The 57,671-nt window shown below is 41.1% G+C and carries 47 protein-coding genes, 1 tRNA gene and 1 pseudogene (2 of these 49 running past the window's edge); 23 read left to right on the top strand and 26 right to left on the bottom strand.

Going from position 1 to position 57,671, the window contains the following annotated elements; all coding sequences use genetic code 11:
- From KXD93_RS01060 to KXD93_RS01050, 3 genes are all read right to left on the bottom strand, one after another.
- Positions 1 to 448 carry the beginning of a DEAD/DEAH box helicase gene (locus KXD93_RS01060; RefSeq protein ID WP_258135001.1) on the bottom strand. It extends 854 nt beyond the left edge of the window, so the window shows 448 of its 1,302 coding nt (coding positions 1-448); it begins with the start codon at positions 446 to 448; its stop codon lies beyond the left edge, outside the window.
- Between the two features lie 166 nt (positions 449 to 614).
- On the bottom strand, positions 615 to 1,160 hold the full coding sequence (locus KXD93_RS01055) for a DUF4337 domain-containing protein (RefSeq protein WP_258135000.1): 546 nt from the start codon (positions 1,158 to 1,160) through the stop codon (positions 615 to 617).
- Positions 1,161 to 1,191: 31 nt separating this feature from the next.
- Positions 1,192 to 1,476, bottom strand: a complete 285-nt coding sequence (locus KXD93_RS01050) for a hypothetical protein (RefSeq protein WP_258134999.1) — start codon at positions 1,474 to 1,476, stop codon at positions 1,192 to 1,194.
- 246 nt (positions 1,477 to 1,722) lie between these two features.
- Here KXD93_RS01050 and KXD93_RS01045 point away from each other — a divergent pair, with 246 nt between their 5' ends.
- Positions 1,723 to 3,114, top strand: a complete 1,392-nt coding sequence (locus tag KXD93_RS01045; RefSeq protein ID WP_258134998.1) for an MBL fold metallo-hydrolase — start codon at positions 1,723 to 1,725, stop codon at positions 3,112 to 3,114.
- Between the two features lie 238 nt (positions 3,115 to 3,352).
- Here KXD93_RS01045 and KXD93_RS01040 read toward each other — a convergent pair whose 3' ends face one another.
- The 9 genes from KXD93_RS01040 to KXD93_RS01000 all read right to left on the bottom strand — a co-directional run bounded on the left by KXD93_RS01040 (position 3,353) and on the right by KXD93_RS01000 (position 16,634).
- A complete protein-coding gene (locus KXD93_RS01040) occupies positions 3,353 to 4,303 on the bottom strand; it encodes a D-2-hydroxyacid dehydrogenase (RefSeq protein WP_258134997.1) in 951 nt (316 codons plus the stop codon).
- Between the two features lie 111 nt (positions 4,304 to 4,414).
- The gene (serC, locus tag KXD93_RS01035) at positions 4,415 to 5,485 is read right to left on the bottom strand and encodes a 3-phosphoserine/phosphohydroxythreonine transaminase (RefSeq protein WP_258134996.1); all 1,071 of its coding nucleotides are present in this window, start codon (positions 5,483 to 5,485) and stop codon (positions 4,415 to 4,417) included.
- Between the two features lie 268 nt (positions 5,486 to 5,753).
- The gene (gene rpe, locus KXD93_RS01030; protein ID WP_258134995.1) at positions 5,754 to 6,422 is read right to left on the bottom strand and encodes a ribulose-phosphate 3-epimerase; all 669 of its coding nucleotides are present in this window, start codon (positions 6,420 to 6,422) and stop codon (positions 5,754 to 5,756) included.
- A 105-nt stretch (positions 6,423 to 6,527) separates the two neighbouring features.
- Positions 6,528 to 8,951, bottom strand: a complete 2,424-nt coding sequence (locus KXD93_RS01025) for an ABC transporter permease (protein ID WP_258134994.1) — start codon at positions 8,949 to 8,951, stop codon at positions 6,528 to 6,530.
- A gap of 89 nt (positions 8,952 to 9,040) precedes the next feature.
- Positions 9,041 to 11,452: an ABC transporter permease gene (locus KXD93_RS01020; RefSeq protein ID WP_258134993.1), complete on the bottom strand. Its 2,412-nt coding sequence runs from the start codon at positions 11,450 to 11,452 to the stop codon at positions 9,041 to 9,043.
- A 246-nt stretch (positions 11,453 to 11,698) separates the two neighbouring features.
- Positions 11,699 to 11,971: a hypothetical protein gene (locus tag KXD93_RS01015; protein ID WP_258134992.1), complete on the bottom strand. Its 273-nt coding sequence runs from the start codon at positions 11,969 to 11,971 to the stop codon at positions 11,699 to 11,701.
- Positions 11,972 to 12,201: 230 nt separating this feature from the next.
- Positions 12,202 to 14,328, bottom strand: a complete 2,127-nt coding sequence (gene pnp, locus KXD93_RS01010) for a polyribonucleotide nucleotidyltransferase (RefSeq protein ID WP_258134991.1) — start codon at positions 14,326 to 14,328, stop codon at positions 12,202 to 12,204.
- 128 nt (positions 14,329 to 14,456) lie between these two features.
- Positions 14,457 to 14,735: a 30S ribosomal protein S15 gene (gene rpsO, locus KXD93_RS01005; protein ID WP_258135691.1), complete on the bottom strand. Its 279-nt coding sequence runs from the start codon at positions 14,733 to 14,735 to the stop codon at positions 14,457 to 14,459.
- Positions 14,736 to 14,876: 141 nt separating this feature from the next.
- Positions 14,877 to 16,634 (bottom strand): S41 family peptidase, encoded by a 1,758-nt coding sequence (locus tag KXD93_RS01000; protein ID WP_258134990.1) that lies wholly within the window; start codon positions 16,632 to 16,634, stop codon positions 14,877 to 14,879.
- 135 nt (positions 16,635 to 16,769) lie between these two features.
- Here KXD93_RS01000 and KXD93_RS00995 point away from each other — a divergent pair, with 135 nt between their 5' ends.
- The 3 genes from KXD93_RS00995 (at position 16,770) to KXD93_RS00985 (ending at position 18,906) form a co-directional block, all read left to right on the top strand.
- The gene (locus KXD93_RS00995; RefSeq protein WP_258134989.1) at positions 16,770 to 17,189 is read left to right on the top strand and encodes an acyl-CoA thioesterase; all 420 of its coding nucleotides are present in this window, start codon (positions 16,770 to 16,772) and stop codon (positions 17,187 to 17,189) included.
- Positions 17,190 to 17,307: 118 nt separating this feature from the next.
- On the top strand, positions 17,308 to 18,378 hold the full coding sequence (locus KXD93_RS00990) for a tetratricopeptide repeat protein (RefSeq protein WP_258134988.1): 1,071 nt from the start codon (positions 17,308 to 17,310) through the stop codon (positions 18,376 to 18,378).
- A gap of 3 nt (positions 18,379 to 18,381) precedes the next feature.
- Positions 18,382 to 18,906: a hypothetical protein gene (locus KXD93_RS00985; protein ID WP_258134987.1), complete on the top strand. Its 525-nt coding sequence runs from the start codon at positions 18,382 to 18,384 to the stop codon at positions 18,904 to 18,906.
- 10 nt (positions 18,907 to 18,916) lie between these two features.
- On the opposite strand, the gene KXD93_RS00980 is transcribed toward KXD93_RS00985, so the two are convergent.
- From KXD93_RS00980 to KXD93_RS00970, 3 genes are all read right to left on the bottom strand, one after another.
- On the bottom strand, positions 18,917 to 20,017 hold the full coding sequence (locus tag KXD93_RS00980) for a hypothetical protein (protein ID WP_258134986.1): 1,101 nt from the start codon (positions 20,015 to 20,017) through the stop codon (positions 18,917 to 18,919).
- Between the two features lie 135 nt (positions 20,018 to 20,152).
- The gene (locus KXD93_RS00975; protein WP_258134985.1) at positions 20,153 to 21,292 is read right to left on the bottom strand and encodes a hypothetical protein; all 1,140 of its coding nucleotides are present in this window, start codon (positions 21,290 to 21,292) and stop codon (positions 20,153 to 20,155) included.
- On the bottom strand, positions 21,292 to 21,951 hold the full coding sequence (locus KXD93_RS00970; RefSeq protein WP_258134984.1) for an ABC transporter ATP-binding protein: 660 nt from the start codon (positions 21,949 to 21,951) through the stop codon (positions 21,292 to 21,294). The genes KXD93_RS00975 and KXD93_RS00970 overlap by 1 nt, the downstream gene beginning before the upstream one ends.
- Positions 21,952 to 22,139: 188 nt before the next feature.
- Between KXD93_RS00970 and KXD93_RS00965 the strand changes: the two genes are divergently transcribed.
- The 5 genes from KXD93_RS00965 to KXD93_RS00945 all read left to right on the top strand — a co-directional run bounded on the left by KXD93_RS00965 (position 22,140) and on the right by KXD93_RS00945 (position 26,663).
- The gene (locus tag KXD93_RS00965; protein ID WP_258134983.1) at positions 22,140 to 22,361 is read left to right on the top strand and encodes a hypothetical protein; all 222 of its coding nucleotides are present in this window, start codon (positions 22,140 to 22,142) and stop codon (positions 22,359 to 22,361) included.
- Positions 22,362 to 22,712: 351 nt separating this feature from the next.
- Positions 22,713 to 23,360, top strand: a complete 648-nt coding sequence (locus KXD93_RS00960; RefSeq protein ID WP_258134982.1) for a hypothetical protein — start codon at positions 22,713 to 22,715, stop codon at positions 23,358 to 23,360.
- Between the two features lie 300 nt (positions 23,361 to 23,660).
- Positions 23,661 to 24,473: a 3-keto-disaccharide hydrolase gene (locus tag KXD93_RS00955; RefSeq protein WP_258134981.1), complete on the top strand. Its 813-nt coding sequence runs from the start codon at positions 23,661 to 23,663 to the stop codon at positions 24,471 to 24,473.
- Between the two features lie 125 nt (positions 24,474 to 24,598).
- A complete protein-coding gene (locus tag KXD93_RS00950; RefSeq protein ID WP_258134980.1) occupies positions 24,599 to 25,687 on the top strand; it encodes an alkene reductase in 1,089 nt (362 codons plus the stop codon).
- Between the two features lie 55 nt (positions 25,688 to 25,742).
- The gene (locus KXD93_RS00945) at positions 25,743 to 26,663 is read left to right on the top strand and encodes an NADP-dependent oxidoreductase (RefSeq protein ID WP_258134979.1); all 921 of its coding nucleotides are present in this window, start codon (positions 25,743 to 25,745) and stop codon (positions 26,661 to 26,663) included.
- 57 nt (positions 26,664 to 26,720) lie between these two features.
- Here KXD93_RS00945 and KXD93_RS00940 read toward each other — a convergent pair whose 3' ends face one another.
- The gene (locus tag KXD93_RS00940) at positions 26,721 to 27,854 is read right to left on the bottom strand and encodes an acyltransferase family protein (RefSeq protein ID WP_258134978.1); all 1,134 of its coding nucleotides are present in this window, start codon (positions 27,852 to 27,854) and stop codon (positions 26,721 to 26,723) included.
- Positions 27,855 to 28,174: 320 nt separating this feature from the next.
- On the opposite strand from KXD93_RS00940, the gene KXD93_RS00935 reads away from it, so the two are divergent.
- From KXD93_RS00935 to KXD93_RS00900, 8 genes are all read left to right on the top strand, one after another.
- Positions 28,175 to 28,963 (top strand): PASTA domain-containing protein, encoded by a 789-nt coding sequence (locus tag KXD93_RS00935; protein WP_258134977.1) that lies wholly within the window; start codon positions 28,175 to 28,177, stop codon positions 28,961 to 28,963.
- A complete protein-coding gene (locus KXD93_RS00930; RefSeq protein ID WP_258134976.1) occupies positions 28,947 to 29,249 on the top strand; it encodes a rhodanese-like domain-containing protein in 303 nt (100 codons plus the stop codon). The genes KXD93_RS00935 and KXD93_RS00930 overlap by 17 nt, the downstream gene beginning before the upstream one ends.
- 12 nt (positions 29,250 to 29,261) lie before the next feature.
- Positions 29,262 to 30,317: an endolytic transglycosylase MltG gene (gene mltG / locus KXD93_RS00925; RefSeq protein ID WP_258134975.1), complete on the top strand. Its 1,056-nt coding sequence runs from the start codon at positions 29,262 to 29,264 to the stop codon at positions 30,315 to 30,317.
- Positions 30,317 to 30,724 (top strand): acyl-CoA thioesterase, encoded by a 408-nt coding sequence (locus KXD93_RS00920; protein WP_258134974.1) that lies wholly within the window; start codon positions 30,317 to 30,319, stop codon positions 30,722 to 30,724. The genes mltG and KXD93_RS00920 overlap by 1 nt, the downstream gene beginning before the upstream one ends.
- 12 nt (positions 30,725 to 30,736) lie before the next feature.
- A complete protein-coding gene (locus KXD93_RS00915) occupies positions 30,737 to 31,705 on the top strand; it encodes a YihY/virulence factor BrkB family protein (RefSeq protein ID WP_258134973.1) in 969 nt (322 codons plus the stop codon).
- A gap of 190 nt (positions 31,706 to 31,895) precedes the next feature.
- A tRNA-Ser gene (locus KXD93_RS00910) sits at positions 31,896 to 31,980 on the top strand.
- Positions 31,981 to 32,308: 328 nt separating this feature from the next.
- Entirely contained in the window at positions 32,309 to 37,294 is a 4,986-nt protein-coding gene (locus tag KXD93_RS00905; RefSeq protein ID WP_258134972.1) for an ELWxxDGT repeat protein, read from the top strand.
- A complete protein-coding gene (locus KXD93_RS00900; RefSeq protein WP_258134971.1) occupies positions 37,282 to 37,977 on the top strand; it encodes a hypothetical protein in 696 nt (231 codons plus the stop codon). The genes KXD93_RS00905 and KXD93_RS00900 overlap by 13 nt, the downstream gene beginning before the upstream one ends.
- Before the next feature lie 730 nt (positions 37,978 to 38,707).
- On the opposite strand, the gene KXD93_RS00895 is transcribed toward KXD93_RS00900, so the two are convergent.
- The 4 genes from KXD93_RS00895 to KXD93_RS00880 form a co-directional block, all read right to left on the bottom strand.
- Entirely contained in the window at positions 38,708 to 40,318 is a 1,611-nt protein-coding gene (locus KXD93_RS00895; RefSeq protein WP_258134970.1) for a S41 family peptidase, read from the bottom strand.
- A gap of 281 nt (positions 40,319 to 40,599) precedes the next feature.
- The gene (locus KXD93_RS00890; RefSeq protein ID WP_258134969.1) at positions 40,600 to 42,291 is read right to left on the bottom strand and encodes a S41 family peptidase; all 1,692 of its coding nucleotides are present in this window, start codon (positions 42,289 to 42,291) and stop codon (positions 40,600 to 40,602) included.
- 23 nt (positions 42,292 to 42,314) lie between these two features.
- Complete coding sequence (locus KXD93_RS00885; protein WP_258134968.1) at positions 42,315 to 44,600, bottom strand: M56 family metallopeptidase; 2,286 nt, start codon at positions 44,598 to 44,600, stop codon at positions 42,315 to 42,317.
- Complete coding sequence (locus KXD93_RS00880; protein WP_258134967.1) at positions 44,597 to 44,959, bottom strand: BlaI/MecI/CopY family transcriptional regulator; 363 nt, start codon at positions 44,957 to 44,959, stop codon at positions 44,597 to 44,599. The genes KXD93_RS00885 and KXD93_RS00880 overlap by 4 nt, the downstream gene beginning before the upstream one ends.
- Positions 44,960 to 45,454: 495 nt before the next feature.
- Here KXD93_RS00880 and KXD93_RS00875 point away from each other — a divergent pair, with 495 nt between their 5' ends.
- The 4 genes from KXD93_RS00875 (at position 45,455) to KXD93_RS00860 (ending at position 50,708) form a co-directional block, all read left to right on the top strand.
- Positions 45,455 to 46,252, top strand: coding sequence for a helix-turn-helix domain-containing protein (locus tag KXD93_RS00875; protein ID WP_258134966.1), 798 nt, complete (start codon positions 45,455 to 45,457; stop codon positions 46,250 to 46,252).
- A gap of 102 nt (positions 46,253 to 46,354) precedes the next feature.
- Positions 46,355 to 46,762 (top strand): VOC family protein, encoded by a 408-nt coding sequence (locus KXD93_RS00870; RefSeq protein WP_258134965.1) that lies wholly within the window; start codon positions 46,355 to 46,357, stop codon positions 46,760 to 46,762.
- A 20-nt stretch (positions 46,763 to 46,782) separates the two neighbouring features.
- On the top strand, positions 46,783 to 47,397 hold the full coding sequence (locus KXD93_RS00865) for a YdeI/OmpD-associated family protein (RefSeq protein WP_258134964.1): 615 nt from the start codon (positions 46,783 to 46,785) through the stop codon (positions 47,395 to 47,397).
- Positions 47,398 to 47,882: 485 nt separating this feature from the next.
- Positions 47,883 to 50,708: a lantibiotic dehydratase gene (locus KXD93_RS00860; RefSeq protein ID WP_258134963.1), complete on the top strand. Its 2,826-nt coding sequence runs from the start codon at positions 47,883 to 47,885 to the stop codon at positions 50,706 to 50,708.
- 310 nt (positions 50,709 to 51,018) lie between these two features.
- Here KXD93_RS00860 and KXD93_RS00855 read toward each other — a convergent pair.
- Both KXD93_RS00855 and KXD93_RS00850 read right to left on the bottom strand, forming a co-directional pair.
- Positions 51,019 to 51,756, bottom strand: a pseudogene (locus KXD93_RS00855) (histidine kinase); the annotation flags it as partial.
- A gap of 243 nt (positions 51,757 to 51,999) precedes the next feature.
- On the bottom strand, positions 52,000 to 52,731 hold the full coding sequence (locus KXD93_RS00850; RefSeq protein ID WP_258134962.1) for a LytR/AlgR family response regulator transcription factor: 732 nt from the start codon (positions 52,729 to 52,731) through the stop codon (positions 52,000 to 52,002).
- Positions 52,732 to 53,035: 304 nt separating this feature from the next.
- Between KXD93_RS00850 and KXD93_RS00845 the strand changes: the two genes are divergently transcribed.
- Both KXD93_RS00845 and KXD93_RS00840 read left to right on the top strand, forming a co-directional pair.
- Complete coding sequence (locus tag KXD93_RS00845; protein ID WP_258134961.1) at positions 53,036 to 53,779, top strand: LytR/AlgR family response regulator transcription factor; 744 nt, start codon at positions 53,036 to 53,038, stop codon at positions 53,777 to 53,779.
- Between the two features lie 590 nt (positions 53,780 to 54,369).
- A complete protein-coding gene (locus KXD93_RS00840) occupies positions 54,370 to 54,795 on the top strand; it encodes a hypothetical protein (RefSeq protein WP_258134960.1) in 426 nt (141 codons plus the stop codon).
- 13 nt (positions 54,796 to 54,808) lie between these two features.
- Here KXD93_RS00840 and KXD93_RS00835 read toward each other — a convergent pair whose 3' ends face one another.
- From KXD93_RS00835 to KXD93_RS00820, 4 genes are all read right to left on the bottom strand, one after another.
- Complete coding sequence (locus KXD93_RS00835) at positions 54,809 to 55,258, bottom strand: DUF4395 domain-containing protein (RefSeq protein ID WP_258134959.1); 450 nt, start codon at positions 55,256 to 55,258, stop codon at positions 54,809 to 54,811.
- A 147-nt stretch (positions 55,259 to 55,405) separates the two neighbouring features.
- Positions 55,406 to 56,047: a redoxin domain-containing protein gene (locus KXD93_RS00830; RefSeq protein ID WP_258134958.1), complete on the bottom strand. Its 642-nt coding sequence runs from the start codon at positions 56,045 to 56,047 to the stop codon at positions 55,406 to 55,408.
- Between the two features lie 388 nt (positions 56,048 to 56,435).
- Positions 56,436 to 56,786 carry a DUF488 domain-containing protein gene (locus KXD93_RS00825; RefSeq protein WP_258134957.1) on the bottom strand — a complete coding sequence of 117 codons (351 nt, stop codon included), beginning with the start codon at positions 56,784 to 56,786 and terminating at the stop codon, positions 56,436 to 56,438.
- 43 nt (positions 56,787 to 56,829) lie between these two features.
- Positions 56,830 to 57,671, bottom strand: partial view of an MBL fold metallo-hydrolase gene (locus KXD93_RS00820; protein ID WP_258134956.1) — the 3' portion only. The gene runs 115 nt beyond the window's last position; only the last 842 of its 957 coding nucleotides appear in the window; its start codon lies off the right edge, out of view; it ends in the stop codon at positions 56,830 to 56,832.

Here is a 57,671-nt window from a genome sequence, read left to right as displayed (position 1 = left end):
CCTCCTGGAAACCAAACTCCAGCGCCTTATCAAATTCATCAAGGATCAACGTTTTGATGGTATCAGTCGTAAAACTTTCGCGACGCAGGTGATGACCAATGCGGCCCGGCGTACCAATTAACACCGCAGGTGGCTGCGAGAGGTTGTTCCGTTCAATTTTAACGGGGTGACCACCATAACATACATTCACTTTAAAGCCGCTGCCTATAGCCTTAAAAACCTGCTCAATCTGTAAGGCCAACTCACGCGAGGGCACCATGATCAGCGCCTGGACGGTTGGGATTTTAGGATCTAATAAGGATAATAACGGAAGCAGGAACCCCAGTGTTTTACCGGAACCCGTTGGCGAAAGCAGGATGACATCTCCCTTTTTTGCAGCATCAAGCGCAGCATACTGCATTTTGTTTAATTCGGCGATCTTTAGCTTTTCAAGCGCTTGTTTTATCATTTGCTGCAAAGATACGGAATAAAGGGGAGAGCATATGCAGTAAGCATTTCAGCAAGCTGCGAAGAATGCCGCATGCAGACTAAACAAATGCCTTTTTCATGGCGATGGGTTTGAAACCCATCGCTATAGTTATATTTTATGTATATGATAAAGACTAAGAAGCGTTTTACAAAAATCCACCAATCAAAAATACTAACCCGATAACTGCAAAACCCATGCTCGCCAGCCATAAAGCTTTACGCTTTGTGATAATAGATATGGCCCCTATAGCAATCGCAACCTGGAATAACGTGACACACTTCGCAAGTGTGGAATGCTTGGCAGTGTGTTCATCACTTTCCTTTTGAAAATCTTTAGCCTCCTCCATAATTTTGGCCTGTTCTGCCTTATTCTCCTTAACCTTTTCAACATCTTCGGCAACAGGGGCCTTTCCAAGCGCCACCAATATTTTATTTGAGGAAATCAACATCTCCGACTTAATACCCTTAGCCTGGTAAAATGCCCATTGGTCAGACGCGCGCATTTGCGTCATCATTGCCTCGTCGGCATGAGCTCCCGCCATTAAACCGGCTATGGCAGCTAATACGGCAAAAACTGCAGTGGTGAGTGCAACATATAACACCCATTTTTCTTTTCCTTCTGAAAGCATGTGGTGTGCATGTTCGTTACTTTGCTCGTGGATCTTTTCTGAAAAATTTTCTATTTCTTCCATCGGGGGTATTTAAACGGATGTAAAGTTACAACTATTGAAGCTGTTCCGGGTCGGCACCGATCGGATCTCTATATTTTTTTATAAAGTCAGCTACTTCAGCGGCCTCCTCATAAGTCAATTCATCCATACCGTTATAGGTCCAATCGCCCATATTTTCATCAAAAACTATCTCGCCCATTCCTACGACACCATCTGTTAGCTTAAATACACCTGTTGCATAAAAATCGCCGTTGGCCAGTAGTGAATTTACAGGTGTAATGGTCAGGTGAACAGGTCCATTTGAGGTTTCAAGGACATAAATTGTTTGGTTTATCATGGCTAATCATCTAATAATTACTAAAATACGGTTATTTTACCGGAGTTTATCAAATCAATTTATGTTATGCAAAAACTTTGCCTTAAATGTAAATTACCCATAAAATGTTAGCACATTAATAATAAGTTTGTAGTTGGTTCATTGGTTTACTTGTTTACTTGTTCATTTATTCATTGTGCTGCTTAGCTATATAAAAGCGATAAGACCAGTGAACAAATGACACCAATGAACAAATGAACGAAAATAATGAAATTAACGATATACGGGGCTGCCCGCCAGGTTACCGGGAGCATGCATTTGCTAGAGGTGGGGAAATTTAAAATATTAATAGACTGCGGGCTGGATTATGAAAAGGACCGAAACATACAGGCAAACGAAAACTTCCCCTTCAAACCGGAAGATATAGATGTTGTTATATTAACCCATGCACACATTGATCATTCGGGAAACCTCCCTACGCTTGTGCGTTTGGGATTTAACGGGCAAATTCTGTGCACACCTCCTACTGCCGACCTCACCGAGTTATTATTGCTTGACTCTGTAAACATTTTTATGCGCAAGGCTGATAAGGGCCGCAAGCACCGTAAGGGAAAGTTTAATACCGGAATACAGCCGTTGTACCTGCAAAAGCATGTGATGGATACAGTAGACCGATTTGTAACAATTGGTTTCGACAGACCGTTCCGCATCAATGGCGACATCGAACTTACTTTTATTTCTGTAGGGCACTTATTAGGGGCTGCCGCTGCTATATTCAAGGTGAATGATAACGGCGAAGAAAAATCAATTGCCTTTACCGGCGATATCGGGCGTAAGAATTACCCGGTACTTGAAGATCCACAGGAATTGCCGCAGGTTGATTATTTAGTGACTGAATCGACATACGGCGGAAGACTGCACACCAAGGATAAAACCGTTGAACAGACCTTAGTTGAGGTTATTGAGAAGGCCTGTATTAAGGAACAGGGGCGCATGATCATCCCGGCATTCAGTATTGGGCGTACACAATCATTGGTTTATGCACTGAACAAGATCTTCACGAGCGGATTATTGCCGCCGGTTAAGGTATTTGTTGATAGTCCGCTTGCAACACGTTCAACGGAGGTATTCCGCAAATATCATTATTTGGTGAATGATGAGGCACAGGAGTTTTATCAAAAGAAAGGCGACGAATTTGAGTTTGAGAATTTGGTGTATGTGGAGTCATTGAAGGACAGCCGCCAGGTTTCCAATTATTACGAGCCTTGCATTATAATCTCTTCGGCAGGCATGTTGGAGGGTGGCCGCATCCAGGATCACCTGTTTTATAATATTCAGAATTATTATTGCACCATACTATTTATAGGTTATTGCGCAAAAGGAACATTGGGACATCGCCTTTTACGCGGCGACTCCATCGTCCACATAAAAGACCGAGATCTGGCCGTTTATGCCACCATCAAACAAACCGATGTACTCAGCGCTCATGGCGATCATGAAGACCTGGTAAACACCGTAAAGCAGCAGGATAAGGCAAAACTGAAGAACGTATTTTTAGTACATGGCGAAGTAACAAGTATGCAGGCTTTGGCGGACGCGTTGGAAGTTGAGGGCTATCCGGTTACTATTCCGGAGAAGGGGTTGAGTTATCTTCTTTAAACGTTAAGAAGTCATGTCATTGCGAGCGTAGCGTGGCAACCGCGAACTTTACCGAGCGAATAGAACGGTGTACAACTTATATAGCAGTCATGCATAGTTCACGATTGCTTCGTACCCCGCAATGACATATTTGGTAAACAAAAAGGCACAAATTGAACTCAATCAATTTGTGCCTTTTTTATAATTGGTCTCTCAAAAATTCGTAAAATCCAAATCAATTCGAGACTATTCGTGTCAATTATTTATTAAAGTGTCCTATTATCAAACTGGCCAGTTCAACACCAATGCGTTCCTGTGCTTCATTTGTAGCAGCGCCGATGTGCGGTGTTAAGGAGATTTTTGGATGTTTAATGATCTCTTCGCGTGGAGTTGGCTCGTTATCAAAAACGTCAAGTGCGGCGAACGAAACCTGCCCGCTGTTTAAGGCATCAACCAAAGCTAGTTCGTCAATTAAGCCGCCACGGGAGATATTTACCAGCCCAACGCCTTTCTTCATCAATGCTAATTCTTCAGCGCCGATCAGGGCTTTGTCTACAAACGGAGTGTGCAGGGTAATAAAGTCAGCGGTTTTGATGATCTCGTCAAGCGAAGCCGTGGTAACTGACGCCTTGACCTTTGTGCCACCGCCTAAGGTAAGTTCCAGTTCAGGGCTAAACGGGAACAAGTCATACGCCAAAACGTTCATACCAACACCAATCGCTATTTTAGCTACCTCGCGACCGATACGTCCGAAACCTACAATACCTAAGGTTTTATCGCGCAACTCAATGCCTTTGGCGTAAGCTTTTTTTAGATCGTTAAATTTGGTATTACCTTCAACCGGCATTTTGCGGTTACTGTCAGGTAAAAAACGAACACAGCCAAAAAGCTGGGCGAACACCAATTCGGCAACTGACAGTGATGATGACGCAGGCGTATTGTAAACGCCGATGCCTTTTTCCTTTGCATAGTCAACGTCGATGTTATCAACACCTACGCCGCCGCGGCCAATCAGTTTTAAATTAGGGCAGGCGTCAATTAACGCTTTGCGCACTTTGGTGGCGCTGCGAACCGTAATTGCATCATATTCCTGCAAACGTACAGGTAATTCCTCCTGCGGAATGTTATTTGTATCTACAAAAAAACCGGCATCCTCCAGCATTTTCTTGCCTATCGGATCGATGCCATCATTGGCTAATATTTTGATCATAATTGAGAGCCCCCCGGCCCCCTAAAGGGGGAGCTATAATTCGTTGGGCTTTTAGGGAAAGCCTTATAATTTATCCAGCCACCAACATTCCCCCTTTAGGGGGTTAGGGGGCTAAACTTTATTTTTCTCAGCAAATTCCTGCATGGCGTCAATCAGTACATAAACACTGGTGATTGGCAATGCATTATAAATAGAAGCGCGGAAACCGCCTACACTCCTGTGGCCTTTTATGCCTATTATATCCTTATCGTCACAAAGTTTCAGGAAAGCCTTCTCAAGATCCGGATTTTCCATTACGAAGCAAACGTTCATGTGTGAACGGTCTTCAACTTCACAAACAGGCTTAAAGAACGGGTTACGATCGATCTCTTCGTAAAGCACACGAGCCTTGGCAATGTTTTCCTTCTCTATTGCCGCTACACCGCCTTTTGATTTTAACCAGTTAAGGGTAAGCATTGATACATAGATAGCAAATACCGGCGGAGTGTTATACATCGATCCGCCTTCAATTTGTACCTGGTAGTTGAACATAGCCGGGATCTTGCGGCCGGTTTTGCCTAAGATAGAATCCTTTACAATAACCAGCGTTACACCGGCAGGGCCCATGTTTTTCTGAGCTCCCGCGTAAATCAATCCAAAATCGGCAACATTAACCTTGCGGCTAAAAATATCTGACGACATATCGCAAACCACCGGGATCGGCGATTTAGGGAATTCCTGTAACTGCGTACCGTAAATGGTGTTGTTTGATGTGATGTGAAAGTAAGCGGCATCAGTCGGGATAGTATAATCCTTAGGGATGTAAGTAAAGTTTTTATCCTTCGATGTAGCAACAACTTCTACTTCGCCAAAAAACTTCGCTTCTTTAAGCGCTTTGTTTGCCCACACGCCTGTTTCCAGGTATGCAGCTTTGCCACCATCAGGCAGCAGGTTATAAGGCGCTAATGCAAATTGTGTGCTGGCGCCGCCCTGTAAAAATAAAACAGAGTAGCCTTCAGGCACATTGAACAATTCCTTTACCAGCTTTACCGCTTCGTCTAAAACAGATTCAAACTCAGGCGAACGGTGTGAAATTTCCAAAATAGAAAGTCCGATTCCGCCAAAATCAACAACCGCAGCTGCTGCCTGTTTTAAAACTTCGTGTGGTAAAATGCCTGGTCCGGCGCCAAAATTATGTTTCATTTTATTTAATTTTTTCAATGAGGAATGAAGCTATCGTGAGCTTAATTACGTTTTGAGCAGATGCTCCGATGGTTTCATTTGGTTTAATTGGTTTTTGTTTAATTATAGTTAATTAACAAATCGATATTAAGATGGGCCGAAGTTAATTAATTTGATAATATTTATTATGATTATTTGCTTTTTTTGAAAAATGATACAAATAGCTGATAAATTAAGCTTTGAATTTTCAATATTAAAAAAATTAAGGCAGTTTATTATCAGCGTTATATCACGATCGCGACCCGGAGCCGGATTTTTTTAAATTGGTTATCGCGACCAACGGGTCGGGAGCCGAGAAAACTGAGTTGCCTGCCACCAAAACATTGGCGCCTGCATCAAGCAGTTTATCAGCATTGCTCATGTCAACCCCTCCATCAACTTCTATATACAATTCGGGATTATATCTCCTGGCGAGTGCTTTAATATCCTTTAGTTTTTTATAAGTGTTCTCAATAAACTTCTGACCGCCAAAACCCGGATTTACTGACATGATCAATACCATATCCAAATCAAGGATGATATCTTCTAAAACTGCAACCGGTGTATGCGGGTTTAAGGCCACACATGCGCGGCAACCAAGTTCTTTGATATGTTGGACGGTGCGATGCAAGTTTGGACAGGCTTCGTAATGAACGGTCATCCCAGAGGCTCCTGCTTCCTTAAAGTTATTTAAGTAGCGATCCGGATCAACAATCATTAAATGGACATCAAGCGGCTTGGTAGCGTACTTATTTACAGCATTAACAACCGGGAAACCGAAGGAAATATTCGGCACAAACATCCCATCCATAATATCAACATGGATCCAGTCTGCATCACTTTTATTGATCAGTTCAATATCGCGTTGCAGGTTGGCAAAATCAGCCGCTAAAATGGAAGGCGCTATGAGGTGGTTCATGGGGTCAAATATAGTGATTAGAGGTTAGAGATTGGAGATTAGTTGTTTTTGCCCATATTTTATATCAGCATTTTTCCAAATCTCCAATCGCTATCTCTAATCAACTTATTCCGTCTTCAAACTCTTTACAGGGTTCATCAGCGCAGCTTTTATCGCACGGAAGCTTACCGTAGTTAATGTAATTACCACGGCTAAAATTGCAGCTACCGCAAACACCCACCAGCTTACACCTGTTCTGAATTCAAAGCCCTGCAGCCACCAGTTGGCGGCGTACCATGCTATTGGGAATGCCACAATTCCGGCAATGGCCACCAGTTTCAAAAAATCATTCGAAAGCATCCTGACAATATTGGCAACGCTGGCGCCAAGTACCTTGCGAATTCCAATCTCTTTAGTGCGTTGCTCTGCGGCGTATGTAACGAGGCCGAACAAACCCAAACAGGCAATCAGGATCGCAAAAAAAGCAAATGACATAAAGATCTTACCTGTATTCTGCTCATCCTGGTAAATATGGTTAAAGTCATCATCCATAAATGAATACGAGAATGGCTGTCCGGCCATATTCGCGTCGGCTCCGTGATACAGGGTCTCTATTTGAGAAATAAGCGCTGGAATATTTTTTGTACTGATCCTGAATTCCATGGAGCCCCGGTTAACGCCTAAACGCATTACCAGCGGTTCAATTTTGCTGCGCAACGAGCCGGAATTGAAATCTTTAACCACACCGACAACATTAAGTGTAAAATGCCTTTCAGGAGTTCCCCTGAATAGTTCTTTGTTTAGCGGATCCCGAAAGCCCAGCATAACAGCTGCTGTTTCGTTAACAATTACAGCAGTTGAATCTGAAAGGTTACCTTTTACAAAGTTCCGCCCCTTTGCCATCTGCATTCCAAGCGTAGGAATATAATCTTCATCAATATACCATGTTGAAAGCGCAGTAGACTGCCCCGGGCTATTGGCAGCGTCCTTACTGTAAACTTCAGTATTGTTATTTTTGGCGGTCGGCAAAAAGGAGCTCATAGTGCCAGACTGCACGCCTGCAAGTTTTAACACGTCCTGTTTAAATGAATTGGCGTGCAGGTAAAGTGATGCCGTATTTTTTATTATCAAAACCTGTTCACGATTATAGCCAAGCTTTTTGTTCCGGATGTAGTTCAGTTGGTTATAAATAACCAATGTGCCTACTATCAGTAAAATAACTGTGGCAAACTGAAAAACCACCAGGCTATTGCGCAGCCAGCTCCCTTTGAAGCCGGATGCCAGCTTGCCCTTTAAAACCTCGATAGGTTGAAACGCCGACATAAAGAATGCCGGGTAAAGGCCTGCCATTAAACCGATAAATACCGTAACCACTAGCAGGCAAGGCGCCAGCCAGATGGTAGCCAACAGATCGAGTGTTATTTGCTTGCCCGATAATTGGTTAAAATATGGCAACAACAGCGCAGCAATAAACAATGCTATACATAAGGAGATAAAACTGGTAAGAGTTGATTCTGTCAGAAACTGGTAAATCAGCGTCTCGCGATTTGAGCCCAACACCTTACGTACACCAACTTCCCGGGCTCTGCCCGCAGATCGGGCGGTTGAAAGGTTCATAAAGTTTACACAAGCAATCAATAGGATAAAAGCAGCGATTATTATAAAGATGTAAACGTACTGCACATTGCCTGATGGCTCAACTTCATTTGTAATGGGTGAGTATAAATGAATCTTTGTGATGGGCATAGTAGCAAACCGGAAATGGTCGCCTTTGCCTTCCAAATCAGTTATGGAACTGTGAATATATTGTACCAACTCAGGTTCGGCGTATTTTTTTGTGGCTTGCCTTAAATAACCATCCAGGTCATGTTCAGTAAAGCCCTTGTGTAACAGTATATAGGTAAGATAATTTACGCTGGTCCATTCGGTGCCGCGGCTCTCTGGCAACCCTGACATCGCCTTGATCAAATTAAAATGTAGGTGTGACTGGCGCGGCATATTTTTTATCACACCGGTTATTTTATAATCCCTTGTATTATCAAGGTGCAATGTTTTGCCGATAACATCTGTGGTATTAAAATATTTTTGTGCCACAGCTTCAGATATCACCAACGAATAAGGTTGCACCAAAGCAGTTTTAGGATCGCCTGCTATCATCGGCAATGTAAAAACTGTAAACAGGTTGGCATCACCATAAAAGCCGCCTTCTTCTGTTAAAGTTTGATTGCCTTTTTTTACCAATATTTTACCATCGTCCCTCAGTCGGGTAGCCTGCTCAACCTGGGGATATTCCTTCATCATGGTAGCAGCCATTGGGGCAGGCGAGTCACGGTCGATAAACACGCTGCCATTCACTTTAAAGTCTGAGTTAACACGATAAATGCGATCAGCGTTTAAATTGTATTTATCGTAGTTCAATTCGTCAACCACAAATAAGGTAATCAACAAACAAACGGCAAGCCCGATAGCAAGCCCGAAAATATTAATGGCAGAAAAGCCCTTGTTCCGCCAAAGGTTTCTAAATGCTATTTTAAAGTAGTTGGTAAACATAAGGTGAGTCGGTAATTTAAGTGAAAAATATTAATTAAAGTTCAAAAAACACTATCAAATCGAATATTTTCTTTAATTTATAATATTCTCTATTCCGTCTTCAAACTCTTCACCGGGTTCATCAAAGCGGCCTTGATAGCGCGGAAACTTACTGTTGTAATGGTTATAACCACGGCCAGCAAGCCCGCTATTGCAAATACCCACCAGCCGATGTTGGTACGATAGGCAAAATCCTGTAGCCATCTGCTCATGGCCCACCAGGCAACAGGAAACGCGATGATGGCCGATATCCCTACCAGTTTCAAAAAATCGTTAGATAACATTGCTACAATATTGATTACACTTGCGCCCAATACCTTGCGGATCCCGATTTCTTTTGTACGTTGCTCGGCAGCGTAAGTAACAAGGCCAAATAAACCAAGGCAAGCAATCAGTATGGCAAAAAATGCAAATGACATAAATATTTTTCCGGTATTTTGTTCTGATTGATAGAGATGATTAAAGTCATCATCCATAAACGAATAGGTAAACGGCTGACCGGCCATGTTTGCATCAGCACCACGATACAATGCCTGGATCTGCGAAATAAGCACCGGAATATTTTTAGTTTCAATACGGATGGCCATCGCGCGTTTGTCGACACCTAAATTCATTACGAGCGGCGCAATTTTGTTGCGCAGAGACCCGGAGTTAAAATCCTTCACTACCCCCACAATCTGGTAATGGCGGCCGTTACGGTATAAAAACTTATTTAAAGGCTCTCTCATACCAAGCATGGATGCGGCTGTTTGGTTAATAAGCAAAGCTGCCGAATCAGTCAACCTGTCCTTCGCAAAGTTTCGCCCGCCTGCCATTTGCATGCCAAGGGTTGGGATATAATCTTCATCAATGTACCATGTCTCGAGCCCGACCGACTGGCCCGAACTCATGGATGCGTCCTTGCCGTAAACCTCGGTATCTTCATTAATTGTTGTAGGCAACGAACCAGACAATGTAACCGATTTAACCCCAGCAAGCTTAAGCACATCTTCCTTAAACGATTTTGAGTGCTCACCAAGCGAATAAATATTTTGCAGCACCATTACCTGCTCGCGATTGTAACCAAGTGTTTTATTGCGGATATAAGTAAGCTGGCTGTAAATAACCAGTGTGCCCACAATTAAAACAATAACCGTTACAAACTGGAAAACCACCAAGCCGTTGCGCAAGAAGCTATTTTTGAAACCGGCCGAGAGTTTACCTTTTAACACCTGTATAGGCTGAAAAGCCGACATGAAAAATGCAGGGTATGCACCGGCTATCAGGCCGATAATAAGCGTTGCAGACAACAGCGCCGGCAAAATCCAAACATTGGCAAACAGGTTTAAGCTGATTTGTTTGCCAGCCAGCTGGTTAAAATAATGAAGGAGTAATGACGCGATTCCCCAGGCAATGATCAGTGCAATAGAGCTGGTAACAATCGATTCGACCAGGAATTGATTAATAAGTGAGCCACGATTAGAACCAAGCACTTTACGCACCCCCACTTCTTTTGAGCGTCCTGCCGACCGCGCAGTTGAAAGGTTCATGAAATTAACGCATGCAATCAGTAGTATTAACACTGCTATAACTATTGACATGTATACGTATTGAATATTGCCGGATGGTTCCCTTTCATGCGTAACTTCTGAATAAAGATGAATTTTGGTTATCGGAATGGTTACAAACCTATAATGGTCGCCTTTTTGGTCAAGATCAGCGATAGTAGTGTGAATAAATTGTTTCAACTCAGGCTCAGCATATTTCTTGCAGGCCTCGCGCAGGTCATCGTCTATCTCTTTTTGCGAAACACCCTTGCGGGCAACCAGGTACGTCATTGAGTTTTCGCTGGTCCATTGCGTCTGGTTCCTGTCCGCACGTTCGCTTATTGCTTTGATAAAGCTGAAGTGGATATGTGATTGTACAGGCGTATTTTTTATCACACCGGTAATTTTATAATCGGTAGTGTTATCCATGCGCATTGTTTTGCCGATAACATCCAGCGTATTAAAATATTTTATAGCGATATTTTCACTAATAACCAGCGAATGTGGCTCATTGAGGGCGGTTTTAGGATCGCCTGCAATCATGGGTAATGTAAATACCTTAAACAGGTTGGCATCGGCATAATAGCAGTTGTCCTCAATCAAAGTTTGTTCACCCTTCTTTACCAAAATTTTGCCGTCGTTTTTAAGCCGGGCCGCCATTTCGATATTCGGGTATTCCCTGACCATTGTCGCAGCCATAGAGGCCGGCGATTCGCGATCAAGGAAAACACTGCCGTTTACTTTAAAATCGGATGTAACGCGGTAGATGCGATCGGCGTTTACATTGTACTTATCGTAGCTAAGCTCATCAATAACAAATAAAGTAATCAGCAAACAAACCGCAAGGCCAATAGCCAGCCCGAAAATATTTATTGCAGAAAACCCCTTATTCCTCCAAAGGTTTCTGAACGTTATTTTGAAGTAGTTTTTAAACATAACGCAAGATATTTATTAATTGCTAAGCGGTAAACAACCAACAAAATGCCAATTAATTAACAATTTGATTATCAATCAAGTAAATCAAAACACAGGAATAAAAAGTGTGCGTTTTTGATGCAACGGGGTGTTCGTTTGTGGTGGGAGGTTGTAGAAGTTATAATTTGTTATAAGGGTTGTAGTTGTTGAAAGACTTCTGCCTAAACAAAAACTAATCTTTAGTCTCTAATTGACTAGTCTCTAAACTCAATCACAATTCAGCAGCAGATCATAATACTTCTGCATCAAAACTGTGTCGTAGTTAACAAGGGAATTATAGGCTTCAGAAACAAGCTCATTAAGGATGGAAGAGCCCAGCTGGCCACCTCCGTTGGGGATAGAATCGTAATAAGTAATAAGTTCCTTAACCCTTATGATCTCGTATAATAATAACTGTACTAAATCCGCCTGTGAGCCTGATTGGATACCCGATGAATTATTATTAATAAAATCTAAAGGATCGTTATTGGTAGAAGCCATTTTATATATCAGGGATCGGTCTAAACGGTTTTATCAGTTAACATCAAACTTTATGAAGTTAAAAAACTTCCTTTTTGTTTTAAAAAAATCAAAATAATTTATTAAAAATGTTAAAACCCTCGATTTGAGGGTTTTAACATTTGAGTTTATTAAAAGAATGGTTGATTTAACTGAATAAGTTGTTTAAAAAGCGAATCCAACTTAATCATACAACCTAACACAATCAACTCTTAATTTGTCTTTTCCGGGCGAGGCAATAAAGCCTTACGTGAGAGTTTTAGCTTTCCTTGCTTATCAACGTCAAGCAGTTTTACCCGTACTTCGTCGCCAATTTCGAAAATGCCATCCATGGTTTCAAACCTTTTGTGGTCAATTTCTGAAATGTGCAGCAAACCATCCTTACCCGGCATAATTTCGACAAATGCACCAAAAGGCATTATCGATTTCACTTTACCCTCGTAAATCTCGCCAACTTCAGGTTTTGAAGCGATGGCTTTGATCCGTGATACCGCTTTGTCGATAGCTTCCTTATTGTCTGCAAAGATCTGAACTACACCCTGGTTGCCAACTTCCTCGATAGAGATAGTAGCACCGGTTTCACGCTGCATTTCCTGGATGATCTTTCCACCAGGTCCGATAACCGCACCGATGAATTCCTTATCGATCCGGATAGTGATAATGCGTGGTGCATGTGGCTTGTAATCCTCACGAGGAGCGGTAATGGTTTTAGCCATTTCGCCTAAAATGTGTAAACGACCATCTTTAGCCTGGTTTAACGCATTGGTTAAAACTTCGTATGATAAACCGTTTATCTTAAGGTCCATTTGAACAGCAACAATACCTTTTTCAGTACCTGTTACTTTAAAGTCCATATCGCCTAAGTGATCCTCATCACCCAAAATATCAGAAAGGATAGCATATTTGGTACCCATTTCGTTGGTGATCAAGCCCATCGCGATACCTGATACCGGCGATTTGATTTTAACACCTGCATCCATCAAGGCCAATGTGCCGGCACAAACCGTAGCCATTGATGATGAACCGTTTGATTCCAAAATATCAGAAACGATACGGATAGTGTACGGATTTTCGTCATCACCGGGCAATACCTGTTTTAACGAACGCATAGCTAAGTTACCATGGCCAATTTCACGGCGGCCGGCTCCCCTGTTCGGGCGAACCTCACCGGTTGAAAAACCAGGGAAATTATAATGTAAAAGGAATTTTGAGTAACCATTGATGAACGCGCCATCAATCATTTGTTCATCATCCTTAGCACCTAAAGTAACGCTGGTTAATGATTGTGTTTCACCGCGGGTAAATACCGCCGAACCGTGAGCTGCCGGTAAATAACCAACTTCGCTCCATATCGGGCGGATCTGGGTAGTTGAACGACCATCTAAACGTTTACCTTCGTCTAATACAAGGTTACGGATAGCGTCATACTCAACATCGTGGTAATATTTTTTAGCTAAGAATTTGGTAATGTCGTCAATCTCGCCTAAAGTAGCGATGTAAGTGTCACGCACTTCTTTAAATTTAGCTGAACGCTCGTCTTTTGCAGATGCAGAAGAAGCGATAGCGTAAACCTGGTCGTAAGTAGCAGCGTAGATGGCTTTTTTCAAATCCTCGTTGCTGTTCTCGTGGCTGTAAACGCGTTTTTCAGTCTTGCCGACTTCAATGGTTAATTCCTTTTGAGCTAAACATTGAATTTTGATAGCAGTGTGTGCAAATTTAATTGCCTCAACCAATTCAGCTTCCTGGATCTCTTTCGATTCACCTTCAACCATGTTGATGTCATGCTCAGAACCTGCTACGATAAATTCTAAGGTAGCAGTAGCTAATTGACTAAGGGTTGGGTTAATAATTAACTGACCGTCGACCTTGGCAACACGTACTTCGGAGATTGGGCCGTTAAAAGGAATGTTTGATACTGACAAAGCTGCTGATGCCGCCAAACCTGCAAGGCAATCGGGCATAATATCTTTATCGGCGGAAATTAAGGAGATCATCACTTGTGTATCAGCGTGATAATCTTCCGGGAACATTGGGCGCAATGCACGGTCAACCAAACGCGAGATCAAAACCTCGTAGTCTGATAAACGTGCCTCACGGCGTAAAAAACCACCCGGAATACGGCCTGTAGCAGCATATTTTTCCTGGTAATCGACAGATAGTGGTAGAAAATCAACTCCTTCTTTTGCTTCAGGAGATGATACAACAGTAGCAAGCAGCATGGTGTCACCCATTTTAATTACTACCGAGCCATCGGCTTGTTTGGCCAGTTTACCGGTTTCGATCTCAATGGTGCGGCCGTCACCTAAATCGATTACCTTTTTAATTACGTTTAAACTCATCTTGTTTTTGTTTTGGCGCGCTTTTCATCTTTCGGAGCGCACCGGTTTTTATGTGTGTGTATGTTGATGCAAAAGTAAAAAAGCCATCCAGATAAATCGGACGGCTTTTTTTAAAAAAATAAGAAAAGTTATTTGATGATATCCCTCAGCTGTAAAGCCTTGATGATAGCACGATATCTTCCAATGTCTTTTTTGTAAAGGTATGCCAGTAATGCACGGCGTTTACCAACTAATTTTTGCAGTGATAACTGGGTTGAAAAATCGTGTTTGTTTTTCTTTAAATGCCCGGTTAAATGTGCAATGCGGTAAGTAAACAATGCTACCTGACCTTCGGCTGTACCTGTATCGGCAGCGCTTTTACCATGTTTTGCAAAGATCTCCGCCTTTGCTTCTGTACTTAAATATATCACTTGAATAATATTAAAGCGTAAATAATTTGATTAATTGTGGGTGCAAAGGTATGGTTTGTTTATGGAATATGCAAGGGGATTTGAGTAATAGTTTGCAGTGGGCAGTGGCAGTTGGCAGTTGATAAAATCAAATGCAACTCATTTCTTTAGGACTTCCGGACTTACCGACTTTCGGACTATTCTACTCCCCATTATTATTGCCTTTGCCTTATCCAGCAATTCATCTTTTCCGGCTTTGATTCCGGCAATTGTAGGCTCTATTTTCACATCTATTTTAACGCCTTTACGCTGGGTTTCGGTGCCGTCAGGATAATAGACACCAAGCCCTGAAATATAAGATAAAATACCGCCCGGTAAGGTTACAAATGATATATCGCCATCCGCTCCTGCAGTTTGGCTGCCTATTACGGTAACATTGGGTGAGCTTTGGAAAGCCATTGTCGTATATTCAGCCTGGCTTTGCGATTGTGCATTTACTATAACCACTACCTTACCTTTATATTCATTTCCCGGATTTATCGCTATTGGCTGAGATATGGTAAATAATCCCGGTTGTTTTAAACTGCCGCTTGCAAATTTCACGAAAGGCGTATTGTTGGTTTTAATATACGGGCCGAATGAAAACGGCATAAATTCGCTCGGATAGCAGCGCATATCTATAATAATTCCCTTGGTATTGTTAAAAAGTATCTTTATAGCATGCAGATCCTTATCGTGATACTTACCGGGGAACAGGTAACCGATATTCCTATTTATTAAATAAAAACCCGGCGATTTGGGATCAGGGTCCTGGTCAATACTATTATTTAACTTAGTAACCGACACCCCGGCTATTTTTACCTCCTGGTGCCTGCCGTTGCGTGTTATATCAAGTGCAAAATTCATTTCCTTGCTTCTTAGCAAATTTATCCGCGGCAGATCGCGTAATTGCGTCGGGTAATTTGAAGCGGGTGTATAAGGTAGTAGTTTCTTTACCAGGTCTGCAACCTTTTGTCCGTTAATGCGCCCTATAATATCCCCGGGCTTAATCAGTTGCCTTATGTAAGTTGCAGTGTCATAATACCCGGTAACTACCAGCTTATCTTCAATAAACCTGGCCTGGATGGGCGCAGCGTATTTCCCCCTGAACACGGCTATTGCTTTGTTGCCGCCGTAAATATTTGCGTGAGTATCATGGATCCTCGCTATAAGGGCAAGCGTATTTAAAGCATAATCCTGAGCATTGGCTGCCAAAGCAAATTTAGGGATGCAATCTGCAAGCACATTATTCCAGTTCTCTCCTGCCAAATATTTATACGGATAAAAATAATTTATCATATTCCAGTACCTGTAAAGGCACAGCAGGCGGTAACCAGCATCCGGATAAATGAATTTACTGTACGGCAATTCATGCAAAAATGCAGGATTACCATTCTCCGCCATTTTTATATAATAACCCGGGCCTGTACTGCGGTTATTTAAAATATAAGTAAGCTTTTTTGTAAGCGATGCCGACAACACCTTATTGGTAAGCAAAGAGCCATAATCCGGCTTAAGCTTTACCTCGCCGGTTTCCTTAACATTACAATCAGCACAAACGGGTGGAACACCAAAACTATCCACCCATTTTTCGAGCACATTGCTTAGCTCAATATTATTGGCAGCTTTTACAACCTTCGGTATTATCCTGAAAAGCTCAAAATCCCAATTGTATTTCCCACCGGTTACTTCAGGATGGTGGTACTTCAAAAATCCCCATAGTTGTCCGAGAACAGTTAAATTAACAACCTGCTGTTTGCTGATCAGTATGGTATCTATTTTTGAACCTGCGTTGTAGGTTGTATCCTTAACCTGAGCAGACCCGGCATGTACGCATACTAAGCTTAATAATAAAATTAACAGGGATATACGTTTCATAAGGATTACGGTTGTTCGGGCTAAGTTAATGATTGGGACACAACACCGGCACTATTATTTTTATGTTGAATAGATAATCTCTTCATTCGTTTACATATTCGTACATCAACACATCATTTCTTACTTTTACATCCTATGGAAACACCTCCTCTATCTACCTTTGAAACCGAATTCCGCGTACGTCCTGATGATATAGACATGTTCCATCACGTACACAACAGCAAATATTTCGACTACGTACTAGCCGCCCGGTACGACCAAATGGAACGCTGTTACGGTATGGCCATGGAAAAATTTATAGAACGCGGCTTTGGCTGGGTAGTGCGTACCGCGCATGTTGACTATAAACGCGCATTAGCCATGGGCGATTATTTTATTGTAAAAACCGGCATCGAAAGCATCAATGATAAGGGCTGCAGGGTTAAATTTGATATCACAAATAAAGGCACCGGCAAAATTTGCTGCGATGGTTGGTTTGATTATGTAATGATAGATATGGCAACCGGTCGGGGCGTTAAAATTCCGGAGGATGTTATTGAGCAGTATTTGATATAAATTGACCGAGGTGATTTGAAGAAACAAACACTTTAACTATTTTGTCCGAACCGATTGAAAAATGGACGTTTTTTAATAGCGATCTCTTATATTTACCATCAATCCCCCTTGCTTTATTATGAAAACTATTGCTGCCACGCTAATCTTTATTGCTGCATTTACATTTAGCTGCTTCGCGCAAACACCAAAAGAAACCGCACACCAAAAGGGTGTTGAGGCTGTTAAACTGGAAGACGCAGGCAAATTTGACGACGCACTTAAACTATTGGACGAGGCTCAAAAACTCGATCCCGATAATATCGTGTACCCTTACGAAATGGGTTATTGTTATTACAGCCAGGAACATTATCAAAAAGTGGTAGATCTCCTCGAAAAATTAAAAGACCGCCCGGACAGTTTCGACAGGCTTTACGAATTATTGGGCAACAGCTACGACGTATTAAAGCAAAGCGACAAGGCCATCGCTGTTTATGAAGACGGGCTTAAGAAGTTCCCTAACTCCGGTGTGTTATATCTTGAACGTGGTACCATGCCGTTAACACGTAAGAATTATAGCGAGGCCATTAAATATTTTGAGAAGGGGATAGAGGTTGAACCAAAGTTCCCATCGAATTATTATTGGGCGGCTAAGATCTATTGCGGGTCTGAAAGCGCTGTATGGGGTCTTTTGTATGGCGAGATTTTCATGAACATTGAACGCAATAGCAAACGTACCGGCGAGATCAGTAAATTGCTTTTTGATACTTATAAAAAAGGCATAACTTTTCCATCAGCCGATAAAACCGCCATAAGCTTTAGCAAGCAGAATACTATGACGGTTGACGATTTAAATAATAAAAAGCTGCCTTATGGAATTACTTATGAGATGACAATGAGCTTAGCGACCCTTGGCGAAAGAACTATCGATTTAAATTCGCTGGACCGCATCAGGCAAAATTTCTTGAAAGTTTACAAAGAAAAAGGAACTGATAAAACTTACCCGAATGTATTATTTACCTACCAGGATCAGATAAGCCAGGCCAACAATATGGAAGCATACGATCATTGGCTATTGATGATGGGTGATGAAGCGGCTTTTAACACCTGGAAAACTGCAAATCAAAGCAAGTGGGAAAACTTTATAAAATGGTACGGACCCAACCCGTTGCAGTTGGATGCTCAGCACAGGTTTCACAGGAATATGTTTTGATATATGGTAACTCGCGAAAGCCTTCAGAAAGAATATATAAAACTCGAAACAATCGATTTGCTTGAAATAGCGGCAAATAAAGTCGACTATACTAAATTGGCTTCTTCTGTTGCCAAAGATGAGCTTATAAAAAGGCAGATATCAGAAGAAGAAATTAATGGACACGAACCAATATTTACACACAAAAACAGTTCCGAAATACTGGCGAATTATCGGGCAGATCTTAGACCGTGGCAGAAAGTGATTTTTTACTTTATTTGGGTTCCTCGGCTTCGATCACTTTTCACCTATAATTTTCAACAAGGCGGCTACGTGCTGAAATCCAATCAATCCAATTATTATTCGGTCGCTGGCGTTCTGTTCTGCATTATAGCTGTTATTATAACCAACAATTCCGATTATTCTTTCTTTGCAATGTGGCCGATCGGCCTGGCTATAACATATATATTTGACATACTTTATAATAAACAGCGGCAAATCGATGGCTTGCAGAAAGCCGTAGACGAAGGCAAAGAGCTGAAATGGTAATAAGTTAGCCCTAATTTACAATAACCCTAACGTTATAATAGTTCCGCCAAAACACCCCAAACGCCACAACCAAATTAATCACCGCCAGCGCCAAAATCAGCTTAAATAAAATCAACCAGAAAATAACTACGAACAGGAAAAAGATCCACAACAAATACTTGTCCATATCGAGCCCGATGTAGTACAACAGGCAATGAAATAGCATGGCAATGCTAATACCGGTAATTAGCAATTCAAACGCTATAACCGGGTTAAACCGGCTGAAAAGCCAGATAGCTTCCGGCAACATAATTATTAAATAAACCCCGGTGAAGGCAGTAAACAATTGCAAGCGGCTATAAGGCAAATTACGGGTAAAGCTTAACCATTTTTCCTCAAAGCTGCGTTCTTCAAATATCAGCTTAACATGGGCCACTACTACCGACAGTAAGGCAATGCCCGCCACACGTATATCATGCGCTACATCGGCAAACAACAAAAAAAATCCGGTTATCAATAAATAAGAAAGTCCTTTGGTAACCAGCCAGGTAACCTTATGCTGATCTAACATATTGTAAATAAACAAGCTGAACCATGGTTTTCGCCATTTGCGGCTGAGGGTTAGCAGCCAGCCTTGTGTGCTGCCATCTATTAGGTTATTTACAATTTTCCGGTATAGCATTGCGCTCAAGGCAGCAAGTGAGAGCAGATAGCAAATAATTGCCAGCGGGATAAGATAGTAATGATGCGCCACCCCTACCACTGCCGCTATAACTCCATAAACCGAAACAGGCAGCATCATCATTTGCTGCACAAAAAACCAGCTTTTAAACTGCTTAGCTTTTGCAAAGGCATTGCTGCTGTAAAACAAAAATTGCTGATTAACGGCACCAATCTGCCCCACAACATAATGCCAGCTTTTAAGTGTATAGATCAACCAGCCCGCAAACACCACTCCCATCATCAGCGGACTGCTTACAAAGGTCAGCATTAAGGTTTTATGATAATTAAGCAGTTGCCCCGGTTCCACCATCCCAAAAAGCACAAAAAAGCCAACTGCAAGGATCCCGGCATGTGCACGGTAAAAGCCTGCTGCGAATATTTTTGTGAGGATGTTGGTTAGTGGCTTCATTCTTTCAATTTCTAAACAACAATACTGATCGATATCTCGTCATTTTTTCTTACCTCCTTACGCGCAGCGAAGGGGGGTCGACCAGCGTAGCGAGGTCGGGTGGGTAAATTCAGCGCGCGATATTCACGCCAATTTTTACCCCTCATCCAATTCCTCCTTATAATAATTAACATAAAACAAACAATACGAAACCCCAAAACAAACTGGCACCAACCACCACACCAATCCAAACAAGATCACCAGCGAGATCGCAAAAAAAATCCCCAGCAACCACGGCAGGTATTTGTTCATGGCCAGCCCTATGCGGTATAAAACACAATGGAACAGCATGGTAATTCCCAATAACATTACCAATAAACCAACCGCCATAAAAAACTTAAAGTTGATAAAAAGCCATATACATTCGGGAAGCAGTAATATTAAATAAGTAAGAACATGCTGTGCATATAGTTTCCCCAGGCTGTATGGGAAATTTCGCGTAATGCTCAAATACACCAATGCAAACCTGTGCTGCTGATAAATCAGTATGGAATGTGCCATAACAATCGCCAAAACAGCGAAGGAAGCTACCCGGCTGTTGGTAACTGCATCGGCAAAGGAAAACATAATGCTGATAATAGCTACATAGGATAGCAACTTAGTAAGCACAAGCGCCATCTTCAGCCTGTCGAATATGTGATAAACAAACAGGCTAAAAAATGGTTTACGCCAGCTTTGTCCGAGGTTTATCAGCCAGGTTTGCCCTGTATCTTCAAGCAGTGCATTCAATTGTTTGGTGTAGATAAATGCAGTGGTGGTAATCAGAAGAATAGTAAACAAAATAATTACCATTACCATGCCATAATGGTGCAACACCACCCCTATTACCGATGCCAATAGCGCGTAGCACACAAACGGCAAACTGATAATAAACTGCATATAAAACCAGCCTTTAAACTGCTGAATCCTGCCTGCAGATAAAACACTGTAATACAAAAACTCATGATGTTCAATCTGTAATTGGCCCGATACGTATTGCCAGCTTTTGATGGTGTAAAAGATCCACACCGTAAAAAACATCAGCATCATACCCGGGCTGCTCACAAATGTTATGAGGATCATGAACTGGTAATAGAGTTCCCTTCCCGGTGGCAGCAACTTTACGTCGCCCAGTGTGTTGATGAAAAAACAATAGCTCACCAGGATTACGAACAGGAAGATCAATAGTCCGGAGTTTACCTTATAAAAACCGCGGGCGAAGACCTTTACCAGTATATTATTTAACGGCTGCGGCATCAGCGGGTAAATTGCAGGGTTTGATTTTCGACCAAAAGTTCACCCGCATCCAGCCGTTCATCAACATCGAGTGCCTGGTGCGATGACAGCATAAAGCTCACCCCCTGATCATGCTGTTCCCTGATCCAACTATATAATATTTTTAATGATTCAGTATCAATTGTGATCAGAGGTTCATCCAGCAAGATCAGCTTCGGACTACCAAGAAAAGCCAGCACCAACGACAGTTTTTTTAGCATCCCGCTGCTGTACGTACCTATGGGCCGGTCGATATAGCTATGCATTTTCATGCTCTCTATAAAGTGCAGCTCCTGCCCTGCTGGCGCATCCTTGGCTGAGGCGAATAGCTTAACCATCTCCATACCTGTTAAAAACTCGGGGAACAGCGGTTCGGCCTCGGCAAAGTTTACCAGCTTGCGGTAGGCAACCGGTTGTTTTTTTATGCTGATGCCTCCTTCCAGAATAATATCGCCATTAAAGGCAAGGATGCCTGAGATCGATTTCAGTAAAGTACTTTTACCCGAACCGTTTACACCCTTTATCCAGTAAATTCCGGGTTCAATATTAAAGTCGGCAATTGATAAGGCAGGATAATTCCCATAAAATTTTTTAAATTCTACAAAATGCAGCATCAGGAAGTTTTTTGTTTGATGTGGCAAGATAAGGATTGTTACACAAACAGCTTGGTTAATTATATTATTCGCAAGTTTAATTTCCAGCTTTTGTTACATAAACTCATCAGGATTGTAACTTACACAATTAATTGATTACTATTTGAGAAATAATTTTGCAATTAGATTATCATTTCTCATATTAGATGAAATTTAATTAACCTAAAATTACACGTATGAAAAAAACAGATTTGATGGATCTGAATCCAGATCCCAAAGACATTCTCACAAGAGCACAAATGAAAAACGTTAAAGGGGGATCTATTCCGCCGGGTTGCGTTTGTAAGAGCGACACTATAGATCCGCATATTCCTCCGCCGCCGCCTGACGGCTGTACAACTTATCAACCTGCTAGTGGCGCGTGCTCACAAGACTATCATTATCTTCTTTGCTGTTAGCAATAAAGCATCTTAATAGCTCCGATGCTATACTGTGGCTTGGACAGGGTAAAAACAAAAAGCAAAAGCGGCGAATTGCCGCTTTTGCTTTTTCCTGTTAACTTGTTATCCCAGATTTTAAAATCCTGACCAATGTAGCAGCTATTAATGTATTTTTATCCAATTAATTCATGGATCAATATTAAAATCAACAATTATTAAAGCAGGAAAGTTCCCATGTTTTTAATCCTACAAAATATTGGAAATTTTTATTTGATGTTAAGGGAAGGATTGTTGTCGTAGTTAAATCTTTCACATAATACTAGCTTTTCTTTAGAAAAAACTATATTACAATACCAATTAATCCAACAAATGAAAATGCCTAACATCGAAAATTATAAGACAGTACAACTAATAATACTTATAGCTGTGATTATTATCGTCATCCCTGCCTTATTGTTACAGCCGGCGTTCTTCAAATTTTGGAACTTTTCAAATTCAGCCTCAATTGGAGAAACAATTGGAGGCATTACTTCACCTTTTATTAATGGCATAGCAGCCATTTTAGTTTTTATAGCATTTAAAGCTCAAATTAAGGCTAATCAAATTATTACCAATCAAGAAAAATCTCGAAATATACTATCGCAGATTACTTTAGTACAAGACGATAAACTTGAAATTGATACAGTAATACTGTCAACTATTAATAGGTCAGAATACTTACAGTCCTCAAGTATTATACAAATAATTAACGCCCTAAATAAGATTTTATTCTTCACCTCTGAAATTAGATTAGCATATGAACTTATTCAAGAATATGAAGGAGAAAAAGATTTTCTCTATCGAAAATTATATTATTTGTACATCATTAGGTATCAGACCCTTTTTTTAAATCTAAATGCAATGCTAAATAATGAACTCGCTAATGTTCATAAAGACTACGAATTGATTGTAGTTGAATTATTACTCCAGATAAAATACTTGAATGAAAACTTAAAAGATGTTACTTTATATAAATGAATGTTGATATCGTTGCTATTAAAATGATTGTAAGAAAGTAGATTTCATCAAAAAGCGGCGAATTGCCGCTTTTTTTACTTAAATTACTGTTAGCTTGTTGGCATGAGTTAAGTCTCATGCGTTAGTCCGGATTTACAATATTTTGAATCCCGACTAACAAGCTATTATAGCGTTATTATCAATTATTTGATTACCCTAAAAAGAAAATCATTTGATAATCAAGATGTTTCAAAGCGTTCCGGGTGTTCCACTGGAAAAAATGGAACGCTTTGCCTGATTGTATTTACATTAATCCATTATATGAAAAAGCAAATCCTTCCCGTTTATTGTATATTATTTATGCAATTGACAACTGATATCGCCGTTGCCCAAACATCTCCTAAAAAGCACGAAATGTATGGCTTTACAGAGCCAACGCCACTCGATTTTAATGACCATGAAGGCTACGTTTCTATTTTTGATGGTAAAACCCTGAAGGATTGGGACGGTAACCCAAAATTCTGGCGGGTTGAAGATGGCGCTATTGTTGGTGAATCGACCCCTAAGAATCCAAGCGGCAACAGCTATATTGTTTACAAGGGGATGAAGGCTAAGGATTTCACCCTGAAATTTGAGATAAAGGTTGAGGGCGAAGGCGGCAGTGGGATGCAATATCGCAGTAAAACCGGCATCCCCTGGTTAAATCCCATTTCGAAGGAAGTAACAGCAAACGTTGGCCTCGTTAACTTAAATTGGATGATGACCGGTCCGCAGGCCGATTTTTGGCCATCACAACCCTGGACGGGCCAGTTTTATTCAGAAAACACTCCAATGCGGATCCTGGCCTGGCGCGGTGAGGTTGTTGAAGGTTTTAGCACAAAATACAAGAAGCTTATAGGCAACATCGGTGACCGCGATGAATTGGCAAAACTGGTTAAAAAGAACGACTGGAACGAGTATACAGTAATTGCCCGGGGCAATGTTTGTATGCACATTTTAAACGGACAACTAATGGCGGTAATGATAGATGATGACCCGAAATCATCAAACAATCAATCGGGAATGATAGGGATTGAAATTGAAGCCACCACAAAAATTTCAGTAAGAAACATCTGGATAAAGAAATTGAATTAAACCGGGAATACCGACTCGATCCTTTACAAATAAGATAGTCAAACAAATTTCTGTCATTTTTATCCATGTCTCTTTTTAAATTGCAAAGAGTAATATATTTACATGTTTAAACAACAATCATTAACATGGAAGCATACAGACTATTTGAGCCGGCTAAAGTTGGCGCTATAACATTAAAAAACAGGATCGTTATGTCGCCGATGACGCGGTGCCGGGCTATTGGCAATGTGCCTAATGATTTAATGGCAGAATATTATGGCCAACGCGCCGGCGCTGGGCTTATAGTTACGGAAGGCACCTCACCCTCGCCTAACGGATTGGGCTATGCGCGCATTCCCGGCATTTTTAGCGACGAACAGGTTGAAGGCTGGCAAAAGGTAACTACCGCTGTTCACGAAAAGGGAGGAAAAATCTTTGTGCAGTTGATGCATACCGGTCGCATTAGTCACCCTCTTAATTTGCCGGAGGGCGCTGAAGTGATTGCCCCATCTGCCGTTAAACCAGCTGGCCACATGTGGACAGATGCACAGCAAATGCAAGAGTTCCCTATCCCCAAAGCAATGACTGCCGAAGAGTTGCAAAGTACAAAGGCTGAATTTGTAGCCGCTGCTAAAAATGCAATAACCGCAGGCTTTGATGGTGTAGAATTGCACAGCGCTAATGGCTATTTGTTAGAGCAATTTTTATCGCCAATAAGTAATATCCGGACTGATAATTATGGCGGAAGCATCGAAAACCGCTGCCGCTTTGTAGTTGAAGTAGCCACAGAAGTTGCAGCAGCTATCGGCAAAGAGAAAACAGGGATCAGGTTATCCCCTTACGGAGTTGCAAGTGATATGCCGCATTACCCTGAAATTGATGCAACCTACGAATACCTTGCAGGGAAGCTTAACGAGATAGGTATTGCTTATGTTCACGTAGTGGATCATTCGGCGATCGGAGCTCCCGCCGTTCCTTTGGCTATCAAACAAACTATTCGTGATACCTTTAAAAATACGATGATACTTGCCGGTGGCCATACGTTAGAATCAGCGGAAGCCGAACTGCAAACCGGCATATCTGACTTAGAAGCATTTGGCCGTCCGTTCATCAATAACCCTGATTTGGTGGAACGTTTTCAAAAAGATGAACCGCTATCGGCAAACCTCGACGTGGAAACATTTTACACCGCTGACGAAAAAGGTTATACTGACTACCCCACCTATACTGCTTAATACTTCAAAACATTTACACAAAGCACCTGTTGAAAAACTAAAAACAAACAACCCCATGAAGGCGATCCAATTTGATACCTACGGCGATTCCGATGTTCTCCATCTAACGGAGATTAACAAGCCGCAACCCGGTGAAAACGAAATATTAATAAAGATAGCAGCTACCACCGTAAACCCTTTCGACATGAAGGTGCGTTCAGGGTCAATGCAAAAAATGATCCCGTTAAACTTACCGTGGATTCCCGGCTCTGATGTTGCGGGACGAATTGAAGCCGTAGGCAGCGGGGTTTCCAGGTTAAAGGTTGGCGACGAAGTATTTGGCAGCACCTTTGGCGGTACTTACGCCGAATACGTAGTAATAAAGGAAGAATCGGCGGCGCTGATTCCAAACAATGTGAGCCTGCCGGAAGCTGCTGCTTTAGTTATACCAATTGTTACCTCGTATACATTCCTGGTAACAGGCGGTGAGTTGAAGGAAGGACAACGTGTATTGATCCATGGTGCAGCCGGCGCGGTTGGCGGTATTATGGTTCAAATAGCAAAAGCTTTGGGCGCTTACGTGATCGGCACCGCTTCGCGTGGCGGCCTTGAATTGGCTAAGTCGCTTGGTGCCGATGAGGTGATCGATTATAAAAACCAGGATTTCACGCAACTGGTAAAAGATGTTGATCTGGTAATTGATCTTGCAGGTGGCGAGACACAAGCCAAGTCATTCGCTGTGGTTAAAAAAGGGGGCAAATTATTAAGCGCAGTTATGCCGCCATCGCAGGAGTTAGCTGAGCAATATGGTATTAACGCGCAATTCATCTCATCAGAACCATCACACAAAAAACTTGAGTTTGGTGTAAAACTGGTTGAAGAAGGCAAAGTCAAAACTCAAATTGCTAAAATATTGAAACTGGAAGAAGCCGGCAAAGCGCAGGATTTGGTGACTGCTGGCGGGATTAATGGCAAGGTGGTGTTGGAGGTGAATTGATATAGAGCATAATTTCTTTGTCATCCTATTTGTGCATAGGATGACAAAGATTTAATATCAACCGCGCTTCACCAAATACCGCTTCCTAAGCCACTCACGCACCGGTTCATCGTAAAGTTTAAGGCAGCCATAAGCCAGCAGGATGCTGGTCACAAATAGCAACCCGCCAACAAGCAATCCGTTATTTTGCATGGTTACCTTATTATTTGCCACCCAGGCGGTAAAAATATAAATGAGCGGGTAATGTGTGATGTACATCGGGTAAGAAATATCGCCGAAAAACTTACACACCCTTGCGGTACGCTTCCCGGTAATCTGGCCGCCTGCACCAATAGCAACGATCAGCGGGAAAACAAGAATTATACAAAACGACTCATAAACACCGTTCATCCAAAGGTGTTGGCTACCGCCAACCCTGGGCCAAAACATAACAAGCGCTATAAGGAGGCTGCAAACAGTAAATGCACCTTTAATATGGATCAGCTTACCCATCCTGCAAAGCAGCACACCTGCAAAAAATGGGTAAAGCACCCGCGTAAAGCCAATATTTAATTGCTCTTTATTAATGCTCCAGCCGCCGATAACATCGCCCTGCGGACCGAATACAGTATAGTTAATCAGCAAACCGGCTGCAATCAGCACAAAAATTGCAAGCACAGTTTTTGAAAATCTGCGAACGATGAGCGCGTAAAGGATATTGGCAATATATTCAAAGAACAGCGACCATGCAGGTCCGTCCAACGGGTGCATTTCCTGCCATCCCCGAATATCCATCGAGATTGGAATGGGAATGAGTGTACAACCTATCACCATAACCAGCAGCATTTTCCAAACAGGCGTAGCGTCTATCATCGGAAACGCAACTCCTCCCTGGAAATAAAACAACGCCGCGCCAATAAGTGAGCCCATGATTACCATAGGCTGCAAACGGATGAGCCTGCGTTTGTAAAAATCCCATTGGGTCATTTTAGCCCAGCGGTCATCGTAGGCATAGGCTACCACGAAGCCTGACAGCAAAAAGAAGAAATCAACCGCCAGGTAACCGTGATTGATGATCTGTTTAAAGCGGTCACCGCCTGCAAAGGTTTCTAAAATGTGAAAGGCTACTACCAAAATAGAGGCTACGCCGCGCAATCCGTCGAGGATCTCGTAATGATTTTTGGGCGCAAGATACGCAGGTGCTTTGTTCATTAATTGGTGAAATAAGTATAATTGGATAATGGTTATCTTAACGCTGACCGCCAGCCTGGAGTTTGACAGGACGGGTTAGTAAAAATGGTTTAATTTATTGAGATAGCGAAAAATAAATCATTATCTCAATATTTCCATTGTCGCTAAATGGCCGAAGGAAACGACAATATCCAAATCGAAAACAGCAACGCCTCAAACAAGTTAATCTGAAACGGCGTAGCGCTTCTTAGCACCTTGAAAAAACAACCTAAAGCGAAAAATCCGAAATTTTCCCTTATGTTTGACTGTTAAATTGACTACAAATACCCTGATAAAAACAGATGCGTAAATTTTGGGCTTATTTAAAAACAAGACAATTCCGGGCTAACCTGCTGCTGGCAATAGGCACGGTGGTTGTTATTTTAATGATAGCGTTCTTTAGCTTAAGCTTTTACACCCGTCATGGCACGGGCATCCCCGTACCACAGCTAAAAGGCATGCAGGTTGAAAAAGCCATGAGTATGCTTAAGGAGCAAGGATTCGACTATAAGATAGATTCGGTTTATGTGCTTGATCAACCCCCAGGCTCAGTTGTAGAACAGGATCCTGACCCCGGGACCAATGTAAAAGAGAACCGTACCATTTACCTAACCGTGGTTACCCGCCAGGCCCCGCCTGTATCTATGCCCGACCTGGAACCATACACTTACCGCGAGGCTGTGGCCACGCTGGCAAACTACGGCTTAAAGGTAGGTGATACCACCTATAAATCGGATATAGCACGCGACAGAATCCTTGAAATGCGTTTTGGCGGACAGGAAATAAAGGCAGGTACCAAGATCCCCAAAGGATCAAGGATAGACTTGGTGCTTGGTAACGGCGAAGGCGCAAGCGAAGTTGAAATTCCCGATTTGGTAAACCAGGATCTCGATGCCGCCAAATTTGTGATCAAACAAGGCGGATTGACCGTAGGCACCATTACTTACCAGGGGACTATAACGGATTCAACGAGCCTGGTAGTTGTGGCGCAATCGCCCATAAGAACCGACTCGCTGAGCAAAGCGAGCAATGGCACCCGCATAAATCTTACCGTTTCACAAGGTAAAAAGTCAGATGTCCCCAATCAATAACCAGGAATTATTCACGCGAATGCAAAACGGTGAAGAATTGAATTTACTTGATGTTAGGGAGGAGATTGAATTTCATACGTTCAATATCGGTGGAAGGAATATCCCGTTATCACAGTTTATTAATAACTTGGATAAGCTGGAATACAACAAAACAGACGAAATTATTGTTATTTGTAAGGTGGGATTAAGAAGCGAAACCGCCCGGGAAATATTAGCGCAAAACGGCTACCTGCAAGCACGCAATTTAACCGGCGGGATAATGGCCCTGCAAAAATTAAAATATTAAAAGTTTATTAAAATGACAGCAAAAAACACATCATCAGGCGGAACTTCAAGAAAGTTTATCGTTGTTATGGTGATCATACTCCTGGTAGCTATTGGCTTTACCGGCTTAAATTACTACCTAAAATATTTCAGTCCTAACGTAACCAACAACCAGGAATATCTTTACATAAAAACCGGATCGAAATTTACTGACGTTTATAAAACCGTTCAGGAAAAGCAAATGGTTAAGGATACCGCCAGCTTTTACAAGGCCGCTGAAAACATGAATTATATCAGCCGGGTTAAGCCAGGCCGTTATCGCCTGCATGAAGGGATGAGCAATCGCCGCCTGATCAATATGCTAGCCTCCGGTACCCAGGAACCTGTAACCGTATCATTTCATAATTTAAGGTTGAAAGAAGAATTCGCGGGCTTTTTATCGAAAAAGATAGAGCCTGATTCAACATCCATCATTCGGTTACTTGATTCAACCAGTTTTGTGCAGCAGTACGGCTTTACTACAGACAATGTGTACACCATGTTTTTGCCAAACAGCTACCAACTATACTGGAACACATCGCCCGAAAAGTTTTTTAAGCGGATGTATGCCAACTACGAGAAGTTCTGGACGCCCGAACGCAAGCAAAAGGCAGCGGCTATCAACCTTACTCCTGTCGAGGTATCCATTTTGGCGTCAATAGTTGATGCTGAGGCATTGCATGATGATGAAATGCCTGCCGTAGCAGGTCTCTATTTAAATCGCCTTAAAAAAGGCATGAAGCTGGAAGCTGATCCAACCGTTATCTTCGCTGAGAATGATTTCACTATCAAACGGGTATTGAACAGGTACCTTTCTATCAATTCACCATATAACACCTACCTGCACACAGGTTTGCCCCCCGGTCCTATCATGATGCCATCGGTAGCTGCCGTTAATTCGGTGCTCGATTACCAGAAAAACGATTATATCTACATGTGCGCCAAAGCCGACTTTTCAGGCTACCACGCATTCGCTACTAACGTTGCTCAACATTTGGTAAACGCCCACGCGTTTCAGCAAGCCCTTAACGACAGAAATATAAAAAAATAATGTTCGAGCACTCTACTAAAATAAGGGTACGATACGGGGAAACCGACCAGATGGGCTATATGTACTATGGTAACTATGCGGAGTTTTACGAGGTGGGCCGTGTGGAAATGCTGCGCAGTATGGGTTTAACTTATAGTGGCATGGAAGCATCAGGGATTATGATGCCGGTTATAGAACTGAACTGCAAGTATTACAAACCCGCGCTGTACGACGAGGAGATTACGGTAAAAGTAATTATGAAAGAGATGCCACGGATAAAGATCCACTTTATCTACGAGCTTTATAACGAAAAGCAGGAACTGATAAACCTTGGTGAAACATCACTGGTATTTATAAATATGACAACCAAACGCCCCTGCATTGCCCCGCAGGATTTTCGAGATAAATTAAAACCTTTTTTTGAGTAAGTTTACGTTCAAATGAAGTGGACACACCGCCTTTTACTCAGGTTTAAGTTTTACAAAAGGTTTATAGCGTGGTCAAAATCATATGTACTGCCGGGCTTTCATCCGCTGCCGTTGTATGATGTGGTTGCCTTTTTTGCCCACGAGATCCAGCAGCGAACCTTATTAAATAAAGCTTCGGCGCTGGCATTTAATTTCATGCTGGCATTTTTCCCGGCAACTATATTCCTGTTTACACTTATCCCCTATATCCCCATAAAAAACTTCCAGGGACAGTTGCTTAGCATTTTGTCGACAGTATTGCCCTACAACGCCTATATGGCGTTCCAGGCTACCATTGAAGACATCGTTAGGATCCACAACGGCAAGTTGCTTTCAATAGGTTTCATATCAGCCCTTTATTTTGCCACGAATGGAATCACTAACTTGATGCAGGCTTTTAACCGATCGTCGCTGATAGTCGAAAAGCGGACTTGGCTAAAAAGGCGGAGCATCGCATTAGTGCTTACAATAGTGATAAGTGTAGCGCTTTTAGTAGCCATAACCATTATGACCGGTGGTGAAGCCGTAATAACCCTTTTAAAATCACACGTGAAGGAGAAGAGCCATTTTTGGATCTATTTATTAGCCTTCGCCCGATGGATAATTGTGATAGCTATATTCTTTTTTACCATATCATTGTTATACCGGTATGGCCCCGCCAATAAACAGAAATGGAAATTCTTGAGCACCGGCTCCATCATGGCAACCATACTTGCCGTCCTAACGTCTCTTGGATTTGCCTATTATATTAACAACTTTTCTTCCTACAACAAGGTGTACGGTTCCTTAGGCGGGTTGATCATACTTATGCTGTGGCTTTATTTGAACTCGCTCATCCTGATCATCGGCTTTGAGTTAAACGCAAGTATCGAGTACTCCAAACGGAACATCAAGGAAGTAAAGCCCATGTTCAATTCTTTTCGAAAAAAGCCGCTTGATTAGCAAATTCCCCGCTTAAATACGCGGGTTTTAAGCATTTTTTAAGAAGTGTTAAGAAGCACTTTTCCGGCAAAAAAGCAAAAACAGGCTGCAAAAACCACCACAAACATCACCAAATCAACAACTTATACAATAATTAAAAAAACTTAATATCAGGTTTGGCAATTCGGCCCGGTTTTGTACTTTTGACCCCGGAGAGCTGGCAGAGTGGTCGATTGCGGCAGTCTTGAAAACTGTTGACTGTAACAGGTCCTGGGGTTCGAATCCCTAGCTCTCCGCTGGAAGGGACGATTGAAAAATCGTCCCTTTTTTTATATATTAGATGTGATTTTTTGATAATGAGATTTAGTAATAACAATAGGGTAGCCATACTCATTACTTCTCCTTGTAAATTTCCCTTATAATTCATAAAATCTGTAAAAGGTGTTCAAAGAGGCCTCTTCATCTCCACAACTTATTCCGTCAAGACAATCAGAAAATGTAAAAAACTCTTCAAATCAAGTAATTTGGAATTTTTTGTTTTTTACGCAGTAATTGCAATCTAAAAAATTGCAAAGTGCTATTAAATTATTAGTTTTATATCACTCTAATCAGTATCACAATTAAATGTATAAAAAGTTTATTTTTGCTGTGCTTGCCTTATTTTTGGCTGCTGGCTCCCTGCAGGCTCAAAAACTGATCAAGAATTTTACCTCCGTTGGTCGCGTTACAAGTTACAAAGGTTTCCTCCTGTTTGCTGCCGATGACGGTGCTCACGGAATTGAGTTATGGAAGTCTGACGGGACAAATTCAGGTACAACACTTGTAAAAGATATTGCAACAGGTCCAGCCGGCTCATCACCTGCAAATCTCACGGTGTATAACGGTAAAGTATATTTTGCGGCGAATGACGGCGTGCATGGCAACGAACTCTGGGTAAGCGATGGCACACCGGCGGGCACAAAAATGTTTGCCGATATAAACCCCTATCCGGGTAATGGCTACAATGGATCTGATCCTGTACAGTTAACAGTAGCAAACAATAGGCTGTTTTTTGTTGCTACAAACAGTTCCAGCGTGCCAACATCAACACTGTTTGTCACAGATGGCACCTCGGGAAATCTTGTTCAGCTAATCAGCTCACTTAATGAAGGGCCCGGACAATTGATAGCGGTACAAAATACGCTGTATTTTACCGAAGGCCCCTATAGTGGAACGCTTGGAAAATCAGATGGAACTGTAGCCGGAACAACAACGGTTAACCTCGAAGATAACGTTTCAGTTGGTCAACTGCGGAATATAAATGGCAATTTAGTTTTTACAACAAGTACATCCAATACACAAAACATCAAGCTTTACCAGTTAAGCCCGGTATCCGATACGCCTGTGCTGCTTCAATCATATGATGCGGTGCAATACGGAGGTGTAGCGCTTAATAACATCACACAAGCCAGCAACGGCTTTTTTTACTCAATTGAGGCAACTGATGCCAATCGTAACGGTATTGATTACCTGTGGTACAGTGATGGTACAGTCAAAGGTACTGCAAGTTTGAAAAATTACCCATGGACACCTTACCTCTCCGGTTCAAGCATGAAGAATTTTGTGAATTTTAACAATAAACTGTACTTCGCCGCGCCTGGTTCTTTTGCGCTTTGGACTAGTGACGGAACAGCAACAGGAACCACTCAGGCTGCCAACATCAACTTAACCGGGGGCACGCCAGTTTTATCAGCCAACAAACTATTTTACATACTACAAGGCTCTGTGTATGCACTGGATGCATCAAACTCACAATCACTTCAATTTTCATCACCTCAAAACCCAACGCAACTACAGGATATAGCCGGTACGTTATACTTTTCAGCAAAAAGCGGGGCGGTAACCGGATTATGGAATAACATCGCAAGCCCACAATTAAATGTAGCTGCTGGTTATCAGAGTTTAAGTTCAGGCGATGTATTTAATATAAATACCAAGATAGATAGTGCCATCACCACTCCTGTAACTATAACCAATGCAGGTAATGCTACACTTACCTTAGCTGAGGTAAGTGTTTCCGGAACTGCATTTTACGTAAACGGGCACCCGGCCCAGGTACTTAAATCCGGTGCATCGGTCAACTTTAATCTCGTTTATTTCCCTGCGCAACAGAATGAGCAAAACGGTACCCTTACGATAAGAACCAACGATAACAGTAAGAATGATTTCAAAGCAAACCTTACCGGCACAATTCATGTCGGAAAAGCAAAAAGCAGTGCAACTCCGAGTGGGCTAAATAAAGCTATCGACTTTACAGACACTTCGGCTATGATAAAGCTGAGCAATAACAAAGTTGATGATGACAAACCCGCTCAAACCATAGTAGGAGTCGTTTCTCTAAAAAATGGACAGCAAGCATCTGATTATAAATTAACCACTGGTGATGGGGACAGCGATAATAGTAGTTTTATTATGGATAGCGGAAAGTTAAAAACTGCCGCTAAGCTTCATTTCGCCGATAAAAACACGTATTCCATAAGGGTAGCTGCGCAATTAAACAATACTACCTACCAGCAAACATTTGTTGTGCAGGTGAATAAGCCGGCAGATACAACTACAGCTACCGGCCCTTGCGGTGCAAAAATGCAAAATCTGACTTACGGTTTATATGATGTGGGAGTGAATGGCACCCGCATAGTTGCTGTTGGCGGTAACGGCAAAATACTGGAAAGTACAGACAACGGTGCGCATTGGCTTTTGGCAGGTGCAGGTGCGGTTCAGGATCTTAAAAAGATCAGATTTGCCGATAGCAACACCGGCTATATTCTTGGAAATAATAACACATTCTTGAAAAGTACAGACGGAGGCGCCAGTTGGGGGCTTTTAAACGTACCATCAGTTCCCTACCCTTATTTCACGGCAATGGCATTTCCAACAGCCAACACGGGATATATTTTCAGCAGTTCTGCCGCTTATAAAACAACCGACGGCGGTAAGTCGTGGTTGCAACTTGATTTCGCTAGTTATAACAACATCAATGCTGCTTTTTTTACAGATGAAAAAACCGGTTATGTTTGCGGCTCGTCAGACATGTTAATGAAAACTACCGATGGTGGCCTAACCTGGACTACTTTAACAAGCACACTGGGCGATAATACCAACCTTCAAAATATATTATTTGTAAATGCGACCGGCTATTTATTCAGCACAGCTGGCGACATGATGAAAACTACTGACGGCGGTAAAACATGGAGCAGGGCGGGCGTAGTGCCTAACGGATATGTTCAAGGCGGCTATTTCCTGAGCGAAAAGACAGGTTATGTAGCGTCGGGATTTAGCGGTAGTGCCGTTTTTGAAACAACGGACGGTGGCAGTACCTGGAACAACGTAGCTTATGGCTTTGGTGACCTACTGGCGGTCGCCTTTAATAAAGATGGTTCTCTTGGGGCTGCTGTAGGTATCGGCGTGGGCTCGGGTGCTTCTGGAGGCCCGGGGCGCAATGTGTTTGTTAAACAGGGCGGCCAAAGCTGGCAAAACGCGATTGAGCTTACCGGAGACGATTTCAATAACGTAAATTTTACAGATACCAATACCGGTTATCTGTTTGGTAATCGCGCAAACTTAAAAACCACAGACGGAGGCATTTCATGGCATCCTATGCAGTTAGATCTGTCGCAAGCTTATCCGTACCCATACATCACAAGCTTTTTTAGTAGTAAAAATACTGCTTATTGCGTCGTAATGGCTGACTTATATAAAACAAGCGATGCCGGCACCACCTGGAAAAAATTGCTCTCAGGTGACGGCCCCGAACAGATAAGAAGTGTTTATTTTATAAATGATGATATAGGTTTTATTGGCACAATGAATGACGGCGAGATCAAAAAAACTATCGACGGCGGTGCTACATGGACAAGTTCGCCATCATTGAACCCTGCGGGGTGGTTTTTTCAAATTCAATTTATTAACAACACCACCGGTTTTGCTGTGGGTGCAAACAGCATTGTCAAAACTACAGACCAGGGCCTTACCTGGACATATATCTACTCGCAACCTGATTCCTATCTGACCGCAATTCATATGTTTGATGAGAGCAATGGCCTTGCCGCCGGATTGAAAGGATTGATATTACAAACCAGTGATGGCGGAAAAACATGGAAAACACTGACAACCGCTATTGTTGGCGACATACAATATTTGTGCTTTGTTAATAACATGCATGGTTACGCATTTTCTGGTAATTACGGCATATCGTATCAATCTATATTTGAAACATTTGATGGTGGGCTTACATGGCAATCCAGTCGGTTATACACTCCCGAAGGACAGGGTATCAGCTTACAAGGCAATGCCATTTACCTATCGGGACAGGGTGGTGTAATTGAAAAATTGGCAATGGATACGACACCGGGAAAGGTGGGAAACATTTCTGGCGAAACAGTTGTGGCTGAGAAAACAAAAACTGATTACACGGTCGCAGCGGGCGATGGCGTAAATTACAAGTGGACAGCGAACAGCAGCGATATGCAGATCAACACTTCAGGGAATAAGGCCACGGTGCAATGGAATAAAGCCGGAACTTATCAATTACAGGTTGCTAACTATAATGGCTGCGGGGCTGGCGATACCAAAACGCTGAACGTAACTGTTGTCCCGGCACCAAAAATACCGGTAATTACAGGGCCAGACACTGTTTTGGCAGGCGCACATAATATACTTTATCAAACTGGGCCTGATACGAGCGTTACATACACGTGGTTTGCCAAAGGGGACAGTACAGTTAACGCTTCGGTTAATACGGTACTGGTTAACTGGGGAAAACCGGGTACCGGGAGTGTAGATGTAGTAGCTACTCAACCCGCTACTGGGTTACGCGCCGAACAAAGTTTGAATGTATTGATAAACGCCGCCCCGTTTACACAACCAAATGATAATTTCAGGATACAGGTAACCTCTGAACCATGCAAAGGCGATAACGATGGAATAATTAAGATCACCGCTGTTCAAAAACTAAATTACACCGTTATAGTACAAGGCAGTAATACAAAAACACTGCACTTTACAGATTCAGTTAGTGTAACAGGGCTGGCAGCAGGCAGCTATAAACTAGCAATAACGGCAGATGGTAAAACAGGCTATGAACGTGATTTTACTGTGAATGTAACGGAACCTAAAGATCTTTCATTATATGCAGTAGTGAATCAGGCGGATAGTACAGTTAACCTGAATTTACAAGGTGGGAATTTGTACACCATCAACCTCAACGGCACTGAGAAAACAACCAGCTTAAGCCAGCTATCGCTAAAGCTTGCGGCTGGTGATAACGTGTTAACCGTTAGCACTGATAAACCATGCCAGGGTATAATACAAAAACATTTATTGATAAACAACAACGTGATTATTTTCCCTAACCCTTTTACTGATGTGATTAACATTCGCATCGGTTTCAAAAGCTCCGGAACAGCTAAATTAACGTTGCAGAATCTGCAGGGTAAACTAATATGGTCTGGCACACAAACCATTAGTAACAATAAGCTTCAGATTAATCCGGGCAATTTAGATTCCGGGTTTTACATTTTACGACTCGACCTTGACAACAAATCAACAGCATATAAAATATGGAAAAAATAAACAGGATAGTATTTTTACTGGTGATGCTATTTGCATTAGGTTGCAGCAGCAAAAAAAGCGCACAGCCAGGGCCCAATCCCGTTGCCGCAACTCTTATTTTTCCGGCGGCTGACGCGGCATGTATTATTGGCAATGATAAATTGGCTACAGAAAGTACTATACCTTTTAACTGGGAAAGTGCTGCCAATACAAACAGTTACAAGCTAACTATAAAAAACCTGCTGAACGGCACTCTTATCACAAAAACAACTTCAGGAACTACACTGAATGTTACGCTGCCCGTTAATGCATCATATTCATGGAATATCACCTCGCAATCAAATAGTTCAAGTGGTACAGTGGTGAGCGAAACCTGGAAGTTTTACAATTCCGGCCCGGGTGTAACGTCTTATGCACCCTTCCCGGCCGAGATAATAGCACCAACTATGCAGCAATATGTAAATCTGGGAGATGGAAAAATTAGCCTGAAATGGAAAGGCTCCGATGCTGACAACGATATTACCAGCTATAGCATTTATTTTGATACGAAACAATCTCCGGTTTTATACAAAAGCGGAATTGTAGCGGATAGCTTGGGTAACGTTAGTATAAAATCAAATACCACTTATTATTGGAAGGTGGTAACCACCGATTCCCAGGGCAATACATCCGATTCCGGCGACTATTCATTTACTGTAAACTAAAAAAGTTGTTCCCGACGTGGCCATTAGTGATGTGCTAAATATAATTAACTGATTTTTAGGCAGGTGTAACTGTTTCAAGTCATAGTTAACGCTCTCTCTTTACGCACTAATAATAAAAGAGGAAGAATTAGCAATGGTTCTTCCTGCTTTTATTTCCTTCAAAAATCTTCGCCTAAGGTGATAGGTCAGTATCAAAGTCAAGGCCAGTTTTCTTAACTTTGGTATGTGTCGAAATACAGGACTTTCACACAGTATGAAAGCCCAAAGATCGCTTTCAGGTTTTAGGAGATATTCTGACAAATTATGATAAAGGTAAAATTCGGTCAATTTATGCATGGAAAGAAGTAGAAGTATCAGAGATGAATATTCAGCCTTCTATCCTATTTTCTTGAATAATTTCCTTTATTACTTCAAATATGCCTCCAGTGTTCTAATAGATTCCCGTTCATCCCGCAAATTTCAATATCAAAAAAGGAAAATCCTGAAAATAAAACGATTGCAGACTTTCCTTTTTATTTTAAAACGTCTTTTTGAGTTAGGTTTGAGCTAGACGTGGAGCCTATTTAAATTTCTTTCGTGGATAATGTTATTGCGTTTATAAGGCAAAATTTAAAAGCTTTTCGTAGGTCGAACGCTTGAAAAATGGCAGACGTGTTAATGCAATAATGATGAGTAATTGCCATAACAAAAAATAAAGGCCGCCTATTTCTAGAAATATTAACTATGGTATTCATTTATTTGACAAGTACCGTAAAGCTGCGTCTAACTCCGTATCGCCCCCTTTTCTAATACTTGCAACAGTAGGTGCGACTAATATATCCGGCTGAATCCCCTTTCCTACAAAATCATCGCCGTTAGCAAACATATCCCTTTTGGTGCAAATGCGCGCCGTTCCATTGCCGGGCAAGCCAATTACTAAAGGCTGCCCTGTACTACCTCCAGTTGGCATCCCTATTATTGTACCACGATTAAGAGATTTGAATGCCGCGACAAAATCCTCAGCAGCAGAAAATGTTCTTGAACTTGTCAATACCACCACCGGTTTGCTATAAAAAGAGTTATCAGCCGGAGTAAGAACGCTTATGCCGCTAACAAAATTTTGCATTTGATTAGATGCCCGGTAATATGGGTTATAGTCGCGCACGTACCAGGAATGAATAGGTTGTTTTTTTTCGATCAGGTACCTAAGGATACTCCACGGCGTACTCCCACCACCATTGTTCCTCACATCAAATATTATCGCATTTGCTTTTGAAATTTCTTTAAAATTATTCACAAAGGCCCTGGTAGCGGAATCGGTTGCAAAACTATTCATAGCAATATAAGCTATATTTCCTTCAAGCACCTTATACTGAAATGGGCTAACTGCCAATCGTTTGCTGCGTTCTTCAGGCTTTACACGCCTGATAGTATATGTTTTTTCAGGCCCTGACGCATCCTTCAATTCTAATTTGATGGGGTCATTTATAGCGCCTCCTAATAGTGAATACTCATATGTTCTCGTTTCAAGGTCTTGTGGCGTCGATGAGCTTAGATAAGGGATAACGAACCTGGCAGCATACTCCTTAACAGGTAATCCGTTTACCGTAACAATTTCCTGCCCTGTTTTAATCCCTTCTTTTTCCAATGCGCTATCGTACACCCCGACTATCAAAACCTTGTCCTCTATCATCCTGGTGCGAAGTAAGGGCCTTGCATAAAATTCATCATCCAGTTCATCCGGCATATAAACATTAGTATGACCGTCCTTAAGTTGAGCACAAAACTCCATCAAGTTTTTATAATATGCTAATGTGGATTTGGTTTGTTTTACCTTTGGCAAATAAGCGAGATAGAGGGAGTCGAATTTTAAACGTGGAACCAAATCAAAGTTTGCAAAATTGTACTTCACCTCTGACCATAATTTCGACAGACCCGCTATTTTTTCGTCGTCTGAAATATTTTCCCTGTAAGAAGTTAATAGCTCCTTAGATTCCCAAAAGTCTTTTTGATTAACAAAAGATTGACTGAGTTTCTTTTCTCTGGTTAAATTTTCTCCTGTAGTCTTTATAAGCGCATTCCAGAGTGGTTCGTTATGAAGAGATGCAAGGTCAGCATCTTTTTCGATGACATTAACCTTTGAAAATCCATCTTGATATACAGCTTGTTTGAGATAGGCAAATGCCAAATCCTTGTCTCCTTCTAAGGCAAAATAACATGCTGTATTGTAATTAGATATCTCTGCATTTCCGGTTTGCATATTATTTTTTAATTCCTTCCCGCCACCAGAATTTTGTGCAAGACATATCGTTGCGGCCTTAACAAAAAAGATCGATATTAAAATCAGTTTTTGGGGTTTCATATATAGATTAGGTTACTGTTTTAATTAATTATTATTTACACAGATTTTCATTCGCTTGAAAGAGTTAATAAGCTAATTTTTGGGGGTACAGATTGAGTTTACAAGCTGCATACCTTGGCTTAACATAATTTAAGAGCTTAAACACTTTATAAGTTTTATACGGGATCAGATGTCGCGGCGCGGCTATGACTCCTGCTCGAATCCTCCGAAAACACAGTAAAACGCGCAGTTATAAAATTATTACTGAACAAAATTCAAACAGGCTCTTATACGTCAAAGAATTACTTATTTAATAATTGCAGTGCCTTTTCTTTTGCTAAATCGGTTCCGGCCCATAAATCTTTGATGGTTTTTGTCACGGCAATATCTGGCATAATGCCTATGCCAACAAATTCTTTGCCATCCGGATAGGCATCGTGCTTGGTACAGATGCGTGCAGACCCGCCGCCGGGCAGGTTAAAGCTCATGGGTTGACCGGTGCTGCCTCCGGTAGCCTGCCCAATTAATTTTCCGCGTTTCATATAATCAAAAGCTACAGTGAAATCTTCGGCAGCTGAAAATGTACGGGCGCTAATCAATACTACCACCGGCTTATCATAATATTGCTTGCCGTTAACGCGCCACTCACCCGGGGCATTTTCATACCATTGAATACCATTAATTACTGGCAGATACCTGGGTATTTTGGAAAATGAAGTTTTGAAAGGTTTGTTAGTTAAAGATTCTAAAATATGGTAACCAATGCCGCTACTGCCGCCGCCGTTATTCCTGATATCAATTATCAATCCCTTTGTTTTGGCAATTTGGGTATAAAGAGAATCGAACTGGCTCATTATTTTTTCGTCCTCAAAATTATTTACGGTTAAATAACCAATCTGTCCTATTTGCGTGTATTCCAAACCGGCAGTTGAATTTTTTATATCATGATAGCCTGTGCGATTAATAGTTTGTTCCCAGGTTTTGCCTTTGCTGTTACGAAGCTGCAATTGAATGGGTTTAGTAGCGGAGCCTGCCAGTAATGAGTAAGTATAGGTACGAACGTCTAAGTCCTGCGGGGTTGAGCTGCTTTGATAAGGTGCTACCTGTGTTTTACCATAGTTTAAAACTGGTTGATTATCGATTCTGATGATTTCTGTACCCGGAACTATACCAGTTTTTTTCAGACTGTCGCTAAAAACCTGGGTAACAAATACCCGGCCTTCAATCAATTCAGTGCGAAAAGGCGGCCTGGCATAAAATTCACCGGTTAAGGCCTGTGGCACATATACGTTAGAGTGTCCGTCTTTTAGCTGGGCATAAAACTGTTGCAGTACTTTGTAATATTGGGTAGTAGAACTTGTGTTTTTTACCAGCGGCAAATACTCCAGGTATGTTTTGTCCCAGTCGATAGCTGCGTGATCAAAATTGGCGAAGTTATATTTTGCCTGCGACCATAAAAGTGATAAGCCAGCCACTTTTTCATCGTCTGATAAATTATTCTGGTAAGCGGTTTTTAGGGATTCGTCGTTCCAGAGTGCTTGTCTTAATTTCAGCTTGTTTATTGCAGCCTGAAAGCGCATATCTGAACGTATCGGAATGAATAAGGAATCCTTTTCATAATACGGTATACGATAGTAATCGCCTTGGTCACAAACATTTTCTAAGGTTGCAATGGCCTTGTCATATTGATGGGCAAGGATATAAACCATCGTCATATCAAAATAAACATCGGCTTTACGTGCTTTTAAATACAGGTTGCCTTGTGCAAGTTCTGTTACCTGTTTGCTATTTAAATATTTGATAGTGTTATCTAAAATAGCAATACTGCTGTCGCACTCGCCTTTAGAGGGATTGTTTTTATCGTAAAATTTACGGGCCCTTGCACGTCCCTCCTGTGCCTTGTCGTAGGCTTGCCCCGATGTAAGGTTCTGCTGTGATAAGGCGTTTAGGGAAAGAATTGTTAAAATTAATGTTGTGATAAGGTTAGCTTTCATATTGTTTTATTAAATATTTATCATCAATTAAAAGAGTTTTTTAGCGTAACGTACTTTTGCAGATCGGTTGAAACAAGTCCTTTCTGTTTCATGGCAGCTACATATTCTGGTGTTACACCGGTATTTTTCAGTTCTATAAATTCATTGATAGGTACATTGGTAAATCCTAAATCTTTGAATCCCTTGATAAAGTCGGGTGTTATTTTTTGCATTTTCAGCATTACTAATACATTCGGCTCAATATGGGCATAGCCAATTGCCTTAAAGTTTTCAATGTAAGCAGGTGTAATGTCCCAGGCTTTAAATTGGGTTAGGGAGTTTAATTGAAGATTGGTATAACCTGCGCCTTGTAACGCCCTTATATACTCGGGTGTTATTTTTTGCATTTTAAGGCTCAGTAGCGTAGTTGCAGGTATCTTAGCATAACCCAAATTTTGCAAGTCCTTAATATAGTCAGGGGTTATATTGAAAGTTTTGAACGAGCGCAGTTGTGATTCGTTAAGGTTATATCCAGCTACAGCTATTTCTCTTAAATAGGTGCTGTCAATATGCATATATCTGGCAGTAGTTATTTCGTTGATACTGGGTTTTAAATCTGCAGTATCATTTGTTCTTTTGCCTGCCTGCCGTGCAAGAATCAGTTCTTTTATATAGCTCCCGGTTACGCTATCAGCTTTTAACCGGCGCAATTCCTGAAAGGTAACATGAGGATAACCTACATCTCTGATTTCTTTCAGATAACCGCTATCAACTTTGCCAAGTTTTGTCGTCAGTAAATCGTGTGCTGTAAAATCTCTTAAGCCCGCCTGACCCCAAAATTTAATATCATTTTCATCTACCTTAAAAAAGACTAAACTGCTTAACTCGCTCGCCTTTATTTCTGTAAACCCATTGTTAAGCAGGCATTTTATATAACTCTCCTTCACGTTTTGTACTAATAATCCAATAAGTGGATCGGCATCTGTGTTTTTGATGCCACATTTATCCAGGTATTCAATATAGCTTTTGTTGAATGTCATTTTAAAGCGCCCAAGTCCCTGGTCGCCTTCAAATTTGCCACTAAACAAAACGGTACCCGCATTCCGGTTAAGTACAAACTTGCCTTCCTTGTTTACAGGTAGTTCGGTAAGGTCCTTTACAGGAAATGTAAATCCATTATAGCTCATATCTTTACCATTAATCACTATTTTCATATCCATGTTAAGCACATCTTTCTCCTTATTGGCATACCAAAAACCCGTAATATCGCCTTTAAATGCGGTATCAATGAGCCTTTGACTATTGCTTACAGTGGTAAGATTATTACTTAAAGCAGGTTGATTGAGGGTGCAAACTAAACCTGCAAATACAGGAACCAGCATGAAATACTTCCACATGGTATGAAAGTTTGATCTTTTAGCGTTCATCATCAGAATCCGTTTTTTTAAAAGCGATTGATTATAGTTAGTTGCAATGCGCAGCGAAAACTGAGGCACAGAGACCTGCAGCAAGCTAAGCTGGTAGGAAGAGGCGTCTACATCGTTTTTAACAGTTACCGCTTCATCCGTAAGGTATTCGAGGTTGTTCTCCAACTCCTTGCGGTACCACCAGGCAAAAGGATTAAACCATTGTAATATAATAACCAGCTCGCTTAACAAAATATCGATGCTGTGCAGTTGACGGGCGTGTATTTTCTCGTGTAATAAAATAAGGTTATACGTTTCCCATTCGTATTTCTCAGGATTAATGAAAATGTTGTTTAGAAAAGAACAAGGTACTTTATCATTACTGAGCTCAACAATACGGTAAGCACCATCAATAATTGCCGGCCTGGTATAAGCCTGATAAAGTGTAAAAGCTAACTGCACCAATAGATTTAAGCTGAATATCACCACCCCGGTGATATAAATGATGAACAACCAATGCATCAGCAGGACAGTATCTAAAGTTTTAAGCCAGGCGCCCATTTTCTCGCTAAATGATGGTGTTTTTGGTGGCACAACATTCTGCATAGCAGGATTTAGTGTTTGCTTGCTCTCCAATGGTTTATTTACTGTAGGTTTTGGCTTTGCGGGAATATTTATTTGGTTTTCAATTTCCGGTAAGATAACGGGAGCAGGTGGTATAACTTTTGCAACCGCCATTTGATGAATAGGGTCGGCCGACCACTGTTGAGGAACACGAATCAAGGGCAGCAGGAAGGACAATGGCATGCATGCCAATAGTACCCACCGGTTTATCCGGTAAAAAGTTTCTTTTTGTAAAAGCAACTTATAAAATATCAGGCAAATTGCAATCAAAAAAGCTACGTGCAGCAGATATAGTATCATTTTTTATTGGATTTAATAATGTTGATAATGTCATTCAGTTCATCTTCAGTAAGTTTTTGCTCTTTAGCAAAAAAAGCAAGCATGTTTGAGTACGAGTTATCAAAATACTGGCTCACAATATCTTTCATAGAATGCTTTTGGTAATCCTCTTTTGATACAGCCGGATAGTATTGAAACATATTACCTACGCTCTCATATTCAAGAAATCCTTTTTCTTTCAGAATCTTCAGCATAGTGGCGACGGAGTTATAATGCGGTTTGGGATCGGGCAGTTCCTGGATAATATCTTTGATAAAAGCCTTTTCAAGATTCCACACGGCCTGCATAATCTGTTCTTCTCGTTTTGCTAATTTTTGCATTGATTTTTAAATTACAAACAAACTTAATACTAATAAATTAGTATTCAAACTAATTTATTAGTATTTCTTATTTTTTTGTGCTGTTTACGTTAATTGGACGTTCCTAAGCGATTGACCACCTCGTTCCAAAATTGAAAAAAGTAGCTTTCTTAACATTTTGACCACATTAATTCATTGGCTATGAATTGCGATTTTGCTAATTAAACATACAAATCAGTGCTATAAAGAACACGAAATCATTTGGTTAAGCCTTGCACCGTATCCAGAGACAGTGACAACAAGGGTGAAACCCATGATAATATTAGCCTTTCACCTATGGTGATTTTTTTGTGATCGGTAGGTGAAGAGATTTTCTTTTTCTATTTTAGGATCATCCCTTTTGTGGTGTATTTTATGGCGAAAACAAAAATTACTCTTCCTTATTACACAGAAATCAACGATTTTCTGGCCTCTATTCCTTGGCCAGGTCGAACCACTGATCCAAACTTTTACTGTTTGCGATTAAAGCAGCTCGACCAGGAGTTGCAGGTATACCGGCCACCTTTTAAACGTTCCTTTTATTTTTTCGCCCTGTTCTTCAATTCCGGCAAGATAGAAGTTAACTATGGCCATGAAACCATTCATGATCCTGATTCCTATCTTGTCTTTCATTCACCCAATCTTGTGTATAGCTTTGCTCATAATAATGCATTGGAAGGTTATGTGATTTATTTTAAACCGGAATGTTTCTCATTCTTCAAACCAGACTTTCACCAGCAATTTCCGCTATTTGATATATCACATACCAACCTATTTAAGTTTGACCACGCCACATTCAAACAGTTAGCGCCGCATTTTGAAGCTGTATTTACCACTTATGAAAGGTCGGGCAAAGCGCAGCATATTGAAGCAAGGATAAAGTTGCTCGGCTTGCTCTACTATCTGGAAGACTTTGCAATAGAAAAGAAAAAGGACATTCACCCGGCCACAACGCAACAGATCCTGTTACGAAAATTTATCCAGTTGATAAATAACCATTATATTGATAAGCGTACGGTGCAGGAATACGCAGATATGCTCTCAGTTACCGCAAATTATCTCTCGCAATCTGTTAAACAGGCGTCGGGAAAAAATGCCCTCACATTTATCGCCGGGCGTCTGGCCACAGAAGCTAAATCGCTTATCCAATACACCGATTTTGAGATAGCCGAAGTTGCCTATCAGCTTAATTTTTCAGACCCTGCCAATTTTGGCAAATTCTTCAAAAAACAGGCAGGCCTCTCGCCCTCGGAGTTCCGCAAACGGTGCAAGTAATTAAATTGACCTGTTTATCCAAGTTTTCGACCAAATCTTTTGTGTCTTGCTAAGTTTCTTTGTTCCGTTATTAAATATATCCTAAACGATCAGTTTAAAAATATGGCTACTAAGGTATTTATCAATCTGCCAGTGAAGAACCTGGCTAAGTCTATAGAGTTCTTCGGCAATTTAGGCTTTTCTTTTAATCCGCAATTTACAGATGAGAAGGCCGGCTGCATGATTGTGAGCGACAGTATTTTTGTAATGCTGCTTACTGACAACTATTTCAAATCTTTTATTGATACTGAAATATGCGACGCACGCCATTCCACCGAAGTACTTATTGCGCTTGACGCAGCGTCGGCAGATGAAGTGAAACAATTTATCAGCAAAGCCGAATCACTGGGCGGAAATATCTATGCCCAGGCACAGGATCGGGGCTGGATGTACCAACACAGCTTTGCCGATCTGGACGGTCACAAATGGGAAATGGCTTACCTGGATATGAGTCAGCTCCCACAATCGTAAATATTAAAAAATCAAACATCATGAACTACAATTCAGCTGTGGATGCTTACATAGCCAACTCGGAAGACTTTGCAAAACCAATTCTTGAGCACTGGCGCCGGCTTATTTATGAAAATTCCCCCGATGCAGAAGAGACGATAAAATGGAGTTTACCTCATTTTGAGTATAACGGCGATAACATGTGTGTAGTGGCATCGTATAAAAACCACTGCTCCTTCACGTTCCTGAAGGCCGAACTGATGACCGATCCGCGCCTGAAGGCAAACAAGGACTTAAAACCGATCCAACGATTTTTGGGAAAGATCAGTAAATTAGGAGATCTGCCGCCAGACGAGGAATTTATTGCTATGCTTAAAGAAGCCATGCAATTAAACGAAAAAGGCATAAAGGTAAAAAGAGAGAAGCCGGAATCTGATAAACCCAAGGTACTGGAGACGCCCGATTATCTGCTGGCTGCATTAGTAGCTACCCCCAAAGCAAAAGAAGTTTTTGAAAACAAATCCAACTCTTTCCGCAAGGAATATATTGTTTGGATTACCGACGCCAAAACCGACGAAACACGACAAAAAAGAATAAATGACGCTTTAGAATGGATAGCCGAAGGAAAAGGCAGGTTTTGGAAACATCAAAAATAAACATCCTAAGACACTATACTACCTTGTACTAAAACTACCGGGAATAAGACATATGAAACCGGTCCTAATATGTATAACCATAGGCAAAAATGGCAGGTTACGCGTTCACCTTACACTACAGGAAGTGCCGTTCTAAGTACAACAGTTCATTAAACAATAGCTGTTTTTATGAAGGTTCCAATAGAATTTTCTATTGGTCATTTATTTGAACTACTATTGACTTCTGGCACCTGATGAGATAAAAAAAGCTACTGAGGCAGAATGAGTTGATATAAATTCAGCTGATTAAGGCAATAAAGATAGAAAGGGTTTATTCCTTCGCATTAAAAAAGCCTATCTTTAAGCATCCTGATCGCTTATTATGACACCTTCTTCCTTACCCCGCCAGCTACCTGCTTACACCAAGTTAATCATCCGGCATCTGCGTCCATCTATCCTCCTCGCGGCACAAAATCAATCAGTAATTTTTATTCAACCGGCAGTCAATGAAAATTAAATTATTGGACGTGATTCTGTGTCGCACACCGGCATTCGGCCTAGCTGATGAGATTGGAGAGAAATGGGACAGTTTAAAATACCTTATAAACGAAGCGTCTCCAGCATTTGCAGAAATAGTTGAACGTGTTGGGGTAAATGAATTAAAAGATTTGAATGAAAAGGCGGCCTTCACTGCATGGAAGTATTTCAACAGGGCCAAATACCGGGCCACTCCGTTCGGCAGTTTTGCAGCAATTACCACAATGCCTCACGCAACAGGCGAGAGCAATCAGCCGATCATAGAGCGTAAAATCTCGGCCATTGAATTTACTAATTGGAATAAAAAGGACCTGCTAACAATGGACCTGGGGAAACTCGCCGTTAATTCCCAATGTTTTCAAACCAACTCTACAATTTATCTCGTTGGCAAAGAAAACCGTTACATCCGCCATCGCAATGAATATTTTGAAATAGCTTCGGTAAATAACTTCCCCGAGCTTAATGCCATCTTAGATTTCTGTAACGAAAAAAAAAGCGCTAAGCACGTTTTTGAATTCATGGCATCCGAATTTCAGATGCGGGAAAAAGACACCTTAAACTTACTTACCCAGCTACTGGAATCGCAATTGATACTAAGCGATCTATTTCCAAATATAACCGGTACGGATTATTTCAAAAGACTAGATATCATTAACCCGAGTAATGGAAACAGCTATATAATAGCGGAGCGCAAACTTATTTCCGGTGGATTCGACAGCCGGAAGCTCCGGAATCTTCCGGGGCTGATAGATTTTCTATCGAATTATTTACCCGGGACAAAAAACGAGACGTTAAACAATTTCAAAAGTGCGTTTTCAAAAAAATTTGAGCAGCGGGCCATTCCGTTAACTATTGCCATGGATCCGGAGACAGGCGTGGGTTATGCCGACCTGGGGCAGTCCCAAACCGACCAAGCGTTAGAGGAATTCATAAGATCAGCTAAAAGGGAAGAACAGCCAAATCTTCAAATTAACTATTCACCACTCCATCGTTTTTTACTGAATGGAATTATATCAGGCGGGCAGATCAGCCTGGATGAGTTTGAGGAACCTGCCAGGCAGTCATCCCCTCCTCTGCCTAATACCTTCAGCCTTCTGCTGCGTTTGTGGAATAATCAGCCGGTTATTGAAAATGCCGGCGGTTGCACTGCCAGCGCTTTATTGGGTCGCTTTACCATTGCCAATGAAGAAGTTGAAACCTTTGGTCGTAAAATAGCCGATTTAGAAGAGCGGGCAAATCCCGATATTGTTTTTTTCGACATCGCCTACCAGGTCGAAAAGCAGGTAGACAATGTGAACCGTCGCAAGCAACTGTATGCGCATGAATTGCCTATATTAACATGGTCGTGCCACCCCTCGCCTATGCGCTTAGATGACCTGTTGGTTGCGGTAAAAGGTGGTGAAGTGATCTTATGGTCTAAAAAATATAACAAACGGGCAATCCCGAGAATTCCGTCTGCCTATAATTACACGCGTTCTGATCTCGCCGTATACCGTTTTCTTTGCGACCTGCAGTTTCAAAACATCAACGCCGATCTTAACTTTAAGATCCGGCATTTCTTTCCTGGCCTCCTACGGTACCCACGCGTTGTTTACAAGGAGATCGTTGTATCTCCGGCGATGTGGCTGGTTCCTAAACAATTTAAGAAAGCTAAAAACCTTCAACTAAAAAAGGAGTTAACGGGCTGGTTGATGAATGAGGGGATTTTTTCCTTCTTCAAAGCAGGAAATTCAGACCAAACCTTGTGTTTTGATCCAAATAATGATAATGACATTGATCAGTTCCTTCTTTTTTGCGCGAACTATCCGGATAACGAACTTTATATCTCGGAAGCTTTAGTCTCAAAATTAGATGGAATCAGGGACGAAGAAGGCAAAAGCTATTCCGCCGAGTATATCGTTAGCTATGCCCATGAAAACCCGGTTTATAAGGGCGAACAGAACCTGGCTTTTGATAAAATTAACGATATGGAAGTCCCCGGTGGCGACTGGTTGTATTTCGAGATCTATTGCCACCCATCACGAAGCAACGAAATCCTGCTAAATAGAATTACACTTTTTTTAAAGGACCTTACCACAGATCTCCAAAAATGGTTTTTCATCCGGTATGACGATCCGGCGCCGCACATCCGGCTAAGACTCAACCTTAGGGAAACAAGCGAAGCTTATAGCCACATAAGCAGGCTAAAGGCAATTCTCGAGCAAGATTATACAAGCGGACTGATCTCAGACATCCAGGTTAAAACCTATTTTAGAGAAACAGCGCGCTATGGCTTGGAGAGAATGTCGCTTGCAGAGGAATTTTTCAGTGCGGATAGTAAATATATTCTTCAACTATTGCGAAAAGGGAACGGAACCGATCACCTTTACAAAGCAACATTGGCATGGATGCAACAACTGGTGGGGCATTGTTTTTCAAATATTGGAGATCAAGTTATTTTCGTTCAAAATATGGCTGATAACTTCAGCACGGAAATGGGTATGGGACCGGAAAACTTTAAAAAATTGAACTTGTCCTTTCAGCAGCTCAAAAAACAATTACCAAACGATGACCAGATAGTTCGCTTACGTCTACCGGGCAAGCAAGAAAACCTATTCTTAAAAATCCTGAGCAAGTGCGACACTGCTGACGAACGTTTTAAAATAACTGCCGATCTGATCCACATGCATGTTAACCGGCTATTTTTTGCAGACCAACGGGCTCATGAAGCAATTCTTTACCAGCATCTTTTAAAAACTTTGAAGACCCGCCGTGCGCTTTCAGTTGCGCAACAGGGATCTCAACAACAACCTTAAAATAGCCGACTTCATCTGCCTCGTAGGTAAATTGCACCCCGGCGCCATAGGCAAATTTTAGCCGTCGTTCAATATTGTCCAATCCTTTATTGTTGCTGGTTGTTGCTACACGTTTATTGATCAAATTGCTTGTTTTTATAAAAAACCTATCGTCGCTTATATACATATTAACACTTGCCTCATGATCCGCGTTAACTAGATTGCCGTGCTTAAATATATTTTCTACGAGTGTTAACAAAATCAAAGGAATAAGTCTGATATTCCTGGTCTGCTCGTCGTAGTTCAGTCTAAAACTCAGGTTATGATTTTTCCTCATCTGGTTCAAATAAAGCAGGTTTTCTACCTGGTCTATTTCATCTCCCAACAAAACATAATCACCCATTCTGTCCGAGTCGATAGCATAGCGCATCATTTCCGAAAGTGTGATAATAGCATCAGCCGCCACCGGCGACGACCCAACAACATTGTGATAAATAAAATCAAGCGTATTGAACAGAAAGTGCGGATTAATCTGGGCCTTCAGAAATGCGTTTTGCGCCTGGCTTAATTCCTGTTCAGTTTTTTGGCGATAGATGATATCATTTAAGCGTTGCTTTTCAAGTTCATCCGTTTTCTTCTTTTCCTTAATATAATTTATAATGAAATAATAACCTGTTGAATAACCTATGAAATAAACTCCCCTATAAATGTATTTTAGACAAAATTGATATGTTAATTTAAAGTGAGAATCTGTGGTAAAAACGTGAAATGCCTTTAATAAAAAATCCACCCAATAGGACGCATAAATATATACCGAAAACTCAAAAACGATGATCAGGGGCAATTTCCAAATCGCTTTTTTAGTATTTTTCAGAGCCCAGGGCAACGCATAGTCCGAATGGGCATAAAAAAGTATCAGAACACAGGCATAGTGTCCGGCGTAAGTGAAAAAGTCACCATAATCACCAAATATCAGCCCAATAATTACCACCTCGTAAAAGATAAATAATATCCATACCAGCAGGTGAAGCCTGTATCTCTTAAACCATTTTTCAAAAATCTTTTTCATGTTGTTAACCAATTCTGAATAGGAAAATGACCTTTACATCCCGCTCTTTTTTACTGGTCTAAATTTCACCATAAGTTTCATAAAAAAGTTATGAAACACAAACAATTTAAAATCAGCAACAATACACTTTTTGTGTACAAATCTAAGAGAAATCCGTCTAACCCCACGGAAACAACAACAACGACGACAGCCACAACAATGACGCACACCGGCATTTTAAGAGGTAATGGCGTAAAATAATTGTTATTCACTACGTTTGGCTTTCACTAGTTTCTCCGACAAAAACGCGGTAAAATCCTTACGATAGTATTCACCAACGGTAATTTGTACGCCGTTAACCATTTGGATTGTATTGCCGTTTATTGACTCGATATGCTCCTTGTTGAGCACAAAGCTGCGTTGGTATTGAACAAAATTTGGCAGCTGTTCAAATGTTTTGGAGATCTCGGTAAGCGACATGTAAGTAAGAATCTGTTTCGACAAGGTGTGGATAAGCACGTAGTTCTGTTTGCTCTCAATTGCAACCACCTCGTCGAAACGGATCTTAACAATTTTTAAGTGGTCATTTTTATTCTTAACAAAGAAAAAATCGCCGGCATTTTTGGTCTCAGTTTGTGCCGGGAATAGCTTTGCTATAGTTGAGGCAAATTTCGACAGCGAATATGGCTTTAACAGGTATGCATCTGCATCAACCTCAAAAGCCTCGTACCCGTATTGTGTATGACCGGTAGTGAATACCAGTTTGTTGGTTTTCTGCCTGATCTGCCGTGATAGTTCGATGCCAGAAATTTGCGGCATATCAATATCAAGCAATATCAGGTCGGTTTTGTTATCACCTGAAAGCTCCATCAAAGCGTCAACCGGACTGGTGTAACAATGCTCCAGCTTTAAACTGGGAATGGCAGCTATATAGTTTTTTAGCCCCTCGATGGCGTGCGGTTCATCATCTATAATAATACATTTATATTGATCCATAAAAACAACCCTTAGATATCCCTGCTTAATTTATCATTTCAAATACAACCTTTATTATAACAATTGTTTTCTGCTATTACAAATAATAAACCATCAATTAGCATACGTGATTAAGAATAAAAACCCGTTTATGTAGAAAACCAGCCATTTGGGGTAAAAAATAAAGGTTAACCTGTCAATAAAGCTAAATTAGCAACGTTTATAATACCTGGGAATACATCCCTATGAAAAATAAAGTATTGCTTACCTTGTTTGGAAAATCAAATACCTGTTTAAATTTCCAGATAATTATATTTGAACCTATATGTTGAAATGTATCATAATAGACGACGAACAATTTTCTGTTGAGGCTTTGGTAAAGTATATAGAGCTGGTGCCAAGATTGGAAGTTGTGGCAATTTACACAAATCCAAAGGAGGCATTGGAAGGTATTACCTCAGAAACACCCGTTGATCTGCTTTTTATGGATATTGATATGCCGTTTTTGTCGGGGATTGAACTGGCAAAGGTCATACGTTCAAAAACAAAGAAGCTAATTTTCACCACATCTCACTCAAAATATGCATTTGACGCCTTCGAAGCCGAGGGTGACGCTTATCTGCTAAAGCCTTACTCCTTTGCAAAATTTTCGTCAACCATTAACCGGTTATTCCCTGATGGGGAAACTGCCAGAGCTGCAGAAGTAACAAACGAGGAGGACTACTTCATGGTGAAGAACAAGGAGGAAGACCTGCGGATAGTAAAAGTACGTTACAAGGACGTTGTGGCCTTTGAAAGCCTGCACAACTATATAAAAATATACCTTGTTACCAATAAAACACTTGTTGCCTACCTTACCATCAAGGACATTATGGAGATCCTGAGGCCACATAATGAATTCAGGCAATTTCACAGGGCATTTATCATTTCAACCGACTTTATCAATTACATTGAGGGTAACATGATAAAAATGAACAATAACCTGAGCTTTACAATTGGCGAAAGCTATAAAGCCGACTTCTCTGCCTATATGTCAAATAAATTACTAAAAACTTCCAGGAGAAACTAATTCCTATACATAATATCAAATTGTCATACCCTTCTTGACGAATTGTCTGTGCGTATATTTCTACAAAAATTGCGTTTGTTGATTAGGAGAAAATAGTGGATTTTGGGGAGAGGGATCTTATGCCTGGCCAGACGAACTGCCTGCCAATTGTGATAAGGTTTAGGTTTATAATTATATCTAAAAGTGCAATGTTTAAATTTCAAAAAGAGGAAAATTACCCAAACACCTACTTTTCCTGTACAGAACCCAGTATTTTCTTAAAAAATCAATCGGAAACTCTTTAAAAGTTAGTTCAAGTACGTTAAGCCCGGCGAAAAATTTATCTGCTTTCTCTTTTCTTACGAGATATTGGCCCTTATCAAAGCATCCCGGACCAATGTGTACCTACAAATTCGATAAAGCGCCGTTCTCAAACAGATAGCTCATAACAATAATTTAACATGTGTACAGCATTCCTATCTAAGCAATAATTAAACTACCTCATTACTAACACATTGATAAATTAATATTAATCTCAATTCCAATAGTTAACATAATGATAACATTGATGTAACTTTATAATAACTTATCTTTGCAGCAATCCGTAAACCATGAAAAAAGAAAGCACGACACCGTTAGTAAAAGAAGAAAAGGAAACTGCTAAGAAAACCATCAAGGCAAGTTTAATGACCGAATTAAAGGCGTTTGCCGCCAAACTTGGTCACACCTCGAAAAAAATTGAGAAGGAAATTGAAAAGGCCGCAAAAAACCTGGCAAAGAAGCTGGCAAAACCCGCTGAAGCCGTAAAGGTAGCCAAAGCGCCAAAAATTAAAGAAGTTAAGGCTGCTCCTGCTATTAAAGCGGTTAAAACTCCAAAAGTTGCAGCTACCGATAAAAAAGAGGTAGTGGCTACGCTAGCACCAGCAAAAAGGGAAACTCCGGTAAAAACTGTTGAAGTAAAAAAAGAAAGCCCTGTAAAACCAGTTGCAGTAAAAAAAGAGGCTGCAAAACCCGCTGTTAAAAAAACAAGCAAATAATTTAATGTTAAACTTACGAAGTTTTTGAAAGCTTCGTAAGTTTAAACAGCCCATAAGCATAGCACCCCGCGCAGAACCCAAAAAATGATTCCAGCGCCGCAAATATTATCAATATTCCTGCTGCTATTTGTGATATAAGCGTTAATTGCAAAACTACAGCCACTAGTATAAATCCCGAAAAGAGAAGACCAACCAAGGCCGCAAATCTTTTTGGCGCCCGATCGGTTGGTTTATTTTTTATCTTCAGCTGTTTTACTACCGTGTCGCTCAGAATTCCCAACGGACTATATTTGTTGAAGTTAAAAGAGCGTAGGGCAAAATCGGCAAAAAGCAATGCCGCAAATAGCCAGCTATTAGTTACTACGAAAACCACTGTTAATAACAGCACAAAAAAAGCGACTATCCTTACTTTATTTTCGTTGACGCTTATATTATCTATAGGGCATTCTAAATTATTGCTCATATATTTCTAACTCTCCAGCCAAAGGTATCTAAAATAGGCAAGGTCAATTTTTCTTGAATGGCGAAACTTAAAAGCTGGCTCTTCAATACCTTTACTCAACCACTAAAAGATTACCGCCATCCTCGTTTTCCCTTAATTATTAAATTATCACGCAGATTTACGAGCATTAAGGTCCACGCTTGCCTTGTAAACTGCATCCAGCAACTCACCGGTTTGCAAAGGTTGGTCAGCGTTCCAATTGCTGTGACTGAATACAACCTGGTTGTACGGCGTTACTACAAAGTTGGCAAGAAAGGGTACGTGTGCATCAATGCCTGAAAAGCGTTCCCAAACAGGGCTATTTACATCAAATACTCCAAAAGCTTCAGCAAGCTTACCCGTTGCGTCAAAATAAAAATTCAGCGTTAAATTGTTGTCCCATGCAGCCTTTTCCAGTTCGGAGCTGCGGCCCTCGGTAATAACAAGATGATTACCTCCATTGGCTTTTATCCCGGTGTTTATTTCACTTAGCCTGGTAATAAAATCAAGTCCCTCGTTTTTCCAGTGGTGTGAGTAAAAGCTAATAACCAGCGGCTTGCTCAACAACTGCCTTGCCGACAAATGAATATTATTCCCTGCCCCATTTAAAAACTGGCGCCATGCGTTAAAATCATTGGCAAATGTTAGCGCAGGTGCAACATCTCCTTTTCTTAAAGGGCTCAATGCTTTATATTTTTTGAATTTAAGGTTGAGTTCCGGCTCTATCTCCAGGAGTTCAAAATGCGGGTATTTATTTAGTGAGGATGACATAGTTGTATTTTTTAGTTGTTTATTATTGTTCATTTAAAATAGCTGATCATTAGCGACAACAATAAACAAGGCCGTATTGAGGCTTTAAAAACCTGCCAGGAAAAAAGCTAAACTGTATTTGAATCGGAAAAACTAATTGCATTATTGTATGTGTTGGTGTTTAATTGTGAAAGAATCTTGTAGAAACAGATTTGTTTAACAGCAACAACACATTCGCATATTATTATAATACGGATAAAGAAGAGATGGGATATGGATTAACTTAATATTCACAATGCTATCGGCATTTTGCCTGTTGCAAATGTAATATATTAATATATAATTCCTATAGAATTAATAGATTATTTTAATGAAAATGTAGATCATTTGAGTTTCAGCCAGAAGAACATTATGATGTCTGCAAAAACTCGCACAAAACCAATGCATGATTTTGATGTTCATTACGCGCCGCGTATAGCAGGGTTACTGTTTCATGATCCTTTATCAGGGACAAAAATTCGCTCACAGCAGGATTCTCCTTTAGCTCCAATAAGTATTTATGCCGAAACACGTCCCATTCGCTAATATCCTGGTGATACCACTTCCTTAAAGCATCCGATGGAGCAATAGCTTTCATCCACTTATCAATTCCGGCATCTTCCTTTTTCATTCCTCTTGGCCACAAGCGGTCTACCAGAATACGATAGCCATCGGTAACCGCCGCCGGTTCGTAAATACGTTTGATTGCAATATTTTCCATAGGGCGCCTTATTTCATTGCATTGTTTTTCTAAGATCCGGCCACTATAAATCAATCTCCCTCCCCTGCTCCGGAAAAATTAAATTAAGCTTTAACTCATTTTGTTTTCTCAACTGCGCTTTAAGTTTGTTGATATTATCTTGTGGTGGCTTAACGTGCGTGATCACCAAATTGAATCCATTTAAAGTATCGCTGCCGGTTAGCATAGCAAGATCGTCCATCTCCCTCATCAGCCAATTCGGGGTTAAGTGACCAAATAGTGTTTTGTCAGGTTGTTCGTTAGGAAACGAAGTCTCTATCATTATTGCTTTTAATTGCTTGCTCTTAACCAGCGGTGATATTGCTTCCCATAGTAAATGCAGGCTATGGCTTTTTTCTATTTCATCAGGCCCCACATCACCTAAATATAAAATATAGGCCCCACCACTCTTTACTAAAAAAGCTGTGCTTTGTAAGTTTGAGTGGCTAAGCGGAAAGGCGCGAACACTCATTTCCGTGTTTTTGATAGCCAAAACACTATCTGGCGTTAACACCTGGTAATGGTATTTCTTTATTTGCGGCGCCTCGCCCTCATCAGCAAAGTTGGCCCAACTCTCCCATGTAAAATAATGGGTTTTTATAGTTTCCAAACAACTCGATAAGCCATAGATGGATTTGGTCGAATCATCCGGTGAATTAATTATCAACCCGGCAACGTGATCCAAATGTGCATGCGAAATAAAATAACCTTTGATATACTTTTTCAACACCTGCTCCGCCGGAATATAAAACACTTTATTGGCGATGGCCTTTTCTATCCCATAATGCAGCGTGCCCGCATCAAGGCAAATGTAATTGTCACTGCCTGCCGGGGCGACCATATAGGCCGACAAATTGCTTTCGTCTA

Origin of the sequence: Mucilaginibacter phenanthrenivorans (assembly GCF_024721155.1) — a bacterium.
Taxonomy (GTDB): domain Bacteria; phylum Bacteroidota; class Bacteroidia; order Sphingobacteriales; family Sphingobacteriaceae; genus Mucilaginibacter; species Mucilaginibacter phenanthrenivorans.
Note: the sequence above shows the minus strand (reverse complement) of the source record. Positions and strands in the feature narration are given on the sequence as shown.

What these genes read in the sequence shown, in the direction of transcription:
- KXD93_RS01055 (WP_258135000.1), bottom strand. Translation starts at nt 1,160, where the DNA reads ATGGAAGAAATAGAAAATTTTTCAGAAAAGATCCACGAGCAAAGTAAC.
- KXD93_RS01050 (WP_258134999.1), bottom strand. Translation starts at nt 1,476, where the DNA reads ATGATAAACCAAACAATTTATGTCCTTGAAACCTCAAATGGACCTGTT.
- KXD93_RS01045 (WP_258134998.1), top strand. Translation starts at nt 1,723, where the DNA reads ATGAAATTAACGATATACGGGGCTGCCCGCCAGGTTACCGGGAGCATG.
- KXD93_RS01040 (WP_258134997.1), bottom strand. Translation starts at nt 4,303, where the DNA reads ATGATCAAAATATTAGCCAATGATGGCATCGATCCGATAGGCAAGAAA.
- serC (WP_258134996.1), bottom strand. Translation starts at nt 5,485, where the DNA reads ATGAAACATAATTTTGGCGCCGGACCAGGCATTTTACCACACGAAGTT.
- rpe (WP_258134995.1), bottom strand. Translation starts at nt 6,422, where the DNA reads ATGAACCACCTCATAGCGCCTTCCATTTTAGCGGCTGATTTTGCCAAC.
- KXD93_RS01025 (WP_258134994.1), bottom strand. Translation starts at nt 8,951, where the DNA reads ATGTTTACCAACTACTTTAAAATAGCATTTAGAAACCTTTGGCGGAAC.
- KXD93_RS01020 (WP_258134993.1), bottom strand. Translation starts at nt 11,452, where the DNA reads ATGTTTAAAAACTACTTCAAAATAACGTTCAGAAACCTTTGGAGGAAT.
- KXD93_RS01015 (WP_258134992.1), bottom strand. Translation starts at nt 11,971, where the DNA reads ATGGCTTCTACCAATAACGATCCTTTAGATTTTATTAATAATAATTCA.
- pnp (WP_258134991.1), bottom strand. Translation starts at nt 14,328, where the DNA reads ATGAGTTTAAACGTAATTAAAAAGGTAATCGATTTAGGTGACGGCCGC.
- KXD93_RS01000 (WP_258134990.1), bottom strand. Translation starts at nt 16,634, where the DNA reads ATGAAACGTATATCCCTGTTAATTTTATTATTAAGCTTAGTATGCGTA.
- KXD93_RS00995 (WP_258134989.1), top strand. Translation starts at nt 16,770, where the DNA reads ATGGAAACACCTCCTCTATCTACCTTTGAAACCGAATTCCGCGTACGT.
- KXD93_RS00990 (WP_258134988.1), top strand. Translation starts at nt 17,308, where the DNA reads ATGAAAACTATTGCTGCCACGCTAATCTTTATTGCTGCATTTACATTT.
- KXD93_RS00985 (WP_258134987.1), top strand. Translation starts at nt 18,382, where the DNA reads ATGGTAACTCGCGAAAGCCTTCAGAAAGAATATATAAAACTCGAAACA.
- KXD93_RS00980 (WP_258134986.1), bottom strand. Translation starts at nt 20,017, where the DNA reads ATGAAGCCACTAACCAACATCCTCACAAAAATATTCGCAGCAGGCTTT.
- KXD93_RS00975 (WP_258134985.1), bottom strand. Translation starts at nt 21,292, where the DNA reads ATGCCGCAGCCGTTAAATAATATACTGGTAAAGGTCTTCGCCCGCGGT.
- KXD93_RS00965 (WP_258134983.1), top strand. Translation starts at nt 22,140, where the DNA reads ATGAAAAAAACAGATTTGATGGATCTGAATCCAGATCCCAAAGACATT.
- KXD93_RS00960 (WP_258134982.1), top strand. Translation starts at nt 22,713, where the DNA reads ATGAAAATGCCTAACATCGAAAATTATAAGACAGTACAACTAATAATA.
- KXD93_RS00955 (WP_258134981.1), top strand. Translation starts at nt 23,661, where the DNA reads ATGAAAAAGCAAATCCTTCCCGTTTATTGTATATTATTTATGCAATTG.
- KXD93_RS00950 (WP_258134980.1), top strand. Translation starts at nt 24,599, where the DNA reads ATGGAAGCATACAGACTATTTGAGCCGGCTAAAGTTGGCGCTATAACA.
- KXD93_RS00945 (WP_258134979.1), top strand. Translation starts at nt 25,743, where the DNA reads ATGAAGGCGATCCAATTTGATACCTACGGCGATTCCGATGTTCTCCAT.
- KXD93_RS00940 (WP_258134978.1), bottom strand. Translation starts at nt 27,854, where the DNA reads ATGAACAAAGCACCTGCGTATCTTGCGCCCAAAAATCATTACGAGATC.
- KXD93_RS00935 (WP_258134977.1), top strand. Translation starts at nt 28,175, where the DNA reads ATGCGTAAATTTTGGGCTTATTTAAAAACAAGACAATTCCGGGCTAAC.
- KXD93_RS00930 (WP_258134976.1), top strand. Translation starts at nt 28,947, where the DNA reads ATGTCCCCAATCAATAACCAGGAATTATTCACGCGAATGCAAAACGGT.
- mltG (WP_258134975.1), top strand. Translation starts at nt 29,262, where the DNA reads ATGACAGCAAAAAACACATCATCAGGCGGAACTTCAAGAAAGTTTATC.
- KXD93_RS00920 (WP_258134974.1), top strand. Translation starts at nt 30,317, where the DNA reads ATGTTCGAGCACTCTACTAAAATAAGGGTACGATACGGGGAAACCGAC.
- KXD93_RS00915 (WP_258134973.1), top strand. Translation starts at nt 30,737, where the DNA reads ATGAAGTGGACACACCGCCTTTTACTCAGGTTTAAGTTTTACAAAAGG.
- KXD93_RS00905 (WP_258134972.1), top strand. Translation starts at nt 32,309, where the DNA reads ATGTATAAAAAGTTTATTTTTGCTGTGCTTGCCTTATTTTTGGCTGCT.
- KXD93_RS00900 (WP_258134971.1), top strand. Translation starts at nt 37,282, where the DNA reads ATGGAAAAAATAAACAGGATAGTATTTTTACTGGTGATGCTATTTGCA.
- KXD93_RS00895 (WP_258134970.1), bottom strand. Translation starts at nt 40,318, where the DNA reads ATGAAACCCCAAAAACTGATTTTAATATCGATCTTTTTTGTTAAGGCC.
- KXD93_RS00890 (WP_258134969.1), bottom strand. Translation starts at nt 42,291, where the DNA reads ATGAAAGCTAACCTTATCACAACATTAATTTTAACAATTCTTTCCCTA.
- KXD93_RS00885 (WP_258134968.1), bottom strand. Translation starts at nt 44,600, where the DNA reads ATGATACTATATCTGCTGCACGTAGCTTTTTTGATTGCAATTTGCCTG.
- KXD93_RS00880 (WP_258134967.1), bottom strand. Translation starts at nt 44,959, where the DNA reads ATGCAAAAATTAGCAAAACGAGAAGAACAGATTATGCAGGCCGTGTGG.
- KXD93_RS00870 (WP_258134965.1), top strand. Translation starts at nt 46,355, where the DNA reads ATGGCTACTAAGGTATTTATCAATCTGCCAGTGAAGAACCTGGCTAAG.
- KXD93_RS00865 (WP_258134964.1), top strand. Translation starts at nt 46,783, where the DNA reads ATGAACTACAATTCAGCTGTGGATGCTTACATAGCCAACTCGGAAGAC.
- KXD93_RS00860 (WP_258134963.1), top strand. Translation starts at nt 47,883, where the DNA reads ATGAAAATTAAATTATTGGACGTGATTCTGTGTCGCACACCGGCATTC.
- KXD93_RS00850 (WP_258134962.1), bottom strand. Translation starts at nt 52,731, where the DNA reads ATGGATCAATATAAATGTATTATTATAGATGATGAACCGCACGCCATC.
- KXD93_RS00845 (WP_258134961.1), top strand. Translation starts at nt 53,036, where the DNA reads ATGTTGAAATGTATCATAATAGACGACGAACAATTTTCTGTTGAGGCT.
- KXD93_RS00840 (WP_258134960.1), top strand. Translation starts at nt 54,370, where the DNA reads ATGAAAAAAGAAAGCACGACACCGTTAGTAAAAGAAGAAAAGGAAACT.
- KXD93_RS00835 (WP_258134959.1), bottom strand. Translation starts at nt 55,258, where the DNA reads ATGAGCAATAATTTAGAATGCCCTATAGATAATATAAGCGTCAACGAA.
- KXD93_RS00830 (WP_258134958.1), bottom strand. Translation starts at nt 56,047, where the DNA reads ATGTCATCCTCACTAAATAAATACCCGCATTTTGAACTCCTGGAGATA.
- KXD93_RS00825 (WP_258134957.1), bottom strand. Translation starts at nt 56,786, where the DNA reads ATGGAAAATATTGCAATCAAACGTATTTACGAACCGGCGGCGGTTACC.